The sequence below is a fragment of the Pseudomonas sp. PGPPP4 genome (assembly GCF_002256045.1).
In the GTDB taxonomy this organism is placed as follows: Bacteria; Pseudomonadota; Gammaproteobacteria; order Pseudomonadales; family Pseudomonadaceae; genus Chryseomonas; species Chryseomonas oryzihabitans.
This window is the reverse complement of the sequence record NZ_NKID01000015.1, coordinates 1-57,671: the sequence shown is the minus strand read 5'-3', so window position 1 is coordinate 57,671 and position 57,671 is coordinate 1. Positions and strand designations below refer to the sequence as shown.

Annotated in this window: 48 protein-coding genes, 1 tRNA gene and 1 pseudogene (1 of these 50 running past the window's edge); 30 read left to right on the top strand and 20 right to left on the bottom strand. The window is 64.7% G+C overall.

What is annotated here, in order from left to right; translation table 11 throughout:
* From CFE50_RS20660 to acs, 8 genes are all read left to right on the top strand, one after another.
* Positions 1-1,860, top strand: the 3' portion of a protein-coding gene (locus tag CFE50_RS20660; RefSeq protein ID WP_278443245.1) for a sensor histidine kinase. The gene continues 1,089 nt to the left of window position 1, outside the view; 1,860 of the gene's 2,949 nt are visible here — the last part of the coding sequence; its start codon lies off the left edge, out of view; the stop codon is at positions 1,858-1,860.
* 115 nt (positions 1,861-1,975) lie between these two features.
* Positions 1,976-3,394: a sigma-54-dependent transcriptional regulator gene (locus CFE50_RS20655; RefSeq protein WP_007159709.1), complete on the top strand. Its 1,419-nt coding sequence runs from the start codon at positions 1,976-1,978 to the stop codon at positions 3,392-3,394.
* A gap of 698 nt (positions 3,395-4,092) precedes the next feature.
* Positions 4,093-5,484 carry a polynucleotide adenylyltransferase PcnB gene (locus tag CFE50_RS20650; RefSeq protein ID WP_007159710.1) on the top strand — a complete coding sequence of 464 codons (1,392 nt, stop codon included), beginning with the start codon at positions 4,093-4,095 and terminating at the stop codon, positions 5,482-5,484.
* Positions 5,481-5,984, top strand: coding sequence for a 2-amino-4-hydroxy-6-hydroxymethyldihydropteridine diphosphokinase (gene folK / locus CFE50_RS20645; protein ID WP_286737104.1), 504 nt, complete (start codon positions 5,481-5,483; stop codon positions 5,982-5,984). Before CFE50_RS20650 ends, folK (CFE50_RS20645) begins: the two co-directional genes overlap by 4 nt.
* Before the next feature lie 129 nt (positions 5,985-6,113).
* The gene (panB, locus tag CFE50_RS20640; RefSeq protein WP_007159712.1) at positions 6,114-6,914 is read left to right on the top strand and encodes a 3-methyl-2-oxobutanoate hydroxymethyltransferase; all 801 of its coding nucleotides are present in this window, start codon (positions 6,114-6,116) and stop codon (positions 6,912-6,914) included.
* The gene (gene panC / locus CFE50_RS20635) at positions 6,911-7,768 is read left to right on the top strand and encodes a pantoate--beta-alanine ligase (protein WP_007159713.1); all 858 of its coding nucleotides are present in this window, start codon (positions 6,911-6,913) and stop codon (positions 7,766-7,768) included. The genes panB and panC overlap by 4 nt, the downstream gene beginning before the upstream one ends.
* Before the next feature lie 181 nt (positions 7,769-7,949).
* On the top strand, positions 7,950-9,614 hold the full coding sequence (gene pgi, locus CFE50_RS20630) for a glucose-6-phosphate isomerase (RefSeq protein WP_286737103.1): 1,665 nt from the start codon (positions 7,950-7,952) through the stop codon (positions 9,612-9,614).
* Positions 9,615-9,739: 125 nt separating this feature from the next.
* On the top strand, positions 9,740-11,683 hold the full coding sequence (gene acs / locus CFE50_RS20625; RefSeq protein ID WP_286737102.1) for an acetate--CoA ligase: 1,944 nt from the start codon (positions 9,740-9,742) through the stop codon (positions 11,681-11,683).
* Positions 11,684-11,737: 54 nt separating this feature from the next.
* Here the strand turns inward: acs and CFE50_RS20620 are convergent, their stop codons facing one another.
* Positions 11,738-12,190: a PA2169 family four-helix-bundle protein gene (locus CFE50_RS20620; RefSeq protein WP_007159716.1), complete on the bottom strand. Its 453-nt coding sequence runs from the start codon at positions 12,188-12,190 to the stop codon at positions 11,738-11,740.
* A gap of 78 nt (positions 12,191-12,268) precedes the next feature.
* Positions 12,269-12,628 carry a BON domain-containing protein gene (locus CFE50_RS20615; protein WP_007159717.1) on the bottom strand — a complete coding sequence of 120 codons (360 nt, stop codon included), beginning with the start codon at positions 12,626-12,628 and terminating at the stop codon, positions 12,269-12,271.
* Between the two features lie 368 nt (positions 12,629-12,996).
* Here CFE50_RS20615 and CFE50_RS20610 point away from each other — a divergent pair, with 368 nt between their 5' ends.
* The 3 genes from CFE50_RS20610 (at position 12,997) to CFE50_RS20600 (ending at position 18,245) form a co-directional block, all read left to right on the top strand.
* On the top strand, positions 12,997-16,503 hold the full coding sequence (locus tag CFE50_RS20610) for a bifunctional diguanylate cyclase/phosphodiesterase (RefSeq protein WP_286737101.1): 3,507 nt from the start codon (positions 12,997-12,999) through the stop codon (positions 16,501-16,503).
* An 88-nt stretch (positions 16,504-16,591) separates the two neighbouring features.
* Positions 16,592-16,783, top strand: coding sequence for a hypothetical protein (locus CFE50_RS20605; protein WP_286737100.1), 192 nt, complete (start codon positions 16,592-16,594; stop codon positions 16,781-16,783).
* Positions 16,784-16,985: 202 nt separating this feature from the next.
* Positions 16,986-18,245 (top strand): cation:proton antiporter, encoded by a 1,260-nt coding sequence (locus CFE50_RS20600; protein ID WP_027600739.1) that lies wholly within the window; start codon positions 16,986-16,988, stop codon positions 18,243-18,245.
* Between the two features lie 55 nt (positions 18,246-18,300).
* Here CFE50_RS20600 and speD read toward each other — a convergent pair whose 3' ends face one another.
* Together speD and CFE50_RS20590 are read right to left on the bottom strand one after the other, a co-directional pair.
* Positions 18,301-19,095 carry an adenosylmethionine decarboxylase gene (gene speD, locus CFE50_RS20595; RefSeq protein WP_007159721.1) on the bottom strand — a complete coding sequence of 265 codons (795 nt, stop codon included), beginning with the start codon at positions 19,093-19,095 and terminating at the stop codon, positions 18,301-18,303.
* A 264-nt stretch (positions 19,096-19,359) separates the two neighbouring features.
* Positions 19,360-19,782 (bottom strand): OsmC family protein, encoded by a 423-nt coding sequence (locus CFE50_RS20590; protein WP_007159722.1) that lies wholly within the window; start codon positions 19,780-19,782, stop codon positions 19,360-19,362.
* Between the two features lie 209 nt (positions 19,783-19,991).
* Between CFE50_RS20590 and crp the strand changes: the two genes are divergently transcribed.
* A complete protein-coding gene (gene crp / locus CFE50_RS20585) occupies positions 19,992-20,636 on the top strand; it encodes a cAMP-activated global transcriptional regulator CRP (RefSeq protein WP_027597530.1) in 645 nt (214 codons plus the stop codon).
* Between the two features lie 58 nt (positions 20,637-20,694).
* Here the strand turns inward: crp and CFE50_RS20580 are convergent, their stop codons facing one another.
* From CFE50_RS20580 to rpe, 7 genes and pseudogenes are all read right to left on the bottom strand, one after another.
* Positions 20,695-22,476 carry a BCCT family transporter gene (locus tag CFE50_RS20580; protein WP_042138315.1) on the bottom strand — a complete coding sequence of 594 codons (1,782 nt, stop codon included), beginning with the start codon at positions 22,474-22,476 and terminating at the stop codon, positions 20,695-20,697.
* A gap of 270 nt (positions 22,477-22,746) precedes the next feature.
* Entirely contained in the window at positions 22,747-23,574 is an 828-nt protein-coding gene (gene trpC / locus CFE50_RS20575; protein WP_241807808.1) for an indole-3-glycerol phosphate synthase TrpC, read from the bottom strand.
* On the bottom strand, positions 23,571-24,620 hold the full coding sequence (gene trpD, locus CFE50_RS20570; RefSeq protein WP_027600737.1) for an anthranilate phosphoribosyltransferase: 1,050 nt from the start codon (positions 24,618-24,620) through the stop codon (positions 23,571-23,573). Before trpD ends, trpC begins: the two co-directional genes overlap by 4 nt.
* On the bottom strand, positions 24,621-25,214 hold the full coding sequence (locus CFE50_RS20565; RefSeq protein WP_027597527.1) for an anthranilate synthase component II: 594 nt from the start codon (positions 25,212-25,214) through the stop codon (positions 24,621-24,623).
* A 10-nt stretch (positions 25,215-25,224) separates the two neighbouring features.
* A complete protein-coding gene (trpE, locus tag CFE50_RS20560) occupies positions 25,225-26,703 on the bottom strand; it encodes an anthranilate synthase component I (RefSeq protein ID WP_027600736.1) in 1,479 nt (492 codons plus the stop codon).
* Positions 26,704-26,775: 72 nt separating this feature from the next.
* Positions 26,776-27,625 (bottom strand): annotated as a pseudogene (locus CFE50_RS20555) (phosphoglycolate phosphatase).
* Positions 27,622-28,299 (bottom strand): ribulose-phosphate 3-epimerase, encoded by a 678-nt coding sequence (gene rpe / locus CFE50_RS20550; RefSeq protein ID WP_007159730.1) that lies wholly within the window; start codon positions 28,297-28,299, stop codon positions 27,622-27,624. The pseudogene CFE50_RS20555 and the gene rpe overlap by 4 nt, the downstream one beginning before the upstream one ends.
* Positions 28,300-28,437: 138 nt before the next feature.
* On the opposite strand from rpe, the gene CFE50_RS20545 reads away from it, so the two are divergent.
* The gene (locus CFE50_RS20545) at positions 28,438-29,448 is read left to right on the top strand and encodes a DUF3530 family protein (RefSeq protein WP_286737099.1); all 1,011 of its coding nucleotides are present in this window, start codon (positions 28,438-28,440) and stop codon (positions 29,446-29,448) included.
* On the opposite strand, the gene CFE50_RS20540 is transcribed toward CFE50_RS20545, so the two are convergent.
* From CFE50_RS20540 to CFE50_RS20530, 3 genes are read right to left on the bottom strand one after another with little or no spacing between them, the layout of a single operon-like run.
* Positions 29,423-30,187 carry a DnaJ domain-containing protein gene (locus CFE50_RS20540; RefSeq protein ID WP_027600733.1) on the bottom strand — a complete coding sequence of 255 codons (765 nt, stop codon included), beginning with the start codon at positions 30,185-30,187 and terminating at the stop codon, positions 29,423-29,425. The genes CFE50_RS20545 and CFE50_RS20540 overlap by 26 nt on opposite strands.
* Complete coding sequence (gene murU, locus CFE50_RS20535) at positions 30,184-30,849, bottom strand: N-acetylmuramate alpha-1-phosphate uridylyltransferase MurU (RefSeq protein ID WP_108581588.1); 666 nt, start codon at positions 30,847-30,849, stop codon at positions 30,184-30,186. The genes CFE50_RS20540 and murU overlap by 4 nt, the downstream gene beginning before the upstream one ends.
* Positions 30,846-31,868, bottom strand: coding sequence for an aminoglycoside phosphotransferase family protein (locus tag CFE50_RS20530; protein ID WP_286737098.1), 1,023 nt, complete (start codon positions 31,866-31,868; stop codon positions 30,846-30,848). Before CFE50_RS20530 ends, murU begins: the two co-directional genes overlap by 4 nt.
* A 119-nt stretch (positions 31,869-31,987) precedes the next feature.
* On the opposite strand from CFE50_RS20530, the gene CFE50_RS20525 reads away from it, so the two are divergent.
* From CFE50_RS20525 to CFE50_RS20475, 11 genes are all read left to right on the top strand, one after another.
* Entirely contained in the window at positions 31,988-34,819 is a 2,832-nt protein-coding gene (locus tag CFE50_RS20525) for an LPS-assembly protein LptD (protein ID WP_286737097.1), read from the top strand.
* The gene (locus CFE50_RS20520; RefSeq protein WP_027597518.1) at positions 34,800-36,095 is read left to right on the top strand and encodes a peptidylprolyl isomerase; all 1,296 of its coding nucleotides are present in this window, start codon (positions 34,800-34,802) and stop codon (positions 36,093-36,095) included. The genes CFE50_RS20525 and CFE50_RS20520 overlap by 20 nt, the downstream gene beginning before the upstream one ends.
* A gap of 50 nt (positions 36,096-36,145) precedes the next feature.
* A complete protein-coding gene (gene pdxA, locus CFE50_RS20515; protein WP_286737096.1) occupies positions 36,146-37,141 on the top strand; it encodes a 4-hydroxythreonine-4-phosphate dehydrogenase PdxA in 996 nt (331 codons plus the stop codon).
* Positions 37,142-37,372: 231 nt separating this feature from the next.
* Entirely contained in the window at positions 37,373-38,164 is a 792-nt protein-coding gene (gene rsmA, locus CFE50_RS20510; RefSeq protein WP_017640354.1) for a 16S rRNA (adenine(1518)-N(6)/adenine(1519)-N(6))-dimethyltransferase RsmA, read from the top strand.
* Positions 38,165-38,198: 34 nt separating this feature from the next.
* Positions 38,199-38,585: a Co2+/Mg2+ efflux facilitator ApaG/CorD gene (apaG, locus tag CFE50_RS20505; RefSeq protein WP_007159739.1), complete on the top strand. Its 387-nt coding sequence runs from the start codon at positions 38,199-38,201 to the stop codon at positions 38,583-38,585.
* A gap of 8 nt (positions 38,586-38,593) precedes the next feature.
* The gene (locus CFE50_RS20500; protein ID WP_286737095.1) at positions 38,594-39,415 is read left to right on the top strand and encodes a symmetrical bis(5'-nucleosyl)-tetraphosphatase; all 822 of its coding nucleotides are present in this window, start codon (positions 38,594-38,596) and stop codon (positions 39,413-39,415) included.
* Entirely contained in the window at positions 39,412-39,738 is a 327-nt protein-coding gene (gene glpE, locus CFE50_RS20495; protein ID WP_027597514.1) for a thiosulfate sulfurtransferase GlpE, read from the top strand. The genes CFE50_RS20500 and glpE overlap by 4 nt, the downstream gene beginning before the upstream one ends.
* Positions 39,739-40,114: 376 nt before the next feature.
* Positions 40,115-42,037, top strand: a complete 1,923-nt coding sequence (locus CFE50_RS20490; protein ID WP_241807799.1) for a PrkA family serine protein kinase — start codon at positions 40,115-40,117, stop codon at positions 42,035-42,037.
* Between the two features lie 76 nt (positions 42,038-42,113).
* Positions 42,114-43,385: a YeaH/YhbH family protein gene (locus CFE50_RS20485; protein ID WP_007159743.1), complete on the top strand. Its 1,272-nt coding sequence runs from the start codon at positions 42,114-42,116 to the stop codon at positions 43,383-43,385.
* Positions 43,382-44,923: a SpoVR family protein gene (locus CFE50_RS20480; RefSeq protein WP_241807798.1), complete on the top strand. Its 1,542-nt coding sequence runs from the start codon at positions 43,382-43,384 to the stop codon at positions 44,921-44,923. The genes CFE50_RS20485 and CFE50_RS20480 overlap by 4 nt, the downstream gene beginning before the upstream one ends.
* A 52-nt stretch (positions 44,924-44,975) precedes the next feature.
* The gene (locus CFE50_RS20475; RefSeq protein ID WP_286737094.1) at positions 44,976-46,103 is read left to right on the top strand and encodes a multifunctional CCA addition/repair protein; all 1,128 of its coding nucleotides are present in this window, start codon (positions 44,976-44,978) and stop codon (positions 46,101-46,103) included.
* Positions 46,104-46,337: 234 nt separating this feature from the next.
* Here the strand turns inward: CFE50_RS20475 and folK (CFE50_RS20470) are convergent, their stop codons facing one another.
* On the bottom strand, positions 46,338-46,871 hold the full coding sequence (gene folK / locus CFE50_RS20470) for a 2-amino-4-hydroxy-6-hydroxymethyldihydropteridine diphosphokinase (RefSeq protein WP_286737093.1): 534 nt from the start codon (positions 46,869-46,871) through the stop codon (positions 46,338-46,340).
* The gene (folB, locus tag CFE50_RS20465) at positions 46,868-47,221 is read right to left on the bottom strand and encodes a dihydroneopterin aldolase (protein ID WP_286737092.1); all 354 of its coding nucleotides are present in this window, start codon (positions 47,219-47,221) and stop codon (positions 46,868-46,870) included. Before folB ends, folK (CFE50_RS20470) begins: the two co-directional genes overlap by 4 nt.
* 110 nt (positions 47,222-47,331) lie before the next feature.
* Here folB and plsY point away from each other — a divergent pair, with 110 nt between their 5' ends.
* Positions 47,332-47,901 (top strand): glycerol-3-phosphate 1-O-acyltransferase PlsY, encoded by a 570-nt coding sequence (gene plsY, locus CFE50_RS20460; RefSeq protein WP_286737091.1) that lies wholly within the window; start codon positions 47,332-47,334, stop codon positions 47,899-47,901.
* Between the two features lie 45 nt (positions 47,902-47,946).
* Here the strand turns inward: plsY and tsaD are convergent, their stop codons facing one another.
* Positions 47,947-48,972 carry a tRNA (adenosine(37)-N6)-threonylcarbamoyltransferase complex transferase subunit TsaD gene (gene tsaD / locus CFE50_RS20455; RefSeq protein ID WP_286737090.1) on the bottom strand — a complete coding sequence of 342 codons (1,026 nt, stop codon included), beginning with the start codon at positions 48,970-48,972 and terminating at the stop codon, positions 47,947-47,949.
* 205 nt (positions 48,973-49,177) lie between these two features.
* Between tsaD and rpsU the strand changes: the two genes are divergently transcribed.
* From rpsU to CFE50_RS20430, 5 genes are all read left to right on the top strand, one after another.
* Positions 49,178-49,393, top strand: a complete 216-nt coding sequence (gene rpsU / locus CFE50_RS20450) for a 30S ribosomal protein S21 (protein WP_007159750.1) — start codon at positions 49,178-49,180, stop codon at positions 49,391-49,393.
* Positions 49,394-49,544: 151 nt separating this feature from the next.
* Entirely contained in the window at positions 49,545-51,452 is a 1,908-nt protein-coding gene (dnaG, locus tag CFE50_RS20445; protein WP_286737089.1) for a DNA primase, read from the top strand.
* A 76-nt stretch (positions 51,453-51,528) separates the two neighbouring features.
* A complete protein-coding gene (rpoD, locus tag CFE50_RS20440; protein WP_027597508.1) occupies positions 51,529-53,382 on the top strand; it encodes an RNA polymerase sigma factor RpoD in 1,854 nt (617 codons plus the stop codon).
* Between the two features lie 104 nt (positions 53,383-53,486).
* Positions 53,487-53,563 (top strand) — tRNA-Ile (locus CFE50_RS20435).
* Between the two features lie 153 nt (positions 53,564-53,716).
* Positions 53,717-54,523 carry a nuclease-related domain-containing protein gene (locus CFE50_RS20430; protein ID WP_286737088.1) on the top strand — a complete coding sequence of 269 codons (807 nt, stop codon included), beginning with the start codon at positions 53,717-53,719 and terminating at the stop codon, positions 54,521-54,523.
* 41 nt (positions 54,524-54,564) lie between these two features.
* Here CFE50_RS20430 and CFE50_RS20425 read toward each other — a convergent pair whose 3' ends face one another.
* The 3 genes from CFE50_RS20425 to CFE50_RS20415 form a co-directional block, all read right to left on the bottom strand.
* Entirely contained in the window at positions 54,565-55,176 is a 612-nt protein-coding gene (locus tag CFE50_RS20425; protein ID WP_286737087.1) for an SLATT domain-containing protein, read from the bottom strand.
* Positions 55,173-56,480, bottom strand: coding sequence for a nucleotide-binding domain-containing protein (locus tag CFE50_RS20420; RefSeq protein WP_286737086.1), 1,308 nt, complete (start codon positions 56,478-56,480; stop codon positions 55,173-55,175). Before CFE50_RS20420 ends, CFE50_RS20425 begins: the two co-directional genes overlap by 4 nt.
* Positions 56,481-56,710: 230 nt before the next feature.
* A complete protein-coding gene (locus CFE50_RS20415; RefSeq protein WP_286737085.1) occupies positions 56,711-57,346 on the bottom strand; it encodes a 3'-5' exonuclease in 636 nt (211 codons plus the stop codon).
* Positions 57,347-57,671: the final 325 nt, after the last annotated feature.

The following is a 57,671-nucleotide window of genomic DNA, read 5'->3' as shown; positions in this document are numbered from 1 at the left end:
GGCAACATCTATCGCTGGCTGCGCATGACCCGACGCATGCTGATCGCCGCCATCATCCTGGGCAGCTACGGCTTCTATCGCCTGCTGCAGGGCCATGGCGATCTCTCCAGCCTGGGCATCGTCTCCTTTGTCGCCACCGTGCAATTCCTGCCCGGCGCGCTGTCGGTGCTCTACTGGCAGACGGCCAATCGCAAGGGCTTCATCGCCGGCCTGCTGTGCGGCCTGGGCCTGTGGTTCCTGAGCATGCTCATGCCGCTGGTGGCCGACATCAATCCGCTGCACATCGGCGTCTTCAGCTATCGCATCAGCGCCAGCAACTGGCACCTCGCGGCCGTGGCCTCGCTCACCGTCAACGTGCTGGTGTTCGCCCTGGTCTCGCTCTTCACCGAGGCCAGCGAAGAAGAGAAGAGCGCCGCCGAGGCCTGCGCGGTGGACAACGTCCGCCGTCCGCAACGCCGCGAACTGGCGGCCAGCTCGCCCCAGGACTTCGCCGCCCAGCTGGCCAAGCCGCTGGGCGCCAAGACCGCGCAGAAGGAAGTCGAGCGCGCCCTGGCCGATCTGCTGCTGCCCTATGACGAACGGCGCCCCTATGCCCTGCGCCGGTTGCGCGATCGCATCGAGGCCAACCTCTCGGGCCTGATGGGTCCGCGGGTCGCCCAGGACATCGTCGAGACCTTTCTGCCGTTCAAGGCGGAAAGCGAGGCCTATGCCACCGAAGACATCCACTTCATCGAGAATCGCCTGGAAGACTACCAGTCACGCCTGACGGGCTTGGCCGCCGAACTGGACGCCCTGCGCCGCTATCACCGCCAGACCCTGCAGGAGTTGCCCATGGGCGTCTGCTCCCTGGCGCGTGACCGCGAGATCCTCATGTGGAACCGCGCCATGGAAGAACTCACCGGCATCGACGGCGCCCGGGTGGTGGGTTCGCGCCTGAGCGCCCTGCCCGATCCCTGGCAGGACCTGTTCGAGCGCTTTCTCGCCGAACCGGCGCAGCAGCACCTCTACAAACAGCGGCTGCCCCAGGAACACGAGCAGCGCTGGCTCAACCTGCACAAGGCGACCATCGACGAACCCCTGGCGGTGGGCAGCAACGGCACGGTGCTGGTGGTGGAAGACATCAGCGAGACCCAGCTGCTGGAAGACCGCCTGATCCACTCCGAGCGCCTGGCCTCCATCGGCCGGCTGGCCGCGGGCGTCGCCCACGAGATCGGCAACCCGGTCACCGGCATCGCCTGCCTGGCGCAGAATCTGCGCGAGGAGCGCGAGGCGGACGAGGAGATCGACGAGATCAGCAGCCAGATCATCGAGCAGACCCGGCGCATCACCCGCATCGTCCAGTCGCTGATGAGTTTCGCCCATGCCGGCGGTCGCCAGCAGGCCCACGAGCCGGTGTGCGTGGCCGAGGCGGCCCAGGAGGCCATCGCCCTGCTCTCGCTCAATCGTCAGAGCGTGGACGTCGACTTCTTCAATCTCTGCGATCCCGACCACCTGGTGCAGGGCGATCCCCAGCGGCTGGTGCAGGTGATGATCAACCTGCTGTCCAACGCCCGGGACGCCTCGCCGCCCGGCGCGCCGATCCGGGTGCGCAGCGAGGCCCAGGGCCAGACCGTGACCCTGAGCGTCGAGGACGAGGGCAGCGGCATTCCCAAGGCCATCGTCAGCCGGCTGTTCGAACCCTTCTTCACCACCAAGGATCCGGGCAAGGGGACGGGGCTTGGCTTGGCGCTGGTCTATTCCATCGTAGAAGAGCATTATGGTCAGATAATGATCGATAGTCCTACCGACCCCGTGACCGGCCAGGGTACCCGCATCCGGGTACTGCTGCCGCGCTATCTCGGGTTGCCGGAGGCGCCGTGACGGAGCCATCCGCCTGCTGGATGGATCTGCTAAAGCATTCGGAAGTCCAGACGACCGCGACAAGACACGCTGCCTGGCGTGGGTCGTCCTGCCTTCCCGTAAGAGAGCGCACTTGATGGCCCATATCCTGATTGTCGAAGACGAGAAGATCATCCGTTCGGCGCTGCGCCGCCTGCTGGAGCGCAACCAGTTCCGCGTCAGCGAAGCCGGCTCCGTGCAGGAAGCCCAGGATCTCTACGATGTCTCGAGCTTCGATCTCGTCATCAGCGATCTGCGTCTGCCCGGCGCCCCCGGTACCGAGATGATCGATCTCGCCAAGGGCAAGCCGGTGCTGATCATGACCAGCTACGCCAGCCTGAGATCGGCGGTCGACTCCATGAAGCAGGGCGCGGTGGACTACATCGCCAAGCCCTTCGATCACGACGAGATGCTGCAGGCCGTGGCGCGCATCCTGGTGGAGCGCGAGCAGCGCCAGCCGGCGGCCGCCGTCGAGGAAAGCGTCGCGCCGCCGCCGGCCACCGGCGAGATCGGCATCATCGGCAACTGCGCGCCGATGCAGGACCTGTTCGGCAAGATCCGCAAGGTCGCCCCCACCGATTCCACCGTGCTCATCCAGGGCGAGTCGGGCACCGGCAAGGAACTGGTGGCGCGGGCGCTGCACAACCTGTCGCGCCGGGCCAAGGCGCCGCTGATCTCGGTCAACTGCGCGGCCATTCCCGAAACCCTGATCGAATCCGAACTCTTCGGCCACGAGAAGGGCGCCTTCACCGGCGCCAGCGCCAGCCGTACCGGCCTGGTGGAAGCGGCCGACGGCGGCACCCTGTTTCTCGACGAGATCGGCGAATTGCCGCTGGAAGCCCAGGCGCGCCTCTTGCGCGTGCTGCAGGAAGGCGAGATCCGCCGGGTCGGCTCGGTGCAGTCGCAAAAGGTCGATGTGCGCCTGATCGCCGCGACCCACCGGGATCTCAAGGGCCTGGCCAAGATCGGCCAGTTCCGCGAAGACCTCTTCTATCGCCTCAACGTCATCTCCCTGCGCCTGCCGGCCCTGCGCGAGCGCGGTGGCGACGTCATGGAGATCGCCCGGGTGTTCCTCGCCCGTCAGTCCGCGCGCATGAGTCGCCCGGGACTCAAGTTCGGCGCCGAAGCCGAGGCCGCCATCCGCCACTACAGCTGGCCGGGCAACGTGCGCGAGCTGGAGAACGCCATCGAGCGCTCGGTGATCCTCAGCGAAGGCCAGGAGATCAACGCCGACCAGCTGGGCATCGACGTCGAGCTCGGCGAGCTGGAGCTGGCCGACAGCTACCTGGATCCGCTGCCCAGTGCGGGCCTGGGGAACGGCAATGGCGCCCACGAGCCCACCGAGGACCTCTCGCTGGAGGACTACTTCCAGCACTTCGTGCTCGAGCACCAGGATCACATGACCGAGACCGAACTGGCCCGCAAGCTCGGCGTCAGCCGCAAGTGTCTGTGGGAACGTCGGCAGCGCCTGGGCATTCCGCGGCGCAAGGCCAGCGCCAGCAGCGACGCCAGCTGATCCACGGCGGGACGCGACAGCCCTGCACGTCCCGCGGTAACACCCTCCCGCCTCGCCTCCCCATCCTTTGCAATGTGTTACCGCCGTAACAGGAGGCGGGTTCAGCGGTAACGAAAATCTCCCTGTAGCCACCAGGCAAAAAGGCTACATTTTTCGTAAGCCACTGAAATAAAAGGATTTTCCAAAACTGGCACGGCATCTGCTTTATGTTCTGGCACAAGAACAATAAAAACGTACCCCCTCCATAACAAAAACAAGACGTAGCGACTCCAGCACAATAAGAACAAGCAGGCGGAGGCGTAGCTAACTGATCATTTTGGAGAAGAGTCGTCTTGCGGGATGGTCCCGCGATGTCAGGCCAGAGAACAACAAAACTGCCTCGAGGCAGCACCCGTACCAGGCAGAGCAGGAATGATCCTGACGGCATCAGCTTCCAAAGTAATCCGTTTGCTCTTGGCTCTAGACTTCAGAGCCCTTCCGGCGGCCGGTAACCGCACGGGACAGACCACACAAGAAAAACAAGAGGTCTGGATAGACAATAAAAACAAAGCACGTACCACTTTGGGGGGGAGCTTCGGCTCCCCCAGTGCCTTTGACAGCCTCCCCTCCCTCGTTCAAGATCCCCTCCTTATCTATTGCGCAACGGCTCCCGCTGTGGTCCAGATTGCGTATAGCCGTCTCTCCGAACAGAAACTCGCATGCTGAAGAAGCTGATCCAGACCCTGCGCTCGCCCCTGCGGCGTACTCCGCCCGCGCCTGCCTTGCCCATCGAACTGCCCCGCAGTCAGCATGCGCTGGAACGAGAGCGCATCAGTCGCTACGCCCTGAGCGTCGTCGACCGGCTGGAAAAGGCGGGTTATCAGGCCTACCTGGTGGGCGGTTGCGTCCGGGACCTGCTGCTGGGCTTCGAGCCCAAGGACTTCGACGTCGCCACCAGCGCCACGCCCGAGCAGGTGCGGGCCGAATTCCGCAATGCGCGGGTCATCGGGCGGCGCTTCAAGCTGGTCCACGTGCATTTCGGCCGCGAGATCATCGAGGTCGCGACCTTCCGCGCCAATCACCCCACCGGGGATGCCGAGGACGAGACCCAGGGCTCGCGCCATGAAAGCGGCCGGATCCTGCGCGACAACATCTATGGCAACCAGGAACAGGATGCCCAGCGGCGCGACTTCACCATCAACGCGCTCTACTACGACGCCAGTGGCGAACGCATCCTCGACTACGCCAACGGCACCCAGGACATCCGCCTGCGGCAGATCCGGTTGATCGGCGATCCGGAGCAGCGCTACCTGGAAGACCCGGTGCGGATGCTGCGCGCCGTGCGCTTCGCCGCCAAGCTGGATTTCGAGATCGAAGCCGCCACCGCCGAACCCATCAGCCGCCTGGCGCCGCTGCTGCGGGACATCCCGGCACCGCGGCTGTTCGACGAGGTCATCAAGCTGCTGCTGGGTGGCAAGGCCGAGCGCACCTTCGAGCTGCTCTGCCAGTACGGCCTGTTCGCCCCGCTGTTTCCGGCCAGTGGCGAAGCCCTGGAACGCGATCCCGAGTACGCCGGCAGTCTGATCCGCCAGGCCCTGGCCAATACCGATGCGCGCATCCGCGAAGGCAAGCCGGTCACCCCGGCCTTCCTGTTCGCCGCCCTGCTCTGGCCGGCCTTGCCCGAACGCGTCCGTCATCATCAGGATCTCGGCCTGCCGCCGATTCCGGCCATGCAGGAAGCCGCCCACGACCTTACCCAGCAGCAGTGCCAGCGCACCGCCGTCCCCAAGCGTTTCACCATGCCCATGCGCGAGATCTGGGACATGCAGGAACGCCTGCCGCGCCGGCAGGGCAAGCGCGCCGATCAGTTGCTGGAGAATCCGCGCTTTCGCGCCGGCTACGACTTCCTGCTGCTGCGCGAGAGCGCCGGCGAGGAAACTGGTGGCCTGGGCGACTGGTGGACCCGCTACCAGGAGGTCGGCGACAGCCAGCGGCGCGAGATGATCAAGAACCTCAGCCGCGACGAAGGCGCACCAGCCAAGCGGCGCCGCCGTGGCGGCAGCAATCGCAAGCGGCGCACCTCGGATGCGCCCACCGCCGGCGACGAATGATGGAAAGGGTCTATCTCGGTCTGGGCAGCAACCTGGCCGAGCCGCGGCGCCAGCTGGACGCGGCCCTCGAGGCCCTGGCCCGGCTGCCCCTCAGTGAGCTGGTGGCGGTCTCCGCCTTCTATGCCAGCGATCCCCTGGGACCGCCCGACCAGCCGCGCTACGTCAACGCCGTCGCCGCCCTGGACACCGGGCTCGAGCCCCTGGCGCTGCTCGACGCCACCCAGGCCATCGAGCAGCAGCAGGGCCGCGTGCGCAAGGACGAACGCTGGGGTCCGCGCACCCTGGACATCGACATCCTGCTGTTTGGCGAGCGCCTGATCGACGAGCCGCGCCTGCAGGTGCCGCACTACCACCTCCAGGCCCGTGCCTTCGTCCTCTATCCGCTGGCCGATCTCGCCCCCGCGCTGCACCTGCCCGATGGCCGCCGCTTGCCGGACCTGCTGTCCGCCTGCCCTTTCGAAGGCCTGGAGCGGCTGCTACCGTCGTCATCCACGCGGTAACACAGCCGTAACACCGAGCATTGACTTGTGCCGGATGCGCCGGGACTATAGCAGCCGTTTGCGCGCGGTCACCCCGCGCCCGCGGCGCCCAGACAATAACCATAGCGCCGTCCCACGAGGACCTCTTGCATGCCTGATATCAGCCTCACGACCCTTCAGGGGCTCAAGCAGCGCGGCGAAAAGATCGCCATGCTGACCGCCTACGATGCCACTTTCGCCCAGGCCGCCAGTCAGGCCGGCGTCGAGATGCTGCTCATCGGCGATTCCCTCGGCATGGTGCTGCAGGGTCATGACAGCACCCTGCCGGTGACCCTCGACGACATGGTCTACCACACCGCCTGCGTCAAGCGCGGCCACGCGGGTGCCTTCATCGTCGCCGACCTGTCGTTCATGACCTATGCCACCCTGGAGCAGACCCTGACCAGCGCCGGTCGCCTGATGCAGGCGGGTGCGCAGATGGTCAAGCTCGAGGGCGATGCCTGGCTGGCCGAACCCATTCGCCGCCTGGCCGCCAATGGCGTGCCGGTCTGCGCCCACCTGGGCCTGACGCCCCAGTCGGTCAACGTCTTCGGCGGCTTCAAGGTACAAGGCCGCGATCCGGCCCGAGCGCAGCAGTTGCGCGAGGCGGCGCGCGAGCTGGAGGAAGCCGGCGCGGCCATGCTGCTGCTGGAATGCGTGCCTTCGGCGCTGGCCGAGGAAATCACCCGGGCCGCCCGGGTGCCGGTGATCGGCATCGGCGCCGGGGCCGCCACCGATGGCCAGGTACTGGTGCTGCACGACATGCTCGGCCTGGCCCTGCGCGGGCGCACGCCGAAATTCGTGCGCAACTTCATGGCCGGTCAGGACAGCATCCAGGCTGCCCTGGCGGCCTATGTCGCTGCCGTCAAGGACGGCAGCTTTCCCGCTCCCGAACACGGATTCTCCGCATGAAAACGGTCCATAGCGTCCGCGAACTGCGCGCCGCCGTCGCCGCCGCGCGCCGCCAGGGCCTGCGCATCGGCCTGGTGCCCACCATGGGCAATCTGCACGCCGGGCATATCGCCCTGGTCGACACCGCGCGGCGTCACGCCGACTTCGTGGTGGCGAGCATCTTCGTCAATCCGCTGCAATTCGGCCCCAGCGAGGATCTCGACACCTATCCGCGCACCCTGGCGGAAGACAGCCGCCAGCTGAACGAGGCCCACTGCGACCTGCTGTTCGCACCGGCGGTGGCCGAGATGTATCCCAATGGCATGGACGGCCTGACCCGGGTAAATGTCCCCGTGGTGTCCGAAGGCCTGTGCGGTGCGCGCCGGCCCGGGCATTTCGAAGGCGTGGCCACGGTGGTCACCAAGTTGTTCCAGATGGCGCAACCGGACGTGGCGGTGTTTGGCGAAAAGGACTATCAGCAGCTGGCGGTGATCCGCAAGCTGGTGCAGGACCTGGACATGCCCATCGAGATCGTCGCCCAGCCCACGGTGCGGGCCACCGACGGCCTGGCGCTGTCGTCGCGTAATGGCTATCTCGATGACCATCAGCGGGCCAGTGCGCCCTGCCTGTACAGCCTGCTCAGGCGGCTTGCCGATCAGCTCGCCGCCGGCGCCGCGGTCGAGCCGACCCTCGCCGCCGGTGTCGCCGAATTGCAAGCTCAGGGGCTCAAGGTCGACTATCTGGAATTGCGCGAGCAGCTGAGTCTGCAACCGGCCGGCCCGGACACCGCCGCCCTGGTCCTGCTGGTAGCGGCCTACCTCGGCCAGACCCGCCTGATCGACAATCTGAGCTTTCGCCGCAGGGCCCGAGTGTGACGCAACCGAAGGTTAGCTCACCCGACCCTGCCTGAACCCTGGAAGCCCGGAACATCCCGGGCTTTTTCATGCTCGAAGCGCGGCGCCAAGACCGGCGTCTCGCGGTCACCGACTTTCTCTTGCAAGCCAGCGGCTTGTGGGGCACAACAGCAAACAAGAGCCACCAAGGAAAAGCCTAGCCATGGAGTACTATCAACACCCCCTCGACGTGACCCAGCTCGCCTCCTGGAAAGCCCTGCAGGAACACCGCAAGGCCATGCAGAACTTCCGCATGCGCGATGCCTTCGCTGCCGATCCGCAGCGCTTCTCGCAGTTCTCCCTGAACACCAGCGGTCTGTTCCTCGACTACTCCAAGAACCTCATCACCGAGCAGACCCGTGACCTGCTGGTGAATTTGGCCCGGGAAGCGGGCCTGGAAGGGGCCATCCATACCCTGTTCGACGGCGCCTACGTCAACTCCTCCGAACACCGCCCCGCCCTGCACACCGCGCTGCGCCGCCCGGTCGGCGACAGTGTCCGGATCGACGGCCAGGACATCATGCCCGAGGTGCATCGGGTCCTGAACCAGATGACCCAGCTGGTCACCCGCATCCACAACGGCCTCTGGCGCGGCTACACCGAGAAGCCGATCACCGACGTGGTCAACATCGGCATCGGTGGCTCCTTCCTGGGTCCGCAACTGGTCTCCGAGGCGCTGGTGCCCTTCACCCAGCGCGGCGTGCGTTGCCACTACCTGGCCAACATCGACGGCAGCGAATTCCGCGAGGTGACCTCCAAGCTCGCCGCCGACACCACCCTGTTCATCGTCTCCTCCAAGTCCTTCGGCACCCTGGAGACCCTGAAGAACGCCCAGGCCGCCCGCGCCTGGTGCCTGGCCCAGGGCTGCCCGGAGCCGGAGCTGCACAAGCATTTCATCGCCGTCTCCAGCAACGTCAAGGTGGCGGTGGAATTCGGCATCGCCGAAGAAAACATCTTCCCGATGTGGGACTGGGTCGGCGGTCGCTATTCGCTGTGGTCGGCCATCGGCCTGCCCATCGCCCTGGCCATCGGCATGTCCAACTTCAAGGACCTGCTGGCCGGCGCCTACGCCATGGACCAGCACTTCACCAGCGCCCCCTTCGAAGAGAACATGCCGGTGCTGCTGGGCCTGCTCGGGGTCTGGTACGGCAACTTCTGGGGCGCGACCAGTCACGCCATCCTGCCCTACGACCACCACCTGCGTAACTTCGTGAAGCACCTGCAGCAGCTGGACATGGAATCCAACGGCAAGAGCGTGCGTCAGGACGGCTCGCCAGTGAGCGTCGAGACCGGCCCGGTGATCTGGGGCGGCGTCGGCTGCAACGGTCAGCACGCCTACCACCAGCTGCTGCACCAGGGCACCCAGCTGATCCCCGGCGACTTCATCGTGCCGGTGGTGAGCCACAACCCGGTGGCCGATCACCAGCAGTGGCTGTATGCCAACTGCCTGTCGCAGAGCCAGGCGCTGATGCTGGGCAAGACCCGCGAGGAAGCCGAGGCCGAGCTGCGCGAGAAGGGCCTGGGCGAAGCCGAGATCGCCAAGCTGGCGCCGCACAAGGTGATTCCGGGCAACCGCCCGAGCAACACCCTGGTGCTGGAGCGCATCTCGCCGCGGCGCCTGGGTGCGCTGGTGGCCCTGTACGAGCACAAGGTGTTCGTGCAGAGCGTCATCTGGGGCATCAACTGCTTCGACCAGTGGGGCGTCGAGCTGGGCAAGGAGCTGGGCAAGGACGTCTACCAGCACATCATCGGCCGCAGCGAAGGCAAGGCCGACGACGGTTCCACCCAGGGCCTGATCGACTACTTCCGCGGTCGTCATCGCGGCTGATCGTCTCCGGTCCGTTCCGAAAGGCGCCGCTCTGCGGCGCTTTTTCGTTTTGTCGCCTCGCTGAACCCCGGCAGGGCATCCGCGGCCTAAACTAGGAGCACAACAACACCAAGAAGGAGCCGGCCATGAGCCAACGCTACCCCGTGCCCGAGAGCCTGAGTGCCCGTACCCACCTCGACGAAGCCCGCTATCGCGAGCTCTACCAGCGCTCGGTGGAGCAGCCGGAACGCTTCTGGAGCGAACAGGCCAGCGCCCTGCTCGACTGGTCGCGCACCTGGGACGAAGTCCACAGCGGCGATATGCGCAAGGGCCAGACCCGCTGGTTCAGCGGCGGCCAGCTCAACGTCGCCTACAACTGCATCGATCGTCACCTGGCGGCCCGGGCCGAGCAGACCGCCATCCTCTGGGAGGGCGACGATCCCGCCGACAGCCAGGCCATCAGCTATCGCCAGTTGTACGAGCAGGTCAGCCGCCTGGCCAACGTGCTCAAGGAGCGCGGGGTCAAGAAGGGCGACCGCGTCTGCCTCTACATGCCGATGATCCCCGAGGCGGCCTACGCCATGCTCGCCTGCGCTCGCATCGGCGCGGTGCATTCGGTGGTGTTCGGCGGCTTCTCGCCCGAGGCGCTGCGCGACCGCATCCTCGATTCCGACTGCCGGGTGGTGATCACCGCTGACGAAGGCGTGCGCGGGGGCAAGCGCGTCCCGCTCAAGGCCAATGTCGACAAGGCCCTGGCCAAGTGCCCGGAGGTCCATACCGTGGTCATGGTCGAGCGCACCGGCACCGCCGTGGCCCGCCAGGAGGGGCGCGACCTGCCCTATGCCCAGGCGGTGGCCGCGGCTTCACCCGACTGCCCGCCGGAGCCCATGGATGCCGAGGATCCGCTGTTCATCCTCTACACCTCCGGCTCCACCGGCAAACCCAAGGGCGTGCTGCACACCACCGGCGGCTACCTGCTGGGCGCCACCCTGAGCTTCAAGTACCTGTTCGACTATCACGAGGGCCAGGTCTTCTGGTGCACCGCCGATGTCGGCTGGGTCACCGGCCACAGCTATATCGTCTACGGCCCCCTGGCCAATGGCGCCACCACCCTGATGTTCGAAGGGGTACCGAGCTATCCCGATGCCAGTCGCTTCTGGCAGGTGGTGGACAAGCACCAGGTCAACATCTTCTACACCGCCCCCACCGCCCTGCGCGCACTGATGCGCGAAGGCGACGGCCCGGTACAGCGCACCTCGCGCAAGAGCCTGCAGCTGCTGGGCAGCGTCGGCGAGCCGATCAATCCCGAGGCCTGGGAGTGGTATCACCGGGTGGTGGGCGAAGGGCGCTGCCCCATCGTCGACACCTGGTGGCAGACCGAGACCGGCAGCATCCTCATCGCCCCGCCACCCGGCGCCCTGGCGCTGAAGCCGGGTTCGGCCACCCTGCCCTTCTTTGGCGTCCAGCCGGTGCTGCTGGACGAGCAGGGCCAGGAAATCGACGGGCCCGGCAGCGGCGTGCTGGCGATCAAGTCCAGTTGGCCCAGCCAGATCCGCACCGTCTATGGCGACCACCAGCGCCTGATCGACACCTATTTCAGCGCCTACCCGGGTTACTACTTCACCGGTGACGGGGCGCGCCGGGACGAAGACGGCTACTTCTGGATCACCGGGCGGGTCGACGACGTGCTCAACGTCTCCGGCCACCGCATCGGTACCGCCGAGGTGGAAAGCGTACTCACCGAGCATGCGGACGTGGCCGAGGCGGCGGTGGTGGGCTGCCCTCACGAGGTCAAGGGCCAGGCGGTCTATGCCTTCGTCACCACCAAGGGCGGGGTGACGCCGAGCGACGAACTCAAGGCGCGGCTGCGTCAGCAGGTGGCCGACGAGATCGGCAGCTTCGCCAAGCCGGAATTCCTGCAATGGGCGCCGGCGCTGCCCAAGACCCGCTCCGGCAAGATCATGAGACGCATCCTGCGCAAGATCGCCTGCGACGAGCTGGACAGCCTGGGCGATACCTCGACCCTGGCCGATCCGTCGGTGGTCGACAGCCTGATCGACGCCCGCCTCAATCGCGCCCCGCAAGGCTAGCCGGGGACCCAAAGAAAAGCCCCGCCTAGGCGGGGCTTTTTACTGCTGCCAGCCTTAGTGGGCGGCTTGCATGCGGTGCTTCAGGTCACGCATGCGATCATGGGTCGCACGGGCCTTTTCCAGCTGGCTGCGCAGGTTGGCCTGGGCATCCGGGGTGGCGTGTTCGTTGACGGCACGCTCCAGCGCGTGCAGCAGGCGGTCTTCCTGCTCTTCCAGTTCGCTGACGTAGGTGACCTCTTCCTTCTCCTTGCTGGCAAAGGAGGTTTTGACGTCGGTGTAGTACTTGCGGAAGCTGCCGGCAAAGGTGCCTTGCTCGGCGGGCTTTTCACCGGCGGCCGATACCTGGCTGCTCAGGGCGCTGATGATCTCGGCCTTGCTCTGGGCGATCTCGGTGAACAGGGCCTTCAATTCGGGGTTCTTCACTTCGGTGAGGGCGTGCTCGTAGAAATTCTTGCCGTCACGGGCGATCTCGATCAGATCGTTGAGGGTTTCGGTCGTGCTGGTCATGGCAGTTCTCCGGGGCGAAGGGCAAGGGGTGATGACGGCGCCAGGCGCCGCCATCGTGCCGGGTATAGGCAGGCGTCGTTACTGAGCCGCTTTCAGAGCGTCAGCCGATACGGCCTTCACGCCCTTGATGGCCTTGGCTTCTTTGATCGCCAGGTCGCGCTGGGCTTCGGTCGCCACGGTGCCGGACAGGGACACGACGCCCTTGTTGGTCTCGACCTTGATGGCAGTGCCCTTGATGTGTTCGTCGGCCAGGAACGATGCCTTCACCTTGCTGGTGATCCAGGTGTCGGACGCGGCTTCTTCGGTCTTGTCCACGGTGTTGTTGGCGGCCAGGGTCATGTTCTGGCTGGTGGCAGCAAAGGCACCGCCGGCCAGCGGCAGGCTCAGTACGGAAGCGGTGACGGCAGCGAGGGCAAAGGTACCGAAAGTCTTTTTCATGAGATGACTCCTGTTTTCCTTGGTTGTACTGCGCCCAGGTCCTGGCAGCAGCGACCTAGATGTAGAGCGCAACGGCTGCGCCGAATTCCGAGACTTGTTAAAGACATTAAAAATCAATGACTTATATCAATCAGACAGGAGTGACGGGCGGGCAAAATGCAATTGCCAGGCGAATGGGTCTGGTAATTTGCACGAGGTCAGACGACTCTTGAGCCCGAGCTTGGACACGTTGTCGTCCAGGATGCCGAAGCCGATAAAGATGGACGAAAGAAGTAGGTTTCCAGGTGACCCGACCCGAACTGCCGCACCTTTATCCGGTCAATGCTCAATTGAACCCGACACCTGCGATCGGGCCTTGAGGATCCGGGATGCGGCCTCTCTCTCCTGCGCGCATTGCCCTGGTTTATCTGTTGCTGAGCGCCCTCTGGGTGATCGGCAGCGATGGGCTGCTGTATCTGCTGCTCAGCGATCAGGACAGTGTCCACCTGTGGCACACCCTGAAGGGCCTGGCCTTCATGAGTCTGCTGTCGCTGGTGCTCTATGGCCTGCTGCGACGCCAGGCCAGCTATCGTGAAGGCTTCATCGAAGAGCTGCAGAACCAGCGCGCCACCCAGGACTTCGTCCAACGGCTGACCAATACCGGTGACTGGCAACTGCTCGACGATGGCCGCCTGCTCTGCTCCGAACGCACCCTGGTGATGCTGCACCAGCCCAAGGGCAGCGATCCGCTGGATTTCGCCACCATCGCCGCCTGCGCCCGCGCCGATGACCGCGACCATGTGCACAGCATGCTCGAGCGTCTGCAGCACATGCAGGGCCCGCTGAATTTCTCCGCCCACTTCGACGACGGCCAGGGCAGCTGGCGCTGGCTCAATTGGCAGAGCGACTTCGACGAAGCCGGCATCACCCGCGGCGCCCTGGTCGACATCACCAGCCACAAGCTGGCCGAACAGGCGCTGCAGGACAGCCAGCGACGCTATCGCGAGCTGGTCCAGCACCTGCCACTGGTGGTGTTCGCCAGCGACCAACGCGGCCGCTGGCAATTTCTCAATCCGGCCTGGGAAGCCCTGACCGGCCAACCCGCCACCCAACCCCTCAACCATCCCCTGGATCAGGCCTTCCATCCCCAGGACGGCGCCCGACTACGCCAACTGGTGGCGGAATTCGCCGCAGGTCAACGCCTGCACTGGAACGGCGTGGTGCGGTTGCGGCTGTCGGTGGAGAGTCATCGCTGGATGCAGATGGAGCTGCGCGCCGGCCTCGATGGCGAGATCCAGGGCACCCTGACCGACATCCATCACGACTACCAGGCGCAGCAACTGCAGCAGGCCCGCAGCGACGTCCTCGACGACCTGCTCACCGGCCTGCCGCTGGCGGAGATCCAGCAGGGCATCGCCTTGCGGCTGGAGCGCATCTACCCGGAGATGCGCGTCGCCCTGCTGCTGGCCGACCAGGGCGAACATCTGCGGGTCGCTGCGGCGCCCAGTCTGCCACCCGCTTTCCAGGCAGCGCTGGAGAGCGTGCCGCGCAGTCGCCATGACCAGGGCTGCTGCAGCGCCGTCGCCGCCAATGCCCCGGTGTTCACCGTCGATGTCGAACTGGATCCGGCCTGGCAGCCGCTGTTGCCGGCCGCCCAGGCAGCCGGCATTCGCGGCGCCTGGGCCCTACCGCTACAAGATGAGCAGCAACGCGCCGTGGGCGCCCTGGGCATCTACTACGGCGAGGCGCGACTGCCCGAGACGGAAACCCAGGCGCTGATCACCGAATTCACCCGCCTGGCAGTGCTGGCCATCCGGCAGCAGCGCGTGGTCCAGGCGCAACGCGCCAGCGAGGCGCGCTACCGTGGCATCTTCGAGCAGGCCTATACCGGCATCATGCTCAGCGACCTGGAGGGTCGCTGGCTGAGCGTCAACCACCACTTCTGCCAGATGCTTGGCTACTCGCAACCGGAGTTGCTGCAAAAGGACACCGCCTCGGTGACCCATCCGGACGAACGCGCCCTGGGCGTCACCCTGCGCAAACAACTGGTCGACTCCGGCCAGGACCGCTACACCCTGGAAAAACGCTATCTGCATCGCAGTGGCCAGCCGGTCTGGGCGAACGTCACCACCCGCCTGATCCGCGATGACCAGGGCGTGCCCCAGTACTTCATCAGCACCGCCCAGGACATCACCCTGCGCAAGCAGCAGGAAGAAAGCCTGCGCCAGGCCGCGGCCATGTTCCAGAACAGTCGCGATGGCCTGCTGCTGCTCGACGAGCGCCGCTGGATCCTGGCGGTGAATCCGGCCTTCGCCCGCCTGCTGGGCACCCAGGAAGGCACCCTGCTCGGCCAGCGCCTGGGCCTGCCCGGTGGCGGTCGCCAGGACCAGCGCTTTTATCGCGACCTCTGGCGCACCGTGCGCCGCGAGGGCCGCTGGGAAGGCGAATTGCTCTGGCCGCGCCTGGACGGCAGCACCTTTCCGGCCTGGACCACCATCGACACCCTCTACCCCCGGGAAACCCGGCAGTACACGGTCACCGTCAGCGACACCACCCGCCTGCGCGAGAGCGAGGCGCGCCTGAGTCATCTGGCGCATCATGATCCGCTGACCGACCTGCCCAATCGCCTGCTGGCGCGCACCCACCTGGAACACGCCCTGGCCCTGGCCGAGCCCCAGGAATACCTGGTCGCCGTGCTGATCCTCGACTTCGATTACTTCCGCACGGTCAACGAAAGCCATGGCCATGCCCTGGGCGATGAACTGCTGGTGGAATTCGCCGCCCGGCTACGCGCCCTGCTCAGCGAGGACATCACCCTGGCGCGCATCGGTGGCGACGAGTACCTGGTCATCATCGAGCGGCTGGATCGACCCGAATTCGCCGCCCAGATCGCCCAGGCCATGCTCGGCAAGCTGGAACAGCCCTTCCACCTCGGCGAACACGACATCTATCTCAACGCCAGCATCGGCATCAGCCTCTTTCCCGACGATGGCGCCACCGCCGATGACCTCATCCGCAATGCCGACACGGCCATGCACCAGGCCAAGGATCAGGGCCGCGACACCTTCCGCTTCTATACCCAGGCCCTTACCGAGCAGTCGCGCCGGCGGCTGAACCTGGAGTCGCGGCTGCGTACGGCGCTCAAGCGCGGCGACTTCGTCCTCTACTACCAGCCGCTGATGAGCGTCAGCACCGCCCAGACCATTGGCGTGGAAGCCCTGGTGCGCTGGCGGGATCCGGAGCTGGGTCTCATCCCGCCCACCGAATTCATTCCGCTGGCCGAGGAAACCGGGCTCATCGTGCCCCTGGGCGACTGGATCATCGAGAGCGCCTGCCAGCAGATGCACAGCTGGCTGGCCCAGGGCCTGGAACTGGAAACCCTGGCGATCAACATCTCGCCCCGGCAATTCGCCAAGCGCGACCTGGCCAGCACCATTTCCCGCGCCCTGGCGCGCAGTCGCCTGCCGGCCGAGCACCTGGAACTGGAGATCACCGAAGGTACCCTGATGGGCAATGTCGAGGAGGCGCTGCTGTCCCTGGCGACCCTCAAGACCCTGGGGGTGCGCATCGCCGTGGACGACTTCGGCACCGGCTATTCCTCGCTGGCCTATCTGCGCCGCTTTCCGCTGGACAAGCTCAAGATCGACCAGAGCTTCATGCACGAATTGCGCAGTGACAGCGGTACCCACAGCAGCCAGGCCATCGCCGCGGCCATCGTCGCCCTAGGCCAGGGTCTGGACCTGGACGTCCTGGCCGAAGGGGTGGAAACCACCGAACAGTGGGACATCCTGCGTAAGCTGGGCTGTCAGCAATGCCAAGGCTTCCTGTTCAGCCCACCGCTGCCACCGGAGGAGTTCGAGGTCTGGTACGCCGAACGGCAGAAGGCGCGCGCCTAGCGCCCTGACCGACGAATGTCACTGTACTGTAATCAAAACCGCTCTAGACTCGGGCTTCCACTTTTCGTCTGTCCCCGAGGGTATCAGCATGAAGATCGTGGTTCGTCCCCTGCGCAAGTCCACCACCAGTGCCTGGCAGGTCTGCATCGACAAGCAGGCCATCACCTTTCTCAGCGAAGCCGATGCCCGCAGCTATGTCGCGACGCTGGAGGCGCGCATCGCCGCACCCCATCCATTGCCCCTACGCGAAGCTGCGACAGTCCTGGCCGCGCCGCTCTAGGCTTCACGCCGCCCTGACCGCTGGTCTTGCGGATCAACCTGGCATCGCCCGTTCAGCGGCGGGCCAGGGCGATTCAAGGCGCCGCTTGCGCGAACAATTGGCTAGGCAGCTATCGAACATGTAACTTTTGCGGCGTCCGCCCCATCCTACCTCTAGGCCCTGCGTTCGCAGGGGCTCGCTGTCTGATGGATCTGGAACGCCCATGCTTGAACTCGCTGCTGCCTTCATCTGCTTCACCTCCCTGCTCACCTACCTCAATTACCGCTTCGTCGGCCTGCCGCCGACCATCGGCGTCATGGTCATCGCCCTGATCTTTTCGGTCGGTCTGCAGAGTCTGTCCTGGCTGGGCTTTCCCGGTCTGGAACACCGCATCGGCGAACTCCTCGGGCAGATCGACTTCAACGATCTGCTGATGAACTGGATGCTCGGCTTCCTGCTATTCGCTGGCGCCCTGCACGTCAATCTCAAGGACCTGCGCGACTACAAATGGGCCATCGGCGGTCTGGCCACCCTCGGGGTGATCATCTCGACGGTGCTGATCGGCTATCTCAGCCACTGGATCTTCGGCTGGCTGGGCTGGCACGTCGACCTTCTCTACTGCCTGATCTTCGGCGCCCTGATCTCCCCGACCGATCCCATCGCCGTGCTCGGCATCCTGCGCTCGGCCGGGGCGCCCAAGTCGCTGGAGACCACCATCGTCGGCGAGGCGCTGTTCAATGACGGCGTGGCCGTGGTGGTCTATTCGGTGCTACTGGGGGTGATCCAGCTGGGCGAGACGCCTACGGTCAACGCAGCGCTCTGGCTGTTTGTCGAGGAAGCCGGCGGCGGCATCCTGTTCGGCCTGCTGATCGGCTTCGTCTGCTACTGGCTGATGCTGAGCATCGAGCAGCACCAGATCGAGGTGATGCTATCCCTGGCCCTGGTGATCGGCGGCTCGACCCTGGCCAGCCACCTGCACGTCTCGGGTCCCATCGCCATGGTGGTGGCCGGTCTGATCATCGGCAACCTGGGTCGTACCAAGGCCATGAACGACTTCACCCGACGCTACCTGGACGGCTTCTGGGAGTTGATCGACGAAATCCTCAACGCCCTGCTGTTCGCCCTGATCGGCATGGAGCTGCTGGTATTGCCCTTCAGCTGGACCCACCTGGGCGCGGCGCTGCTGGTGACCCTGGCGATCCTCTTCGCCCGCTGGATCAGCGTGGCGCCGGTGGTGCTGCTCAGCCCGCACTGGCGCAACATGACCCGGGGCACGGCGCGCATCCTCACCTGGGGCGCGCTGCGCGGCGGTGTCTCGGTGGCCCTGGCGCTGAGTCTGCCGGCCGGTCCGGAGCGGGATCTGATCCTGGCTCTCACCTACATCGTGGTGCTGGTCTCCATCCTCGGCCAGGGCCTGACCATCGGCCGGGTGGTCAAGAGCGTCACCGGCGGCGCCCCGGTCGCGCGCGACGAACACCACTGACCCCAAAACGAGAGAACCCCGCCGTGGCGGGGTTCTCTGCGCAACAGCCGAGCGATCAGCGCGGCAGGTTGCGGCCGGAGAAGATCTCGCGCATCTCGTGCTTGAGACGCTGGGTGATCTGCTGACGCTGCTCGGACGAGAGGCTGCGGGAGGCGTCGCCGAACAGATAGTTGTCCAGTTCGAATTCCTTGAGCAGCATCTTGGTGTGGAACAGGTTGTCCTGGTACACGTTCACGTCGGTCATCTGGTAGGCCGCGCGGGTGTCTTCGGACAGGTAGTTCTGGATCGAATTGATCTCGTGGTCGATGAAGTGCTTGCGCCCTTCGATGTCGCGGGTGAAGCCGCGCACCCGGTAGTCCACGGTGACGATGTCCGAGTCGAACTGGTGGATCAGGTAATTCAGGGCCTTGAGCGGAGAGATCACGCCACAGGTGGAGACGTCGATATCGACGCGGAAGGTGGCGATGCCGTCGTCCGGATGGATCTCCGGATAGGTGTGCACCGTGATGTGGCTCTTGTCCAGGTGGCCGAGAATGGTCTCGCGCAGCGGACCGGGCGACTCCTCGATCTGGCTCTCGGTCGGCTCGACCGGTTGCTCGGAGATCAGGATGGTCACGCTGGCACCCTGGGGATCGTAATCCTGGCGGGCGATGTTGAGGATGTTGGCCCCGATGATGTCGACCACGTCGGTCAGGATCTGGGTCAGACGCTCGGCGTCGTATTCCTCGTCGATGTACTGGACATAGGCCTGTTGATCTTCCGACGTCTCGGCGTAGCAGATGTCGTAGATGTTGAAGCTCAAGGTCTTGGTCAGGTTATTGAAACCATGGAGCCTGAGTTTGCTTTTCACGGTGGTAAAGCTCCCGTCGTGCGGTCTCTGACCGCGGTCCTGAATGCCCGTCAGTTGCGGATTGCGCAAGCTGCGTAGGGCGGCGAACACCTCTTCGCGATGGCGATTGGCTGTGCTTTCGGGGCCCTTGCCCCTTAAGAGCGGCGCATTATGCAGATCGGCAGCGGTTGGGGCCAGAGTCTGCCGGGCCCAGGTGATGAATTGATGTCGGCGGGAGGGAGACGAGGCGGACAGCGACGCCCGGGCGGGCGTCGCGGGCGGGGGTCAGGCGAGGTCGACGAGTTCGTAGCTGTGGCTGATCTCGACGCCGGCGCGGCCGAGCATGATGGAGGCCGAGCAGTACTTTTCCGCCGACAGCTCGATGGCGCGCTTGACCTGGGCTTCCTTGAGGCCGCGGCCCTTGACCACAAACTTCAGGTGGATGCGGGTGAACACCTTGGGCTCGGTGTCGGCGCGGTCGGCTTCGAGAAAGGCCTCGCAGCTCTCCACCGGTTGCCGCGCCTTGCGCAGGATGCTGACCACGTCGTAGCTGGCGCAACCGCCCAGGCCGATCAGCACGGTTTCCATCGGCCGTACGCCGAGGTTGCGCCCGCCGCTTTCCGGCGGGCCATCCATGACCACCACATGGCCGCTGCCGGATTCACCGAGGAACATGGCCTCGCCTGCCCACTGGATGCGCGCTTTCATCGCTTTCGTCCTACTTATATATACAAATGGTGATCAGCTTAACATGCTGGATGGCGTAAACTGGTAAGCAGTGAAGGGTTATTCAGCTCGCATTTAAGCTGCGCATGTTCTTATCCGGTCTTTGAATTGGAACCGGCGCAGCCTGTGCATGCACCGGTTCGGACATCGGTGCCCCCGACTCAGGTTAGCTTTCAACCTCAGGAATCAGCATGGCCGCTATCATCCCACCCGCGAAGTTACAGCACATCGACAAGCTGCTAGCGCATTGCTCGCGTCGCCGTTACACGGCAAAAACCACCATCATCTACGCTGGCGACAACAGCGAAAGCCTGTTCTTCATCCTCAAGGGTTCGGTGACCATCCTCATCGAAGACGATGAAGGCCGCGAAATGATCATCGCCTATCTCAACGCCGGAGACTTCTTCGGCGAGATGGGGCTGTTCTCCAAGGAAGGCAGCGAGCCCGAGCGCAGCGCCTGGGTCCGCGCCCGCACCGAGTGCGAAGTCGCCGAGATCAGCTACAGCCAGTTCCGCGAACTGAGTCAGCAGGATCCGGACATGCTGTTCTCCCTGGGTCGCCAGATGGCCGAGCGCCTGCGCCAGACCACCCGCAAGGTCGGCGACCTGGCCTTCCTCGACGTCACCGGTCGCGTGGCCCGCACCCTGCTCGACCTGTGCAAGCAGCCCGATGCCATGACCCACCCGGACGGCATGCAGATCAAGATCACCCGCCAGGAGATCGGCCGCATCGTCGGTTGCTCCCGCGAGATGGTCGGTCGGGTCCTTAAGTCCCTCGAAGAACAGGGTCTGGTCCACGTCAAGGGCAAGACCATGGTGGTGTTCGGCACCCGCTGAGCCCGTCCGCTAGCCCCTGCCTGCAGGCGGGGGCCACGGCCCCCGCCCGTCCAGAGCGTCAGCTCTCGACCTTGCGCGACACCTTTTCCACCCGCACCGTGGCCTTCCCGTCGACGGTCTTCTCTTCGCTCCCCTTGGCCTTGGGCTCACCCACGACGAAATGGAATTCTTCGCCGTGCTTGACCGCGCCATAGAGCACCGCCTTCTCGATCAGCTCGGTACCGCGCAGATGCCGCAGCATCAGCGGATCGCTGCGCAGATCGCGATAGAGCGCCAGGCACAGCAGCGCCATCACCACCACGAAGGGCAGCGAGACCACAATAGTCAGATTCTGCAGGCCGTTGAGCGCCGCGCCCGGATTGCCCGGGTCGCCGATGGCCAGCATGATCGCCGCCACCGCGCCGGTGAGGGCGCCCCAGAAGATCACCGTGCGCCGCGAGGGCTCGGTGGTACCGCGCTCGGACAGGGTCCCCATCACCAGGGAGGCGGCGTCGGCGCCGGAGACAAAGAAGATCGCCACCAGCACCATGACCAGCACCGAGGTCACCGAGACCCAGGGATAGCTGGCCAGCAGGTCGTAGAGGGCGAAGTTGCTGTTCACCGCGCCGTCGACCAGGGTGAAGGCGCCCTGGCGCATGGCATCGATGGCCGCGCCGCCAAAGATGACGAACCAGACCACGCTGACCAGACTCGGCACCAGCAGGACCCCGGTGACGAACTGGCGGATGGTGCGGCCGCGACTGATGCGGGCGATGAACATGCCGACGAAGGGTGTCCAGGAGATCCACCAGGCCCAGTAGAACACCGTCCAGCTGGACAGCCAGTTGCCCATGGCCTCGCCCCCGCTGGCACTGGTGCGCGCCATCATCTCCGGCAGCAGGTCGATGTAGTCGCCGATGGCGGTGGGCAGCAGGTTGAGCATGAGCAGGGTCGGACCGACGACGAAGACGAACACCGCCAGGGCCACCGCCAGCACCATGTTGGTGTTGGACAGCCACTGGATGCCCTTCTCGACCCCGGACACGGCGGAGATGACGAAGGCCACCGTCAGCACCGTGATGATGCTGATGTAGAGCATCTTTCCCGGTTGCTCGATCCAGCCGTTGTGCTCCAGGCCGCCGGCGATCTGCAGGGCGCCCAGGCCCAGGGAAGCGGCCGAGCCGAACAGGGTGGCGAAGATCGCCATCATGTCGATGACGCGGCCGAGGGGGCCGTTGGCGTGCTCGCCGATCAGCGGGCGGAAGGCCACCGAGATCAGCTGGCAGCGGCCGCGGCGATAGGTGCCATAGGCGATGGCCAGGCCGACCACGGCGTAGATGGCCCAGGGGTGCAGGGTCCAGTGGAACAGCGTGGTCGCCATGGCCACCTGCAGGGCGGCGCTGCTCTGTCCCGCGGCGCCACCGGGCGGCGGATTGAGATAGTGCGACAGCGGCTCGGCGACGCCGAAGAACATCAGCCCGATCCCCATGCCGGCGCTGAACATCATCGCCACCCAGGAGAGGGTGCGGAATTCCGGTTGCTCGTCGTCGCGCCCCAGGGGGATCCGCCCATAGCGACTGGCGGCCAGCCAGATGACGAAGACCACGAAGCCGGTGGAGGTGAGCACGAACAGCCAGCCGAAATGGGTGATCACCCAGCCCTGGGCGGTCGAGGCGCTGCTGGCCAGACTGGCCTGGCTGACGAAGCCCCAGATCACGAAGGCCAGCGCGGCGATGCTGGTGACGCCGAAGACCACCCAGTCGGTGGTGCCGGCGAGTCGCCGATCCCGTCGCGCCTCCTCGGTCCGGGAAGGATCGGTGACGCTGATATCAAGTGTTTCGCTTTTTTCTTCCGTTGCCATGGTTCTCGCATGCCCTGGTTATGGATGGCCTGGTGCGGCGGAGTCCTGGCTCGTCCTGCGACGGCCAGCCGCCTCCGCGACTCGCCACGGTGCAACGAGTCGGAGGCCATTAACCGGGTTTATCCCTACAGAAACAAAGCCCTGCGTCGGCAGCGGGCACACGGAGGTCGTTCCCGCCGCCCGGGGTGGGCGCGAGTCGACCTGGATCACCCTGTGGAAAGAAAAAGGCCCCGGGGTGGTCCCCGGGGCCTCGTGCGGACGACCGAAACCTCAGGAGTCTCTGAGCGGGAAGCGGCGATCCGGGAAGAACAGACGCTGCAGCTCCTGGCCCGGTTCGTCGGCGCGCATGAAGGCTTCGCCGACCAGGAAGGCGCGCACCTCGTTGGTTTCCATCAGCTCCACGTCGGCGCGATTGAGAATGCCGCTCTCGGTGATCACCAGGCGATCCTGGGGGATGCGCGGCAAGAGATCGAGGGTGGCTTCCAGGCTGACCTCGAAGGTGTGCAGGTTGCGGTTGTTGACCCCCACCAGCGGGGTGTCCAGCACCGTCAGGGCGCGTTCCAGCTCGGCGCCGTCATGCACCTCGACCAGCACGTCCAGACCGACGTCCTTGGCCGTGGCGGCCAGTTCGCCCATCAGGCCGTCGTCCAGCGCCGCGACGATCAGCAGGATGCAATCGGCGCCAATGGCCCGGGCTTCCACCACCTGGATGGGATCGACGAGGAAGTCCTTGCGGATCACCGGCAGCTGGCAGGCGGCGCGCGCCTGCTGCAGATAGGCGTTGCCACCCTGGAAGAAGTCCACGTCGGTGAGCACGCTCAGGCAGGTGGCCCCGCCCAGGGCATAGCTGTGGGCGATCTCGGCCGGCACGAAATGTTCACGGATCACGCCCTTGCTCGGCGAGGCCTTCTTCACCTCGGCGATGATCGCCGCCTCCTTGCGCGCCACCTGGGCCTGCAGGGCGCGGGCGAAGCCGCGCGGGGCGTCGGCGGCACGGGCCTGGGCCTCGAGTTCGGCCAGGCTGGTCCGGGCCTTGAGCTGGGCGATTTCCTCGGCCTTGCGGGCCAGGATCTTCTGCAACACGGTTGGCACACTCACGGGCGACCCTCTTCGCGATAGACGGATGTGAAATGGGCGAGCTCGTCCAGCTTTTCCCGGGCCAGGCCGCTGTAGAGCGCGTCGTGGGCCAAGAGTACCCCTTCATGCAGGCTGTGGGCGAGATCCGCGGCGTAGAGCGCCGCGCCGGCGTTGAGCACGATCATGTCGGCGGCCTTTTGCCCGGCTTCGGTCTTGCGTCGGCCGAGGGCGTCGCGGATCAGCGCCAGGGAGGCCTCGGGGCCGTCCACCGTCAGGCCGACCAGGGTCTGGCTCTTGATGCCCAGATCCTCCGGCAGCACCTGGTATTCGCTGATGCTGCCGTCCTTGAGTTCGGCCACCTGGGTCGCCGCGGCCAGGCTGAATTCGTCCAGGCCGTCACGGGAGTGCACCACCAGCACGTGGTGGCTGCCCAGGCGCTGCAGCACCTCGGCCAGCGGCCGGCACAGCGCGGCACTGAACACCCCGACCACCTGGTGGCGCACGCCGGCCGGGTTGGTCAGAGGGCCGAGCATGTTGAACAGGGTGCGCAGCCCCAGGGAGCGACGCGGCCCGGCGGCATGGCGCATGGCGCTGTGGTGCGATTGGGCGAACATGAAGCCGACGCCCACCTGCTCGACGCAGCGAGCGATCTGCTCGGGCGTCAGCTCCAGGTAGATGCCCGCGGCCTCCAGCAGATCGGCACTGCCGCTCTTGCCGGATACCGCGCGATTGCCGTGCTTGGCCACCTTGCCGCCCGCCGCCGCGACCACGAACACCGAGGCCGAGGAGACGTTGAAGATGTTGGCGCCATCGCCGCCGGTGCCCACCACGTCGACCACGTGATCGAGGCTCGGCAGCACCACCGGGGTGGCCAGTTCGCGCATCACGCTGACCGCGCCGCAGATCTCGTCGATGGTCTCGCTCTTGATGCGCATGCCCATGAGGAAGGCACCGATCTGCGCCTCGTCGGCGCCACCGGTCATGATCTGGCGCATCACCGCCTGCATCTCGGCCACATTGAGGTCGAGTTGTCCGCTGATGCGATTCAGGGCCTGCTTGATGTCCATCTAGCGCCGTCCTCCCTGCTGCTGGAGAAAGTTGGCCAGCAGGTCGTGCCCATGCTCGGTGAGGATGGACTCGGGGTGGAACTGCACCCCCTCGATCATGAACTCGCGGTGCCGCAGGCCCATGATCTCGTCCATGCTGCCGTCCGGATGCTGGGTCCAGGCGGTGATCTCCAGGCACTCGGGCAGGGTCTCGCGCTTGACCACCAGCGAGTGGTAGCGGGTCACGGTGAAGGGATTGGGCAGGCCGGCGAAGACGCCTTCGCCGTTGTGGTAGACCGGGCTGGTCTTGCCGTGCATCGGCTCGCGCGCCCGCACCACCTCGCCGCCAAAGGCCTGGCCCAGGCTCTGGTGGCCCAGACAGACGCCCAGCACCGGCAGCTTGCCGGCGAAGCGCTCCAGGGTGGCCAGGGAGATGCCCGCCTCGTTGGGCGTGCAGGGACCGGGGGAGACGACGATGCGCTCCGGCGCCAGGTCGTCCAGCGCCTCGACCGGCACCTCGTCGTTGCGCACCACCTTGACCTCGGCGCCCAGCTCGCCCAGGTACTGCACCAGGTTGTAGGTAAAGGAATCGTAGTTATCGAGCATCAGCAGCATGGTGGATTCCTCAGACGGACTGTTCGGCAAGGGTGACGGCGCGGAACATCGCGCGACGCTTGTTGAGGGTCTCTTCCCACTCCGCCGCCGGCTGGGAGTCGGCGACGATGCCGCCGCCCGCCTGCACGTGCAGTTCGCCGTCCTTGATCACCGCGGTGCGGATGGCGATGGCGGTGTCCATGTTGCCGTTCCAGGCCAGGTAACCCACGGCGCCGCCGTAGATGCCGCGCTTGACCGGTTCCAGTTCGTCGATGATCTCCATGGCGCGGATCTTCGGCGCCCCGGACAGGGTGCCGGCCGGCAGGATGGCGCGCAGGGCGTCCATGGCGGAGAGCTCGGGCTTGAGCCGGCCGGTGACGTTGCTGACGATGTGCATCACGTTGGAATAACGCTCGATGACCATCTTCTCGGTCAGGGTCACGCTGCCGGTGGTGGAGACCCGGCCCACGTCGTTGCGGCCCAGGTCGATCAGCATCAGGTGCTCGGCCAGCTCCTTGGCATCGGCCAGCAGGTCGCGCTCGAGCGCCAGATCGGCTTCTTCGGTGGCACCACGTGGACGGGTCCCGGCGATGGGGCGCACGGTGATCTCGCCGTCTTCCACCCGCACCAGCACCTCGGGCGAACTGCCCACCACATGGAAGTCGCCGAAGTTGAAGAAATACATGTAGGGCGTGGGGTTGAAGCAGCGCAGCGCCCGATAGAGGTCGATGGGCGCAGCCTGGAAATCGATGGTCATGCGCTGCGAGGGCACCACCTGCATGCAGTCGCCGGCCAGGATGTAGTCCTTGATCCGCTCCACGGCGTTTTCATAGTCGGCACGGCTGTAGCTGGAGCGGAAGGCCGGTTCGCTGCCGCTGCCTACCGCGGCGAAGTCCAGGCCCAGGCGCGGGGCGATGGGCTGGCGAATGCGCTCGCGCAGCGCCGCGAGTCGGGCCTGGCCCTGCTCATAGGCGTTCGGCTGGCTCGGATCGACGAGCACGATGCAGTGCAGCTTGCCGGCCAGGTTGTCGAAGACCACAACTTCGTCCGAGACCATCAGCAGGATGTCCGGGGTGCCCAGCGGATCGGGATTGGGACTGGCGCCCAGGCGCTTCTCGACATAGCGCACGCAGTCATAGCCGAAGTAGCCCACCAAGCCGCCATCGAACTTGGGCAGATTGGGCACCACCGGCACGCGATAGCGGGCCTTGAAGGCCTCGACGAAGGCCAGCGGATCCTCGACGGTGGCCGCCTCGAGCTCTCGCTCGCCCTCGTGCACCGTGACCTCGTACCCGCGGGCACGCAGCAGGGTCCGGCAGGGCAAGCCGATGATCGAATAGCGGCCCCATTTCTCACCGCCCTGCACCGACTCCAGCAGATAGGAGTTGGGCGCATCGGCCAGCTTGAGATAGAGGGACAGCGGGGTGTCGAAGTCGGCCAGGGTTTCGAAGGCCAGGGGAATGCGGTTATAGCCTTGAGCGGCCAGGCGCAGGAAGTCGTCGCGGGTCATGATCAGCCTCGTGGCGAGGAAAACGAAAGGTCGGGTGCACAGCGTGCCGGTCTGATACCGGCAGGGACGAAATCAGGCGCGCCAGCGCCAACGGGCCAGGGCCTTGATGACTTTCATCCATGCTCGCGAGGAGCCTGTGCGGGTGACCACCACGATGCGATCTCTTGCTCTTGGGGCGGGGGTTGAAGGGCCACGTTAGCCTAGCCGGCGCGGCATGGCAACCGGCCGGCCACTTCGGCGGCTAGATGAACAGCTCGCGCAGATCGTCGACGACCAGATCCGGCTGCTCGCTGGCGATGGGCTCGCCATGGTTGTAGCCGTAGCTCAGGGCCACGCAGCGCACCCCGGCGGCCCGGGCGGCGCGGATGTCGTTGCGCGAATCGCCGATGAACAGGGCCTGGCCGGCCGCTACCCCCGCCTGCTGCATGACCCACAGCAAGCCCGCCGGATCGGGCTTCTGCTGCGGCAGGGTATCGCCGCCGACGATCCAGTCGAAGTCGCCCAGCCCCATGTCGGCCAAGAGCGGCGCGACGAAGCGTTCCGGCTTGTTGGTGATCACCGCCAGGCGCACGCCCAGGGTGCGCAGCAGCGCCAGGCTGTCCAGCACGCCGGGATAGACGCGGGTCAGGGCGTGACTGCCGCCATAGAGCGCCATGAACAGCGCCAGGGCCTCGTCGGCGGCGGCATCGTCCACCGCGTCATGCCGCATGTCATCCGCCAGTGCCCGGCGTACCAGTACCCGGGCGCCATTGCCGATCCACAGCCGCACCTTGTCCAGCCCCGCCGGCGCGCGGCCCAGGCGTTCGAGCATGGCGTCCACCGCTGCGGCCAGGTCCGGCGCCGAATCCAGCAGGGTGCCGTCGAGGTCGAACATCACCAGGGCGGGCGGATGCCCGCCGCCGAGGCGTACCAGGGCGCTCATACCGACTGGGCCTTGGCCAGTTCGGCGCGCATCGCCTGGATCACCGCGGCATAGTCCGGCTGGCCGAAGATGGCCGAACCGGCGACAAAGGTATCGGCCCCGGCACGGGCGATCTCGCCGATATTCTTGACGTTGACCCCGCCATCGATCTCCAGGCGGATCGGCCGGCCCGAGGCGTCGATCAGGGCGCGTGCCTCGCGCAGCTTGTCGAGGGTGCCGGGAATGAATTTCTGGCCGCCGAAGCCGGGGTTTACGCTCATCAGCAGCACCATGTCGATCTTGTCCATGACGTACTTGAGGGCATCCAGCGAGGTGGCCGGATTGAACACCAGACCGGCGCGGCAACCGCCGTCCTTGATCAGCTGCAGCGAGCGATCGATGTGCTCGGAGGCCTCGGGGTGAAAGGTGATGTCGGTGGCGCCGGCCTCGATGAAGTCACCGATGATGCGATCCACCGGTTTGACCATCAGATGGACATCGATGGGCGCGGTCACGCCATAGTTGCGCAGCGCCTTGCAGACCATGGGGCCGATGGTGAGATTGGGCACATAGTGGTTGTCCATCACGTCGAAATGGACCATGTCGGCACCGGCGGCAAGGACCTTGTCGACCTCCTCGCCCAGGCGGGCGAAATCGGCGGACAGGATCGAGGGGGCGATGGCGAAGGGTTGCATGGGATAGCCTCGGCGAAGGTTAAGTGGCGGCATTGTAACGGAGATCCGTCTGCGACTCGGGCGTTCCCGCTGCCCCAACGGGGCGAACGGCGGTAGGCTCGCCAGGGTCAACCGTCCCCCTGTCGAGGATTCCCGTCGATGTCGTCGCCCGCCCTGCTGCCGCTCTGCCTCCTCCTGCTCGGCCTTGCCGCCCCGGTGCTTGCCGAAGAGGCGCCCACCCCGGCACCGGAAACGCCGGCGGCGCCGGCCGCCGTGGCCCCGGCGTTGGAGCGCAGCCAGGAGCAGCAGCAGGCGCTGATGCGGCAACTGCCCGCCGAGCAGCAGAAGACCCTGCAGGCTGGCGACGAATCCTTTCTCGCCCTGCTAGTGCCCGCCGCCCGGGCCAAGGCCGCCGGAACGGTGGTGCTGGTGCCGGGCGATGGCGAATCGGCCGACTGGCCCAATGTGGTGGCGCCCGTGCGCCAGCAGTTGCCCACCTTCGGCTGGCAGACCATCAGCCTGAGCCTGCCCGATCCCTATGACCCCGTGGTGGCGATCGAGCGGGACACCGCGCCGGCGGACACCGACGCCCAGGCCAACAGCGAGCAGGCAGCACCGCCGGTGACCGGCGGCAGCGGTACGGCGCCCGCCGCCCCGACCCAGGCCGAAGCCGGCAGCGGCGAACCGGCCCAGGCGGCGGTCGCACCGGTGGATCCCGAAGCCGCGGCCAATGCCCAGGCCACCCGGGTACTGGCGCGCATCGCCGCCGGCATCGACCTGGCGCTGCAACAGGGCGCCAGCCCCATCGTGCTGGTCGGTCACGGCACCGGCGCCTACTGGGCGGCGCGCTATCTGGCGGAAAAGGAACCGGCCGAGGTCAAGCAACTGGTGCTCATCGACGCCCGCGAACCCCAGGGCATGCCGCCGCGGCTGGACGCCACCATGGGCAAGACCGACCTGCAGATCGCCGACCTGGTGCACGCCCCCGGAGCGGCCGCCCAGCGGCGCAAGGAACGCGCGGCGCAAAAGGCCAACAAGGGCTATCGGCAGATCGATCTGCCGGTGATTCCCGGCGACCGGGCCGCCGAGCAGGAACAGATCGTCCGTCGCCTGCGCGCCTGGCTGGATCGGCTGCCACCGGCCGCTAGCGGAAGCCCCGCCGCGTCTTGATCACCTGGTAGGCGGCATGCAGCTCGGCGGTGCGCTGGGCAGCGGCATAGACCGCCGACTGGCCGGCCCCGGCGCCGGCTTTCTTGTCGGGGTGATGGCGCGAGAGCAGCCGCCGATAGGCCTGCTTGACCGTGGCGGCGTCGGCGTCATCGGTGACGCCGAGCAACTGCAGCGCCTTGCGATACTTTTCTTCGTTGCTGGGCTGGCGTGGCGCCGTCTGTACCGGCGGCTGCAAGGCAAGCACCTGGGCTTCGGCCAGGCCCATCGCCTGGCCCCAGCCGAGGATCTCGTCGCGATCGCCGGGGCGCACGCTGCCGCTGATCCAGACCATGCGCCAGCAGGCGCGCAGGATGCCTTCGCTGCGCTCGCTGAGGCGCTGCAGATCGGCCGTCGACGGCAGGGTGCCACCCTTGCCCTGCTCGAAGGCGGCGATGGCCTTCTTGCGGTCGTCGGCGCCCAGCCCCAGACGCTCGATCTCGCCTTCGGCCTGGCGGATGTGGGCGGTCAGCACCCGCCCGCCGCGCTTGGCCAGCCGGCCGAGCATCTGGAATTGCGCCTGGTGCTCGAAGCGACCGGGGCGCCCCTGCCAGCGCGCCTTCCAGCCCGCCAGGGAGGTCAGCCCCAGTTGCCGCTCGCCGGCATGGGCGAGCAGCGCCACCAGCAGCGCACCGGGAATGCTGGCCACCGCCCAGCCGGCCAGGAAACCCAGCAGCGTCAGCGGCCAGAACCAGATCTTCAAGAAGCCGCCTCGAACAGCCGCTCCGCTTCCGCCAGCCGCTCCAGGGTACCGACGTCCACCCAGCGACCGTCCAGTCGCTGGCCCGAGACCTGCCCGGCGGCAATGGCCGGCCGCAGCACGTCCACCAGCTTGAAGGCTCCGGCCGTGCAACTGGCGAACAGGTGCGGATGAAGCACGGCGATGCCGCTGTAGGTGAGCTTCTCCGGGGCGTCCAGGGTGATCCGCCCGTCCACCAGGCCGAAGTCGCCGCTCGGGTGATGCAGCGGATTGTCGACCAGCACCAGGTGCGCCAGGCAACCGGCCGGCAGGGCCAGGCTGCCAAAGGCGAAGTCGGTACGGATGTCGCCGTTGACCAGCACGAAAGGCGCGCTGCCCAGCAGCGGCAGCGCGCGAAAGATGCCGCCCCCGGTTTCCAGCGGCTCACCCTCGGGGGAGAAGCGGATGGCGACCCCCAGCGGACTGCCATCGCCCAGGGCGGCTTCCAGCTGGGCGCCCAGCCAGGCGTGATTGATCACCAGCTCGGTGATGCCCGCCGCCGCCAGGGCCCGGATGTGGTGCTCGATCAGCGGCCGGCCGTTCACCTCGATCAGCGGCTTGGGCAGGCTCAGCGTCAGGGGTCGCATCCGCTCGCCCTTGCCCGCCGCCAGGATCATGGCCTTCATGCCTCGGCCCGCTCGGCATGCAGCTCGTCGAGCAAGGCGCCGAGGCCGGCCAGCTCGGGGCGGCGCGCCACCACGGTACGGATATAGTCGAGAAAGCGCGGGGTGTCGGCGACATAGCGCGGCTTGCCGTCGCGGTGCCAGATGCGGGCGAAGATGCCCATTACCTTGAGATGGCGCTGCACGCCCATCAGGTCCGAGGCCCGCTGGAAATCGGCGAACTCGGCCTGCACCGGAATGCCGGCGGCGCGGGCCTGCTCCCAGTAGCCCAGCAGCCAGCGCTGCACCAGCGGCTCCGGCCAGCTGAGGAAGGCGTCCTTGAACAGGCTGGTGATGTCATAGGTCACCGGGCCGATGACCGCATCCTGGAAGTCCAGTACCCCCGGATTGGGCGTGCTGAGCATCAGGTTGCGCGGCATGAAGTCCCGATGGACCAGCACCTGGGGTTGCGCCAGGGCGCTGTCGATCAGCACCTCGCAGATGGCCTGCCAGCGCTCGAGCTGGCTGGCGCTCAAGGTCGTGTCAAGCTCGCGGCCCACGTACCACTCCGGAAACAGACTCAACTCGCGGGCGAGCAGAGCCCTGTCGTAGAGCGGCAGGCTGCCGTTCGTCGGCTGCTTGCCCTGAAAAGCCAGCAAGGCGTCGATGGCCGCCTGGAAATAATCGTCGGCATTGGCCGCATTGATCACCTCCAGGTAGGTCAGGGTGCCGAGGTCGCTCAGCAGCAGGAATCCCCGCTCCAGATCCTGGGCCAGGATGCGCGGCACATGGACCCCGGCGGCGGCCAGCAGCGCGGCCACCTGGACGAACGGACGGCAGTCCTCCTGCGGCGGCGGCGCATCCATCACGATCAGGCTGCGGCCCTCGCCCGCCCAGCGGAAATAACGGCGAAAGCTGGCATCGCTGCTGGCCGCGGTCAGGCTGCCCGCGGGCACCTCACCCCAGGCCTGCTCCCGGAAAATTTCCGGTAGAACGGTGGTCAGCCAGTCTTCTATCTGGTTTAAGCGAACATCTTCAGTCATTTACAGCGGATCCCCCGGCCCTAGCCGATGCGCAGGTCATGTTTTATTATCCGCTATCTTTTTGAGCCCATCGAGAGGCCGCGGCCCCTTAATGGCCGGCGTGCAGGACGACTTTAAGGATGGCCGTGAAAACCCCCGCGTTTCGCAGAAAATTCCCCCTCTTGGTAACCGGCAGCCTGCTCGCCATGCAGCCCGTCACCGCCCTTATCGCCGCACCCGCCGAGCAGTTCAGCTGCAGTGCCGGCGCCGGTGGTGGCTGGTCTTGCAACACCCAGGCACCGACCGCGGCCATCCCGCCCCGTCCCAGCAAGGGCGAGACCCAGGGCGTCGCCGCCGAGCCGGCCGCCCGCAAGGGCGACGATGCCGTGCTGGTGACCGAGAGCAAGGGTCGTGCCCTCAAGTCCCGCAGCGCCGACTACAGCCACCTGGACTGGGTCCCGCGCGATCAGCTGACCCCGGCCCAGCTGGCCGAGACCGGCCCCTACTGCAGTGGCGCCTATGTCGAGCCGCAGCGCCCGGGCATGTACGACGACACCCCGACGTCCAAGGCTCCGACCTACGTCTCGGCCAAGGCCTCGCGCTACGAGCAGGAGCAGCAGGTCGCCACCCTGGCCGGCGACGTGGTACTGCGGCAGGGCGGCATGCAGGTGGAATCCCAGGAAGCCAACCTGCACCAGCTGGAGAATCGCGGCGAGCTTAAGGGCAACGTCAAATTCCGCGACAATGGCCTGCTGATGGTCGGCGACAAGGCCGATCTGCAGCTGGACAACGGCCAGGTCCAGGTCGACAACGCCGAATTCGTCATGCACCAGAGCCGCGCCCGCGGCAGCGCGCTCTATGCCAAGCGTGGCGACGACGCCATCATCCGCCTCAAGGATGGCACCTACACCACCTGCGAACCGGGCAGCAACGCCTGGCAGGTCAAGGGCAACACCGTGACCCTGAACCCGGCCACTGGCCTGGGTTATGCGACCAACGCCACGCTGCGGGTCAAGGACATTCCGGTCCTCTATACGCCCTTCATCTACTTCCCGATCGACGACCGTCGGCAGTCCGGCTTCCTGGCGCCCTCGATCAGCACCTCCAGCGACACCGGCTTCGCGATCACCACGCCCTACTACTTCAACCTGGCGCCCAACTATGACGCCACCCTCTATCCGCGCTACATGGCCAAGCATGGCCTGCAGACCGAGGGTGACTTCCGCTACCTGACCCGCAGCAGCGAAGGCGAGGTCTACGGTTCCTACCTCAAGGACACCGATCCGGAGCACGAGGGCGAACCGGAAGCCACCGACAACCGCTGGCTGTACGGCTGGAAGAACCGCAGCGGCCTGGATTCGCGCCTGATGGCCGAGGTCGACTACACCCGCATCAGCGATCCCTACTACTTCCAGGACCTGGACACCGACCTCGGCATCAACAAGCCGACCTACGTCAACCAGCAGGGCCGCCTGACCTACCGTGGCGACACCTTCGTCGCCGGCCTCAACGCCCAGGCCTACCAGCTGGCCACGGTTTCCGACGTGACGCCCTACAACCGCCTGCCGCAGCTGACCCTGACCGGCGCCCTGCCCTACAACCCGGGCGGCCTGGACTTCACCTACGACACCGAGGCGGTGCGCTTCACCCGCAGCTTCGACGACAACACCTACTTCGACCTGGACGACAACGGCAATCGCATCAATGAGCGCAAGCGCCCGGACGTCAATCTCTTCGGCCTGACCCGCGCCGAAGGCAATCGCTACCACGTCGAGCCGGGCATCGCCCGCCCGATGACCGCGTCCTGGGGTTTCCTGACGCCGTCGCTGCGCTATGCCTACACCCGCTACGACCTGGACCTGGACAGCACCGGGCAAGCTGACCTTGATACTTCATTGTCGAACGCGAACGATGCAGCAACCGTTGCCGCGACTGGCCGTCGCCGGTCGGCCGGCTCCAGCGTGACCAGCTTCAACGACAGCCCGACCCGTTCGGTGCCGATCTTCAGTCTCGACAGCGGCCTCTACTTCGACCGCACCTCGAATCTGTTCGGCGAAGGCGGCAAGCAGACCCTGGAACCCCGCGCCAAGTACCTCTATGTACCCTATCGCGACCAGGACGATCTGCCAGTGTTCGATACCGGCGAATACACCTTCAGCTACAGCTCGCTGTGGCGCGACAACCGCTTCACCGGTCGCGACCGCATCGGCGACGCCAACCAGCTGGCCCTGGGTGCCACCAGCCGCTTCATCGAGCCCAACGGCTTCGAGCGCGCCAACGTCAGCTTCGGCCAGCTGTTCTACTTCCGCGACCGCGATGTCCAGCTGCCCGGCCTGACCAAGGACGACCTGGCCTATGCCCGCAGCCTGGGTCAGAACATCGACAATCCCCAGGCCACCACCTCGCGTTCGCCCTATGCCCTGGCTGGCATGTATCGCTTCAACCGCGACTGGCGCGTGAACGGCGAATTCAACTGGGATCCGACCCTGCACCAGACCGACTCCGGCAGCGTCATGTTCCACTACCAGCCGGAAGCCGAGCCGGGCAAGATCCTCAACGTCGGCTATCGCTATCGTGACAACGTCCGGGTGTTCGATCCGAACTTCGGCCGCTTCACCTACAACAGCGACGACTACAAGGTCGACCAGCACGACATCTCCTTCATCTGGCCGATCGTGCCCCAGTGGTCCGCCATCGCCCGCTGGCAGTTCGACTACAACAAGAGCCGTACCCTGGAAGCCTTCGGTGGCTTCGAGTACGACAACTGCTGCTGGAAGCTGCGCCTGATCAGCCGCTACTGGCTCAAGAGCGAAGACGACGTCTTCTACACCGCCCAGAGCTCCGAAGCCGATCGCGGGATCTTCCTGCAGATCGTGCTCAAGGGACTCGGCAACGTCTTCGGCGGCAAGACCGAAGGCTTCCTGGACAGAGGCATTCAAGGCTATCGTGAACGTGAAGACCAAGCTATGTAACGCCCTGCGCCCGCTCGCCCTGGGCGCGGCGCTCGCCCTCACCCCCCTGGCTCAGGCTGCCGTGGTACCGCTGGACAAGGTCGTGGCCATCGTCGACAACGACGTGGTCATGCAGAGCCAGCTCGATCAGCGACTCAACGAGGTCAAGCAGAACATCACCCGCCGCGGCGCCGCGGCGCCGCCGGAAAGCGAATTGCGCCAGCAGGTGCTCGAGCGGCTGATCCTAGAAGACATCCAGATGCAGCTGGCCGGCCGCATGGGCGTGAAGATCTCCGACGAGGAACTCAATCAGGCCGTCGCCACCATCGCCCAGCGCAATGGCCTGAGCGTGGCCGAATTCCGCCAGGCCCTGGCCCGCGACGGTCTCTCCTACGATGCGGCGCGCGAGCAGGTCCGGCGCGAGATGATGATCAGCCGGGTGCGCCAGCGTCAGGTCGGTCAGCGCGTGCAGGTCACCCAGCAGGAGGTGCAGAACTTCCTCGCCTCGGACCTGGGCAAGTTGCAGCTGTCCGAAGAATACCGGCTGGCCAACATCCTGATCCCGGTAGCCGACAATGCCGGCAATGCCGGTCTCGACGCCGCCGCGCGCCAGGCCCAGGACACCTACAACCAGCTGCGTCAGGGCGCCGACTTCAACCAGCTGGCCATCGCCCGCTCGGCCGGGGACAACGCCCTCGACGGTGGCGAGATCGGCTGGCGCAAGGCTGCCCAGCTGCCCCCGCCCTTCGACCGCCTGATCGGCAGTGTCGGCGTCGGCGGCATCACCCAGCCCGTGCGCGTACCCGGCGGCTTCGTGATCCTCAAGGTGGAAGAGAAGCGCGGTGGCGAGGCCAGCATCGTCGACGAGGTGCACGTCCGGCACATCTTGCTCAAGCCCAATGCCGTGCGCAGCGATGCCGAGACCCAGCGCCTGGCCGCGCGCCTGCGCGAGCGCATCCAGAACGGCGAGAGCTTCGCCACCCTGGCCAAGAGCTTCTCGGAAGATCCGGGATCCGCGCTCAATGGCGGCGACCTGGGCTGGATCAATCCGGAATCCCTGGTGCCGGAATTCCGCGAGGTCATGAACAATTCGCCGGTCAACCAGCTGTCGCAGCCATTCCGCACCGCCTTCGGCTGGCACATCCTGGAAGTCCTGGGCCGTCGGGCCACCGACAACACCCAGCAGGCCCGCGAGCAGCAGGCGTTGAATCTCCTGCGTAGCCGCAAGTACGACCAGGAGCTGCAGACCTGGTTGCGGCAGATCCGCGACGAAGCCTACGTCGAGATCAAGCAGTAACCCCGAGGCCGCAGGCACCCCCTGCGGCCTTCTCGTTTCCGGAGCCCGCCATGGCCCTGCGCTTCGCCCTGACCCCCGGTGAGCCCGCCGGTATCGGTCCCGACCTCTGCCTGCTGCTGGCCCGCGTGGCCCAGCCCCACGCCCTGATCGCCATCGCCAGCCGCGACCTCCTGGCCGCCCGCGCGCTCGAACTGGGACTCGCCATCGAGCTCATCACGGTCGCCCCTGCGGCCTGGCCCGACCGTCCGGCCCCCGCCGGCGCCCTCTATGTCTGGGACACCCCGCTGGGTGCGCCGGTGGTGACCGGCCTGCTCGACACCGCCAATGCCGCCTATGTCCTGGACACCCTGACGCGCGCCGGCCAGGGCTGCCTCGACGGCACCTTCGCCGGCATGATCACCGCGCCGGTGCACAAGGGCGTGATCAACGACGGGGGCGTGGCCTTTTCCGGCCATACCGAATTTCTCGCCGAACTGACCCACACCCCGCAGGTGGTGATGCTGCTGGCGACCGCCGGCCTGAGAGTGGCCCTGGTCACCACCCATCTGCCGCTGCGCGAGGTGGCCGATGCCATCGACCGCCAGACGCTGCTGGACGTGACCCGCATCCTGCATGGCGATCTGCAGCGCTATTTCGGCGTGGCCCGCCCACGCATCCTGGTCTGCGGTCTCAATCCCCATGCCGGCGAAGGCGGTCATCTGGGCCGGGAAGAGATCGAGATCATCGAGCCGGCGCTGGACAGCCTGCGCGCCGAAGGCCTCGACCTCGTCGGACCGCTGCCCGCCGACACCCTCTTCACCCCCAAGCACCTCGAGCACTGCGATGCCGTCCTGGCCATGTACCACGACCAGGGCCTGCCGGTGCTCAAGCACAAGGGTTTCGGCGCCGCGGTCAACGTGACCCTGGGCCTGCCGATCATCCGCACCTCGGTCGACCATGGCACCGCCCTCGATCTGGCCGGCAGCGGACGCATCGACACCGGCAGTCTGAAGGTGGCCCTGGAGACCGCCTACAGCATGGCGGCCCATCGCCGCTCGGTGACCTAAGAGGCTATTCATAACCTCGCGAGCTAGAGCCAAACAAGGCGAAAAGCCCTGAGGAAGCGGAGTTTACGAATGGTAAATGAGCATTCCGAAGGTCTTTTCAACGCAGTTTGGCCGACGCGCAGCAGGTTATGAAGAGACTCTGAGCGCTCCGGTGACGGCCAAGGGTCTGCTAAACTGGTAGGTCTTTGCCGTCTTGAAATCGCAGGCCCGCTGCCTGCGCCGGAGCACCTGATGACCGAGCTCTACCAACACCGCGCCCGCAAGAGGTTCGGCCAGAATTTCCTGCACGACGCCGGGGTGATCCATCGCATCCTGCGCGCCATCCACGGGCGACCCGGCGAGCGTCTGCTGGAAATCGGCCCGGGGCAGGGCGCCCTGACCGAGGGCCTGCTCGGCAGCGGTGCCCGGCTCGACGTCATCGAGCTGGACCAGGACCTGATTCCCCTGCTCCGACTCAAGTTCGGCCTCAATCCGCTGTTCACCCTGCACCAGGGTGACGCCATGAAATACGACCTCTCCAGCATCGCCGCCGGCGATAGACTGCGGGTGGTGGGCAATCTGCCCTACAACATCTCCACGCCGCTGATCTTCCACCTGCTCAGCTTCGCCGACATCATCGCCGACATGCACTTCATGCTGCAGAAGGAAGTGGTGGAACGCCTGGCCGCGGTGCCGGGCAATGGCGACTGGGGCCGGTTGTCGATCATGGTGCAATACCACTGCCGCGTGGAGCACCTGTTCAATGTCGGCCCGGGCGCCTTCAATCCGCCGCCCAAGGTGGATTCGGCCATCGTGCGCCTGGTGCCCCATACCGAGCGGCCCCACGTGGCCCGCGATCCGGTCCTGCTGGAGCGCGTCGTCCGCGAGGCCTTCGGCCAGCGCCGCAAGACCCTCAGGAACACCCTCAAGGGTACTCTGGACAGCGCCGCCATCGAGGCCGCCGACGTCGATCCGGGGCTGCGCCCCGAGCAGCTGGACCTGGCCGCCTATGTGCGCCTGGCCAACCAGCTGGCGTCCAGCTGAAGCCTTTCCACCCGCCTCCGCAGAGAATTCTCCCGTGACCGAGCCCGATCCGCGCTATCTCATCACCGTGCAGGTCACCACCCGCTACCTGCCCGAGCAATCCAGTGCCAGCCAGGAGCGCTACGCCTTCGCCTACGACGTGAGCATCCGCAACGACGGCCAGCTGCCGGCGCAGCTGCTCAGCCGCCACTGGATCATCACCGATGGCAATGGCGAGGCGCAGGAAGTGCGCGGACCGGGCGTGGTGGGCGAGCAGCCGCTGATCGCCCCGGGCGAAACCCACAGCTACTCCAGCGGCACCCTGATGCCGACCCAGGTCGGCAGCATGAGGGGCAGCTACCAGATGGTCGCCAGCGATGGCCATCTCTTCGAAGCCGCCATCCCCACCTTCCGCCTGGCCGTACCCGGCTCGCTGCACTAGGAGTCCCGATGACGCTGTACGCCGTTGGCGATCTGCAAGGTTGCCTCGACCCGCTCAAATGCCTCCTCGACGAGGTCCGCTTCGATCCTGCGCAGGACCGCCTCTGGCTGGTAGGGGATCTGGTCAATCGCGGCCCGCAATCTCTGGAAACCCTGAGATACCTGTATGCGATGCGCGATTCGCTGGTCAGCGTCCTGGGCAACCATGACCTGCACCTGCTGGCGGTGGCCTTGGGCGGCGCCAAGCTGAAGAAACAGGACACCCTGAGCGACATCCTCGCCGCCCCCGATCGCGACGAATTGCTGCACTGGCTGCGCCACCTGCCGCTGATCCAGCACGATGCCGCGCGCAATTGCGTGCTGGTCCATGCCGGCCTGCCGCCGCAGTGGACCCTGGACCTGGCCATCAGCCTGGCCGGCGAAGTGGAAGCCGTGTTGCGCGATGACCAGGCCCATGTGCCCTTTCTCGAGCAGATGTATGGCAACGAGCCGGCGCTCTGGCAAGATGATCTCCAGGGCCAGGAACGCCTGCGCCTGATCACCAACTACCTGACGCGCATGAGATTCTGCAGCCCCGAAGGTCGTCTGGAATTCAAGAGCAAGGAAGGCCTGGACAGCGCACCGGCCGGCTTCGCCCCCTGGTTCAGCCATGAGCACCGGCTGACCCGCGACGTGCGCATCCTGTTCGGCCACTGGGCCGCGCTCAAGGGTCGCTGCGCGGCGCCCAATGTCGAGGCCCTCGACAGCGGCTGCGTCTGGGGCGGCGACATGACCCTGCTCGACGTCGACGGCAACCGCCGTCATCTCTGCAGTTGCAAGGAGAAGAAATGAGCGAATTCACCTGTATCTCCCCCGAGCGGGCCCTGGAGCTGCGCAGCCAGGGCGCCCAGATCGTCGACATCCGCGATCCGCACAGCTACGCCTCCCTGCACGTCGCCGGGGCGCAACGGCTCGACAACCAGAACATCCACGACTTCATCGCCGCCGCCGATCTGGACGCGCCGCTGCTGGTGTTCTGCTACCACGGCCACTCCAGCCAGAGCGCAGCCGCCTTCCTCGCCGGCCAGGGCTTCAGCCAGGTCTACAGCGTCGACGGTGGCTTCGAAAACTGGCGCACCCGCTATCCCGACGAGACCGCCAGCGGTCAGGCCTGAGCGGGCTGCTAGCACAGCCGATTGACGCTGTCGTTACAAGAATAAACCGAATTGGCTCTTCCACATCTCGCAGATAGGACTATTCTGGAATCAGGCCCCCGGAAACGGCGGGCTCGATAACCGGCTTTGGACCATCGGTGTAACCACTGGAGATTCGGGGGAATTCCAGGGGGACCGTTTCCATCGGTCTCCTTCGTGCGTCTCTCGAAACCCAACCCTATTCTGCAGGCGTGTAAGGATCGATTAGGCAAGACGACCGCGAAGGTATTAGAGACGTTATCTTTCGTCGCCCGGCATGACCGCTCCCCACCGGCAGCAAGGCAAGGCTCCAGGCATCGATTCCAAGCTGGTCCAGGGTATCCAGCGAGGAGACGTCATGAGCATTTTCAGTCACTTCCAGGGGCGTTTTGAAGCGACTCGCCAGGAAGAGTATTCCCTTCAGGAATACCTTGAGATCTGCAAGAAGGATCGTACCGCCTTTGCCAGTGCCGCCGAGCGCATGCTCATGGCCATCGGCGAACCCGAACTGGTGGACACCACCAGTGATTCACGCCTGTCGCGCATCTTTTCCAACAAGGTCATCCGCCGCTATCCGGCCTTTGCCGACTTCCATGGCATGGAAGACTGCATCGAGCAGATCGTGTCCTACTTCCGCCATGCGGCGCAGGGGCTGGAAGAGAAGAAGCAGATCCTCTATCTGCTCGGCCCGGTGGGCGGCGGCAAGTCGTCCCTCGCGGAGAAACTCAAGCACCTGATCGAGAAGATCCCCTTCTACGCCATCAAGGGCTCGCCGGTATTCGAATCGCCCCTCGGGCTGTTCAATCCCGACGAAGACGGCCAGATCCTCGAAGAGGACTACGGCATTCCCCGCCACTACCTGCGCAGCATCATGTCGCCCTGGGCGGCCAAGCGCCTGCAGGAATTCGGCGGCGACATCAGCAAGTTCCGGGTGGTCAAGCTCTACCCCTCCATCCTCAACCAGATCGCCATCGCCAAGACCGAGCCGGGCGACGAGAACAACCAGGACATCTCCGCCCTGGTGGGCAAGGTGGACATCCGCAAGCTGGAGGAATACCCGCAGAACGATGCGGATGCCTACAGCTATTCCGGCGCCCTGTGCCGTGCCAACCAGGGCCTGATGGAATTCGTGGAGATGTTCAAGGCCCCGATCAAGGTCCTGCACCCCCTGCTGACCGCGACCCAGGAAGGCAACTACAACAGCACCGAAGGCCTCGGCGCCCTGCCCTACAGCGGCATCATCCTGGCCCACTCCAACGAATCCGAGTGGCACACCTTCCGCAACAACAAGAACAACGAGGCCTTCATCGACCGGATCTACATCGTCAAGGTGCCCTATTGCCTGCGCGTCTCCGACGAGATCCACATCTACGACAAGCTCCTGGTCAACAGCTCCCTGGCCAACGCCCATTGCGCGCCGGATACCCTGAAGATGCTGGCCCAGTTCTCGGTGCTCTCACGGCTCAAGGAACCGGAAAACTCCAACATCTATTCGAAGATGCGCGTCTACGACGGCGAGAATCTCAAGGACACCGATCCCAAGGCCAAGTCGATCCAGGAATACCGCGACAGCGCCGGCGTCGACGAGGGCATGAACGGCCTCTCGACCCGCTTCGCCTTCAAGATCCTCTCGCGGGTGTTCAACTTCGACGCCAACGAGATCGCGGCCAACCCGGTGCACCTGCTCTATGTGCTGGAGCAGCAGATCGAAGCCGAGCAGTTCCCGGCCGAGACCCGCGAGCGCTACATGAGATTCATCAAGGAATACCTGGCGCCGCGCTACGTGGAATTCATCGGCAAGGAGATCCAGACCGCCTACCTCGAGTCCTACAGCGAATACGGCCAGAACATCTTCGACCGCTATGTGCTCTATGCCGACTTCTGGATCCAGGATCAGGAATACCGCGACCCGGAAACCGGCGAGATCCTCAATCGCGCCTCCCTCAACGAGGAACTGGAAAAGATCGAGAAACCGGCCGGCATCAGCAATCCGAAGGATTTCCGCAACGAGATCGTCAACTTCGTGTTGCGCGCCCGTGCCAACAATAACGGCAAGAATCCGAGTTGGCTGTCCTACGAGAAGCTGCGCGCGGTGATCGAGAAGAAGATGTTCTCCAACACCGAGGAGCTCTTGCCGGTCATCAGCTTCAATGCCAAGGCCAGCAAGGAAGACCAGCAGAAGCACAGCGACTTCGTCACCCGCATGGTCCAGCGCGGGTACACCGAGAAGCAGGTGCGACTGCTGTCCGAGTGGTATTCACGGGTACGCAAGTCGCAGTAAGGCAGCCTGAGGCTGAACCCGCGACGACGCGCCTGCCGCGTCGTCGTGGCGTCCTGCAATAGCCCGGAGGGCCTGTATGAGTTATGTCATCGACCGGCGTCTAAACGGCAAGAACAAGAGCACGGTGAATCGCACGCGTTTTCTGCGGCGTTATCGTGAGCACATCAAGAAGGCGGTCGAGGAAGCCGTGAGTCGGCGCTCCATCACCGACATGGAGCACGGCGAGCAGATCAGCATTCCTGCCCGCGACATCGACGAACCCGCGCTGTACCAGGGCAAGGGCGGACGCCAGACCATCGTCCATCCGGGCAACAAGGAATTCGTCAGCGGCGAACGCATCCCGCGCCCTCAGGGCGGCGGCGGTGGTCAGGGCCAGGGCAAGGCCAGCAACAGCGGCGAAGGCATGGACGAATTCGCCTTCCAGATCACCCAGGACGAATTCCTCGACTTCATGTTCGAGGATCTGGAGCTGCCCAACCTGGTCAAGAAGCAGCTGACCGGCACCGACACCTTCAAGACGGTCCGCGCCGGCATCAGCAACGAGGGCAACCCCGCCCGCATCAACATCATCCGCACCCTGCGTGCCTCCCATGCCCGGCGCATCGCCCTCTCCGGCGGCAGCCGCAACAAGCTGCGCGAAGCCAAGGCCGAACTGGCGCGCCTGCGGGTGGAAGAACCCGACAACCTCGGTGACATCCAGGCGCTGGAGGCCGAGATCGAGCGGTTGCGCGCCCGTATCGACAAGGTGCCCTTCCTCGACACCTTCGACCTCAAGTACAACCTGCTGTCCAAGCAACCCAGCCCCAGCTCTAAGGCGGTGATGTTCTGCCTGATGGACGTCTCCGGCTCCATGACCCAGGCGACCAAGGACATCGCCAAGCGCTTCTACATCCTGCTCTACCTCTTTCTCAAGCGGAACTACGAGCGCATCGAGGTGGTGTTCATCCGCCACCACACCAGCGCCAAGGAAGTGGACGAGGAAGAGTTCTTCTACTCCCGGGAAACCGGCGGCACCATCGTCTCCAGCGCCCTCAAGCTGATGCAGGAAGTCATGGCCGCGCGCTATCCGGTCAACGAATGGAATCTCTATGCCGCCCAGGCCTCCGACGGCGACAACTGGAACGACGACTCGCCCATCTGCCGGGAGATCCTGACCAAGCAGATCCTGCCGTTCATGCAGTACTACACCTATGTGGAAATCACCCCGCGCGAGCACCAGGCGCTGTGGTACGAATACGAGAACGTCCGGGGCAGCTTTCCGGATTCCTTCTCGCAGCAGCAGATCGTCTCGGCGGGGGATATCTATCCCGTGTTCCGCGAACTGTTCCAGCGGAGACTCGTGTCATGAAACGTGAGCCCATCTCCACCGGCTCGGAATGGACCTTCGAGCTGATCCAGACCTATGACCGGGAGATCGCCCGGATCGCCAAGCGCTATGCGCTGGACACCTATCCCAACCAGATCGAGGTGATCACCGCCGAGCAGATGATGGACGCCTACGCCTCCGTCGGGATGCCCATCGGCTACAACCACTGGTCCTATGGCAAGCACTTCCTGCACACCGAGAAGCACTACAGCCGGGGCCAGATGGGGCTGGCCTACGAGATCGTGATCAACTCCGATCCCTGCATCGCCTACCTCATGGAAGAGAACACCATGACCATGCAGGCGCTGGTGATCGCCCATGCCTGCTATGGCCACAACAGCTTCTTCAAGGGCAACTACCTGTTCCGCACCTGGACCGATGCCAGCTCCATCATCGACTACCTGGTGTTCGCCAAGCAGTACATCACCCAGTGCGAGGAACGCCATGGCATCGATGCCGTGGAAGAACTGCTGGATTCCTGCCATGCGCTGATGAACTACGGGGTGGACCGCTACAAGCGGCCCTATCCCATCTCCGCCGCCGAGGAGCGCCAGCGACAGAAGGAGCGCGAGGAGCAGCTGCAGCGTCAGGTCAACGACCTCTGGCGGACCATTCCCAAGATGGCCGGCAAGGAAGCCCACGACGAGGGTGCGCGCTTCCCCAGCGAACCCCAGGAAAACATCCTCTATTTCGTGGAAAAGCACGCGCCGCTGCTGGAGCCCTGGCAGCGCGAGGTGATCCGTATCGTGCGCAAGATCGCCCAGTACTTCTATCCCCAGCGCCAGACCCAGGTGATGAACGAGGGCTGGGCCACCTTCTGGCACTACACCCTGCTCAACGATCTCTACGACGAGGGTCTGGTCACCGAAGGCTTCATGTTCGAATTCCTGCAATCCCACGCCGGGGTGATCTACCAGCCGGGCTTCGACAGCCCCTACTACAGCGGCATCAATCCCTACACCCTGGGCTTCGCCATGTTCCGCGACATCCGCCGCATCTGCGAGGACCCTACGGACGAAGACCGCCGCTGGTTCCCCGAGATCGCCGGCAGCGACTGGCTGGCCACCGTCACCTTCGCCATGAAGAGCTTCAAGGACGAGAGCTTCATCCTGCAGTACCTCTCGCCCAAGGTGATCCGCGACCTCAAGCTGTTCAGCATCCTCGATGACGATCAGCGCGACGAACTGGAGGTGGCGGCCATCCACGACGACGGCGGTTATCGGCTGATCCGCGAGCAACTCGCCGCCCAGTACAACCTGGGCAATCGCGAGCCCAATGTGCAGATCTGGAATGTCGATCGGCGTGGCGATCGTTCGCTCACCCTTCGCCACTTCCAGCATGACCGCAAGCCGCTGGGCAACTCCACGGACGAGGTGCTCAAGCACCTGCACCGACTCTGGGGTTTCGATATCCGTTTGGAAAGCATGAGGGGCGAAGACGTCACCCAGAGCTTCCAGGTTCCACCCCGCCACGAGAGCCGCGATCACGACCGGCGTCTGGATCTGGCTTCGCCGATCTGAGCCGAGCCAGTCTTTCGGGCTATCCTAGACCTCCGCAAGGAGGTCTTTTTCTATGCAAATCTACAAGGTGGGCGGTGCCGTACGGGATCGCCTGCTCGGTCGCCCGGTAACGGAGGTCGACTGGGTCGTGGTGGGCGCTACCGCCGAAGCCCTCGCCGCCCAGGGCTATCGCCCGGTGGGCGCCGACTTCCCGGTTTTTCTGCATCCCCAGACCGGCGAGGAATACGCCCTGGCCCGCACCGAACGCAAGAGCGGGCGTGGCTATGGCGGTTTCACCTTTCACGCCGCGCCCGATGTCACCCTGGAGCAGGATCTGATCCGCCGTGACCTGACCGTTAACGCCATGGCCGAAGACGACCACGGCCAGGTCATAGATCCCTATGGCGGGCGCGCGGATCTCCAGGCGCGCCTGTTGCGCCACGTCTCTCCCGCCTTCGCCGAGGATCCGCTGCGCGTGCTACGGGTCGCCCGCTTCGCCGCCCGCTATTGCAGCCTGGGTTTTCAGGTGGCGCCCGAGACGCTGCTGCTGATGCAGGACATGGTCGCCAGTGGCGAGCTGGATGCCCTGACCGCCGAGCGACTGTGGAAGGAAATCTCACGCGCCCTGCTCGAAGAGCGACCCGATGTCTTCATTCGGGTGCTTCACGACTGCGGCGCCCTGGCCGCGCTGCTGCCGGAGGTGGCTGCCGGCTTCGCCGGCGAGCAGCCCGAGCCGGGTGCCCGGGTCTATGCCATCCTGCGCCAGAGCGCCGAGGTCCAGGCCTCGCTGAACGTGCGCTGGGCCTGCCTGCTGCTGGACGTACCGGCAGAGCAGCACGCCGCCCTCAACGCCCGCCTCAAGGTGCCACGTGATCCCGCCGAGCTGGCCTTGCTGCTGGCGCGCCACTGGCCCACGGCGCTGCAGGCCCGACAGCTGACCCCGGAGGCCTGGTTCGAGCTGCTGCAGGGCTTCGACGTGCTGCGCCGCCCGGCGCGCTTCGAGGAGTTCCTCCAGGCCTGCGCCTGTGCCGCAGCGGTCAGGCCCGCCGAGGGCGAGCCACCGCTGGCGCTGCTGCGTCAGGCGGCCGAGGTAGTGCGCGGGGTCGCGGTCCAGCCGCTGGTCGCCCAGGGCTTCAAGGGTGCCGCCCTGGGCGAGGCCCTCAAGCAAGCCCGCATCGAGGCCCTGGCGCAGCTTTCGTAGGTTGGGTTGAGCGCGGCGCAGCCTAACACCTCAACCACGGAGCACCGTTGGGCTTCGACGATGGAGCTGTCTCAACCCAACCTACGGCAGAGCCGTAGCGTGGAAAACGGCGCAGCCTTTTCCATTGGGGGGTCTTCGCGAGGCGTGCCCTCACCCCAGCCCTCTCCCAAAGGGAGAGGAGGGAAGAGCTGCCGTAGATTGGGTTGAGCGCAGCGAAGCCCAACGACTGCCGCGCTATACCCGATCGGCGTCGAGCAGCGTCGCCGGTGTCAGCTCGACATCCTGCCAGCGGAACGCCACCGGTCGCAGCACCTGGGTGGTCTGGCCACGCATCTCCTGCCACAGCTCGTCAAAGCGCCGACCGTTGTCCGGATGCCGTCGTTCTCCGGCCAGCAGGGCCAGTGGCCAGAGCACGAAGGCGTTGCGCAGGATCTCGGCGCGCGGCAGGGTCAGGCCGGCGAACTCGCCGGTCAGGTCGCCGTGCAGCAGGATGTCGATATCCAGCGGTAGACCCTGGCGATCCGCCGCATAGCGCCCGCTGCGGGTTTCGATGGCCTTGAGTCTCTGACTCAAGGTGGCGGGATCGAGGTCGGTGTCGCCGGCTACGACGAGATTGAAGAAGGGCGCACTGCGGATGCCCACTGCCTCGCTTTCGAACACCGGCGAGCAGTGCAGATCGGTCAGCAGCTCGGCGAGTTCGTCCAGGGCCATGCCCAGGTGCTGCTCGCGCTGGATGTTGCTGCCCAGCCCCAGATAGACCCCGGTCACGCCTGCCCCCGCTCGATCTCCACGCCCACGCCACGGGCGGTCGGCACCGCGCCGGGCTTGGTGATGCGCAGGCGCAGCCAGGGCAGCTTGAATTCCGCCTGCAGCAGGGCGGCCAGGCGCTCGGCAAAGGTCTCGACCAATTCGAAGGCGGTCTCGTGGGCGAAGGCGGTGATGCGCTCGGCCACTGCCGCGTAGTTCAGGGTGTGCTCGAGTTCGTCGTTCGCCGCCGCCGCGCGGATGTCCCAGCCCATGGTGACATCGATGCGCAGGCACTGGCGGATGTCACGCTCCCAGTCGTACACCCCTATCACGGTGTCGACCTCGAGTCCCTCGATGAAAACCTTGTCCACTGCCTTTGCCTCGCACCTTTGTCGTGCTCTGTGTGATCGTCACCGCCGGCCTATCGTCGGGCGGCGGGCTGTCGGTAGAATCGAGCCTTCTCCTGGCGCGGAACCCTACCATGTTCTGGCTGCTGCTCCTGCTGGCCTATCTGCTGGGCTCGCTGTCCTTCGCCGTGCTGCTCAGTCGCCTGTTCGGCACCCGCGACCCGCGTCACGACGGCTCCGGCAATCCCGGCGCCAGCAACATGCTGCGCCTAGCCGGACGCAAGCTGGCCCTGCTGACCCTCGCCGGCGACCTGAGCAAGAGCCTGATCCCCGTACTGATCGCCCAGCAAGTGGGGCTTGCACCCCTGCAGCAGGCCTGGATCGGGCTGGCCGCCGTGGTCGGCCATCTCTATCCGCTGTACTTCCATTTCCGCGGTGGCAAGGGCGTCGCCACGGCGGCCGGGCTGCTGCTCGGCCTTTATCCGCCAGCGGCGCTGCTAGGGCTGGTGCTCTGGGCCGCGGTATTCGCCAGCCTGAGGATCGCTTCCCTGGCGTCCCTGGTCGCGGTGCTCGGCATCCTGCCGCTGTTCGCCTGGCAACGTCCGGACCTGCTGGCGCCGATGCTGCTGCTCGCCCTGCTCATCCTGATTCGCCACCGCCACAACCTGCGCGCCCTGCGCCAGGGGACCGAGCGTCATTTTTGACCCTGGCGCCGTCCGGGGATTGCCCGCTGGCGCCCTCCGCCCGTCTCAGAGCGCCGCCAGCTGCTCCATGGGCCAGCGCGCCTTGACGGCGATGGCCGGGCCTTCCTGCTGGCCGGCCAGCAGCCGCTGGCAACCGGCATAGGCGATCATGGCACCGTTGTCGGTGCAGAAGCGCGGCCGCGCATAGAAGACGTGACCACCCAGTTCGCCGAGCATCTGCTCCAGGTTCTCGCGCAGCGCGCGGTTGGCGCTGACGCCACCGGCGATCACCAGCGACTTGAGCCCGGTCTGCTTCAGCGCGCGCTTGCACTTGATCGCCAGGGTCTCGACCACCGCCGTCTGGAAGGCCAGGGCGATGTCGCAGCGGGTCTGCTCGCTGTCGTCACCGGCCGCCCGGCAGCGCTGCCAGGTGGTGAGGGTAAAGGTCTTGAGGCCGCTGAAGCTGAATTCCAGGCCGGGCCGATCGGTCATGGGGCGCGGAAAGACGAAGCGCCCCGCCACGCCGCGCTCGGCCAGGCGGGCGATCTCCGGTCCACCGGGATAGCTCAGGCCTAGTAGCTTGGCGGTCTTGTCGAAGGCTTCGCCGGCGGCATCGTCCAGGGACTCGCCCAGCACGCTGTAGCGGCCGATGCCATCGACCTGCACCAGCTGGGTATGGCCACCGGAGACCAGCAGGGCGACGAAGGGAAATTGCGGCGGCTGCTCTTCGAGCATGGGCGCCAGCAGATGACCTTCCATGTGGTGGACGCCCAGGGCCGGCACGCCCCAGGCCAGCGCCAGCGCCTGGGCACAGGCCGCGCCCACCAGCAGGGCGCCGACCAGGCCGGGGCCGGCGGTGTAGGCGATGGCGCCTACGTCCGCGGGACGGCTGCCCGCCGCGTCCAGCACTTCGCGGATCAGCGGCAGCATGCGCTTGACGTGATCGCGCGAGGCCAGCTCCGGTACCACGCCACCGTAGACGCGGTGCAGATCGATCTGGCTGAACAGCGCATCGGCCAGCAGGCCGCGCTCGCTGTCGTAGAGGGCGACGCCGGTTTCATCGCAGGACGTTTCCAGTCCCAGAACACGCATGGAGATAAGCCTTCGAGGGTATAGAATGTCAGGCTGCGCATGATAAGCGCCGCTTCCAGCACCGGCCAGCGCTTTTCGTCCGCCGGGGCTTGGCAGCGGGGCAGTTGAAGCGTTACTATCCGCAACCCTTAAAAACCGACGCTTCCCGTGCCCTTTTGCCGCTAGCGTTGGATTAAACCTCGGTAAATTTGAAGGTACGACCTGGATGCCCAACGTCAAAGTCAAAGAAAACGAACCCTTCGACGTAGCGCTGCGTCGTTTCAAGCGTTCCTGCGAGAAGGCCGGTGTACTGGCCGAAGTGCGTAGCCGCGAGTTCTACGAAAAGCCCACCGCCGAGCGCAAGCGTAAAGCTGCTGCCGCGGTCAAGCGCCACGCCAAGAAAGTACAGCGCGAGCAGCGCCGTCGCGAGCGTCTGTACTGAGTTACAGCGCTCCTCTGGCGTCATCAAACAACCCGACCTCTGGTCGGGTTGTCTGTTTCTGGCCTTCCCGCTTCGCCCTGGCGCACTCTGGCGCTAGACTGCCCTCCTCGCTCCATCCTCCGCTCTTCGCTCCTCTATCCAGACGCTGATCATGGCCGGACTTATCCCGCAAGGCTTCATCGACGACCTGCTCAATCGCACCGACATCGTCGAGGTGGTGGGCGCGCGGGTGAAGCTCAAGAAGGCCGGCAAGAACTGGATGGCCTGCTGCCCCTTCCATAACGAGAAGACGCCCTCCTTCAGCGTCAGCCCCGACAAGCAGTTCTACTACTGCTTCGGCTGCGGTGCCGGCGGCAACGCCCTGGGCTTCATCATGGACCACGACAACCTCGAATTCCCCGAGGCGGTCGAGGAGCTGGCCAAGAAGGCCGGCGTGGACGTGCCGCGCGAAGAGAGCGGTGGTCGACGCAAGCCGCGGCAACCCACGGACTCCCCGCTCTACCCGCTATTGGCCGCTGCCGCCGAATACTATCGCCTGGCGCTGCGCAACCACCCCAAGCGCCAGGCGGCGGTCGACTACCTGAAGAAGCGCGGCCTCACCGGCGAGATCGCCCGCGATTTCGGCCTGGGCTTCGCCCCGCCGGGCTGGGACAACCTGGGCAAGCACCTGGGCGGCGACGACCTGCAGCAGAAGGCCATGCTCGACGCCGGCCTGCTGGTGGAGAACGCCGAAAGCGGCAAGCGTTACGATCGTTTTCGCGACCGGGTGATCTTTCCGATCCGCGACAGCCGGGGCCGGGTCATCGCCTTTGGCGGCCGGGTGCTGGGCGACGACAAGCCCAAGTACCTCAACTCGCCGGAGACCCCGGTGTTCCACAAGGGCCAGGAACTCTATGGCCTGTTCGAGGCGCGCAAGCACAATCGCGACCTGGACGAGATCCTCGTCGTGGAAGGCTACATGGACGTCATCGCCCTGGCCCAGCAAGGCATCCGCAATGCCGTGGCCACCCTGGGCACCGCCACCAGCGAAGAGCACATCAAGCGGCTGTTCCGCATCGTGCCGAGCATCCTGTTCTGCTTCGACGGCGACCAGGCCGGCCGCAGCGCCGCCTGGCGCGCCCTGGAATCAGCCCTGCCGGTGCTCAAGGACGGCTTCCGGGTGCGCTTCCTGTTCCTGCCCGAGGGCGAGGACCCGGATACCCTGGTGCGCGCCGAGGGCGCCGACGCCTTCCAGGCGCGCTTCGTCCAGCAGGCCCAGCCGTTGGCCGAGTATTTCTTCCAGCAACTGATGATCGAAGCCGATCCGGCGACCCTGGAAGGCAAGGCGCACCTGGCCACCCTGGCGGCGCCGCTGATCGAGAAGATTCCTGGCAACAACCTGCGCCTGCTGATGCGCCAGCGCCTGAGCGAACTCACCGGCCTCGGCAACGATGCGCTGAGCCAGCTGGCGCCGTCCGCCCCGCCGCAGGATGCCCCGCCCCCGGACTATGGCGACTACGCCTATGCCCATGCCGAGGAAGCCCCGGCGCAGCAGCAGTGGACGCCCCGCCGCGAAGGCAAGGGCGGGCGCGACGGCAAGGGCTGGAAAAAGGATTTCAACGGCAAGGGTGGCGGCGAGCGCCCTCCCCGTCAGCCACCGGTCAAGGTGGAGACCCCGGTGCTGGCCGCGCTGCGCAGCCTGCTGCACCACCCGACCCTGGCCCAGGCGGTGCAGGACGCCCGCAACCTGGCCGAGGAAAGTGATCAATACGCCCAGTTGCTGGTCGCCCTGGTCGAGGCGCTGCAGAAGAAGCCCGGGCAGAGCACCCTGGCGCTCATCGCCCGCTGGCACGGCACCGAACAGGGTCGACTGCTGCGCGCTCTGGCAGAAAAAGAATGGCTGATTACCGGGGACAACCTTGAACAACAGTTTTTCGACACCATAACGAGGTTAGCCGCCAGCCAGCGTGATCGCCTGCTGGAGCAACTCCTACGCAAGGCGCGACAGAGCGAACTGAGCTCCGAAGACAAGGACCGCCTACGCGAACTCCTCAGCCGTCCGGCGGGGTCCGTGACCTAACTGGCACGACAACCGTCTAACCGGCTATAATGTTCAGCTATTTTTGCCCGCCTAAGCCTTCAGTGGAAGGGTACCTATGTCCGGAAAAGCGCAACAGCAATCCCGTCTGAAAGAATTGATCGCCCGCGGTCGTGAGCAGGGTTACCTGACTTACGCGGAGGTCAATGACCACCTACCGGAGGATATTTCAGATCCGGAACAGGTGGAAGACATCATCCGCATGATCAATGACATGGGGATCAACGTATTCGAGACCGCGCCGGACGCCGATGCCCTGCTGCTGGCCGAGACGGATACCGACGAAGCCGCCGCCGAAGAAGCCGCTGCCGCCCTGGCCGCAGTGGAGAGCGATGTCGGCCGCACCACCGACCCGGTGCGCATGTACATGCGTGAAATGGGTACCGTGGAACTGCTGACCCGCGAAGGCGAGATCGAGATCGCCAAGCGCATCGAGGAAGGCATCCGCGAAGTCATGGGCGCCATCGCCCAGTTCCCGGGCACCGTCGACTACATCCTCAGCGAATACACCCGCGTCACCACCGAAGGCGGTCGCTTGTCCGACGTCCTCGCCGGCTACATCGATCCCGACGACGGCAGCCTGCCGAACGAGAGCGATGAGCTGCCCGTCCCGAACAAGGCCGCCGATGCCAAGGCCGTGGACGACGAGAAGGACGACGAAGAAGAGAGCGACGACGACGCCGAGGAAGAAGGCGACGGCGGTCCGGATCCGGAAGAGGCTCGCCTGCGTTTCGGCGCGGTCGCCGAGCAGCTGGAAAAGACCCAGAAGGTGCTGAAGAAGCACGGCCGCGACGACGATCGCGCCGTGGAAGAGTTCGTCGCCCTGGCACTGCTGTTCTCGCCGATCAAGCTGGTGCCCAAGCAGTACGAAGCCCTGGTGACCCGCGTGCGCGAGTCCCTGGAGCGTGTGCGTGGCCTCGAGCGCGCCATCATGCAGCTGGCCGTGCGCGATGCGCGCATGCCGCGTGCCGACTTCCTGCGCCACTTCCCCGGCAACGAGACCAACACCGAGTGGACCGCCGGCCTGCTCAAGGGCAAGCCCAAGTACGCCGAGGGTCTCGAGCGCTTCCAGGCCGACATCCAGGCCAAGCAGGCCCAACTGGCCGAGCTGGAGCGTGACTACGAGCTGAAGGTCTCGCAGATCAAGGACATCAACCGCGCCATGTCCATCGGCGAGGCCAAGGCCCGCCGCGCCAAGAAGGAAATGGTCGAGGCGAACCTGCGTCTGGTGATCTCCATCGCCAAGAAGTACACCAACCGCGGTCTGCAATTCCTCGATCTGATCCAGGAAGGCAACATCGGTCTGATGAAGGCGGTGGACAAGTTCGAATACCGTCGTGGCTACAAGTTCTCCACCTATGCCACCTGGTGGATTCGCCAGGCCATCACCCGCTCCATCGCCGACCAGGCGCGCACCATCCGGATTCCGGTGCACATGATCGAGACGATCAACAAGCTGAACCGGATCTCCCGCCAGATGCTGCAGGAGATGGGCCGCGAGCCGACCCCGGAAGAGCTGGGCGAGCGCATGGAGATGCCCGAGGACAAGATCCGCAAGGTGCTCAAGATCGCCAAGGAACCGATCTCCATGGAGACGCCCATCGGCGACGACGAGGATTCGCACCTGGGCGATTTCATCGAGGACAGCACCATGCAGTCCCCGATCGAAGTGGCCACCAGCGAAAGCCTCAAGGAAGCCACCCGCGACGTGCTCTCTGGCCTCACCGCCCGTGAAGCCAAGGTCCTGCGCATGCGCTTCGGCATCGACATGAACACCGACCACACCCTCGAGGAAGTGGGCAAGCAGTTCGACGTCACCCGCGAGCGTATCCGCCAGATCGAAGCCAAGGCCCTGCGCAAGCTGCGCCACCCGTCCCGCAGCGAACACCTGCGCTCCTTCCTCGACGAGTAAGGCGCCAGCGCAGTACAGGAAACCGGAGCCCAGGCTCCGGTTTTTTTATGCCCGACAAGGGTTTGGCGATCCCCGCCACCCCCGGTATACTCCACCGCGCTATAGGGCCTATAGCTCAGTCGGTTAGAGCAGAGGACTCATAATCCTTTGGTCCACGGTTCGAGTCCGTGTGGGCCCACCAGCTTTCAGGAGCCGCGCGTTGCGCGGCTTTTTTTATGCCTGAAATTTGGGCTTTATCCGAAAGCCAGTCGCTAATCCATTCCGAACGATCCCACTCCGCTCCCTTGCCTGCACTAGTCTTACCCTTCGCGGTGTCACTTGCAGGACTTGGGAAATGGACTTCTCCCTCCTGGCGCCCCTTGCGCCGACGCTGTTCTGGCTGCTGCCACTCGCCTTCGTCATCGGCCTGCTCAAGTCGCCCTGGATGAAGGGCTACCTGGGTGAGCTGCTAGTTCGTCTTGTCGCCCGCTGGCGACTCGACAGGCAGACCTATCGCCGCCTGCACAATGTCACCCTGCCTACGCCTGACGGCACCACCCAGATCGATCACGTCTTCCTGTCGCGCTACGGCATCTTCGTGGTGGAAACGAAGAACCTGAGTGGCTGGATCTTTGGCAGCGAGCGCCAGGCGCAGTGGACGCAGAAGCTCTACAAGCGCACCTTCAAATTCCAGAATCCGCTGCGGCAGAACTACAGGCACCTCAAAGCGCTGGAAGCAACCCTAGGCGTCAGCACAGAGCATCTGCATTCGGTCATTACCCTTGTTGGCGGTAGCACCTTCAAGACCGAAATACCGGTCAATGTGACCCATGGCATCGGCTTTATTCGTTATATCCGACCATTCCAGCAGCCGGTACTCAGCGATGCTCAGGTCGAATCCATGCTGCACGCTCTGCAAACCGGCCGCCGGGCACCTACCCTCGCCGCTCACAGCGAACATGTGCAAAACCTCAAGCGCCGCAGCGATCCAACGGCGGAGCGGCAATGCCCGAAATGCGATAGCACCCTGATGATTCGCACTGTGAAATCGGGGGCGAAAATGGGACAACAGTTTTGTGGATGCTCGGCCTTTTCTAAGTACCGAGTCATGCAGAGCATTGAAGTGGCAGGGCGGCAAACTCCACAGCAGGAGAAAAAATAAATCTGCCCTCTTTCAACTATTACTCCAAACGCGAGAATGGATCAAGCGATACCAAAACAGCTCTTGACTGAGTCTATGTGAAAAGCGAAGCATGTGCCAATCAACACAAAAATTACGGCCATAGCCAGCCAAGCCGTAAGCGGCACTTTATCTCTCCAAAAGCTAAAGCTCTTCTGCGCTGCTACCCAGTCAATTTGATACTGCCAGAAGAATTTGTAGTGCGCATACCAGTCGCTGAATAGAATTTGCTTGCTGATGGAAGCATTGTAATATTGAGATTCAAATGTAGCCAGGCGCTCCCAATAGATGGAAAAGTCTGTATTTACCGCCAAAGTTTCAACCTCGCGGTACAGGTCACGCAGCCCATTGAAGATCCTGGTTATCTCCACAGCAGACTTCTCGTAGTCCGATTTCTTGGAATCGTAAATTGAGATATAAATACCAATAACGCCAAAGACAGCCATAAACGCAGAAACATTTTTGGCGGACAATGACTCGTATACCAAAGAAAAAATACCTACTGCTGTACCAATAAACCCTATCAACCCTGGGATTTTGTCCACGATGTCATACGTAGCCCAGTGCTTGCGCCCCCCAAAGCCAACGTTATAGCCTGTATCTGCAATACTTTTGAGTAGGGACGCCTGGCTCATATATTTTCACTGATAGGTACAGTTATTTCGCTGCGAGCCACAACAACACCATCCTTTAGGATATAGCACTCAACCGAGTGGTCGCCTTTAAAGCTCGTGGACTCCTGAATTGTCTCATAGCCTAGATCGTCGGTTATGTAGCCGCGGACACAGTCTCGCCTCTCAGCTTCTTGCCCGGTATTAAGAACCTTCCATTTTACGGTGTACGGCTTTGGAACGTTATTTAAAGTAATCTTGAATTTTAGAGTTTTGCGCGCCTGGAGGGGCAATCCTAGTGAAATCAACTCACTCAGCAAATACTCTCTAAAACCTTTTTGCTCTACATCACAGTCGAGAACCAAGGGATAGCGGATATCGATAGGGGCGAGATCCTCAATGAATTCCTCCGTGTCCCTGAAGGTATAATGGGACTTGGCCATTGACTCCATAGCGGCACGTGCGGCTGTACGTGTGGTCGGAAAGTCGCGACCAAATACTTTCTTCCACCGCTCTCCCTCATTTTCCTTACCCGCAGCTTCAATGGCCTTCAGGCAAAGTTCGTAGGCACGTCTGGCCGGCTTTTGAAACTTCTGTTTCACTTTGACATGCTGGCGACTGCCCAGCGCCGCGTAACGTTCCTGCTGTGGAAGGCTTGATGCGTAGTAGAAGAAATCTCTGACCATACAGTCGTATGAGGCGAAACTTTTGTCAGCATAATCGTCCGTCTGCGTGAGGAAATTATGTGCCAGCGTGTCGATTAGGAGCCCCCCAATCCCGATACCATGCTTGTTCTTCCACGCCCGAAGCATTTTGCAAAGGCGCCGCAGGTTTCCATTTTGGTCAACATCGACGTTACTGGTAGCCTTGATTTCATCTTTGGGCTTAGTGACCTTCCACGATCCGCCGTTGTACGTATCAGGATATTTGAAGCTACCGTCGTCTTGTTTGAATACGGGCTGAACTTCGACGTTGAAATTCTGGAACTTGACGCACACCACCAGGCGGTCGACCGTAATCGTGGTCATGGAGTACCGTTCCTGGATTGCAGCCTTGGTATCTGCAAGCAGCTTCGATTGCCCCCCCTCCTTGTTGTACCTATGCCAATCACTGTCAGGCATGATGTACAACATATCGAGGTCGGAAACGCCTTTGATGGCTGTCCACCGACCATACGAGCCTACCTGGAGGTTATTGGCGGCAGAATCCAACCTTCGAAAGTATTTATTCAGCGAACGAGTGATACCAGCGTAACGATCTTCAATCGTTACGTGGTTGGTAATGCGCAGATTGGATAAAAAATCCTTGAAAATAACAGCTACTGACATCGGCATCCCTACTGGTCAAGTCCTCACTCACGCTCTGTTGGCGTCCGAGCATAGTAACCGACAGCTGTCGTAAAGGTCCATCGCCTAACATTTTAGTGGGCCACGCGGGTAAAAGCCGGCGAAACCTATTGCCCATAGTCCCCGGCCAAAATGAGTGAGCGCTCATAGTTGCCCATCGACAGGAGGGTACCAGCTAGGGTTGGAGCACACTAGGCACCGGGGACAAGCAGTTACGTGATGCATCGAGCCTTTTTCAAGAGTAACGTAACCATATTGGCGAGGTTCCTAGCATCATCGATACCTCGGTGGTACCGGCCGCTCCAACCCAGGCCAAGCGCTTCGACTGCGGGCCTTAACCCTAATGATGAACATGCGAATATTTCGCAATAGCGCCGCTCTAGGTCCAAGTAAGCAACTCCAGGCAGTATTGGCCTACAATTAGCTCTCAGGACATCAGCCGCAAGCTGGTCAGCATCGTAATGCCCCCACGATCCCCACAATGCACTAGGATATTTTTGTAGGAGAGCAGTGACCTCCGTGGCGACCTCTGGGAATGCTTGGGCGGCATCCACATCAGCTTGCTTAATTGAGGTCAGACGGGTACAGAATTTTGTCAGAGTAGGATGAATGATCGGGCGGACATAGCGCTGAAAGAGCTCAACTGTTTCTAGTGTTCGCACATCCACTACAGCTAGCCCTATCTCGATAGTTTCCATCTCATCTGACCTTACGATCAATGCTCGAGGGGTCTCGGACTCCATGAGCTCGTCGCATGTCGCTTCAAGGTCGACACATAGCATAAAATCGAAAGCACTTATAAATGTCTCGAACGCCTGCAATTTTTTGGTATTGGGATGATTTTTCATCTACTTTCCTGAAATCGGGATATTCAACACTCCATTGGCGTAGAGGGTGACAAAATGGGGTTTGATACGTATGGCTTGCTTAATGGCAGAGAAACGTTACTAATTTGCTAGCCTTCTTATTGAGTAAGACCTCATCGCCAACCATACGTTTAGCTCTTCGCGAAAGAAGGGACCATTAAGTAGTTCGCCAGATATAGTTGTGATCTCTCAGTAGGTTGTTCATCCGGGGCATTCCCGGAATTCTGGAAGCGCGACCAACACAGCCTTCCAGGAGCCCCGGATGAACCTGCATAAACATGCCCGTCTTACCCCTCGAGGTCGAGCC

Coding starts and splice junctions, on each gene's coding strand:
- CFE50_RS20480 (WP_241807798.1), top strand. CDS start 43,382: ATGAAACGTGAGCCCATCTCCACCGGCTCGGAATGGACCTTCGAGCTG.
- crp (WP_027597530.1), top strand. CDS start 19,992: ATGGCCGCTATCATCCCACCCGCGAAGTTACAGCACATCGACAAGCTG.
- CFE50_RS20420 (WP_286737086.1), bottom strand. CDS start 56,480: ATGTCAGTAGCTGTTATTTTCAAGGATTTTTTATCCAATCTGCGCATT.
- rpsU (WP_007159750.1), top strand. CDS start 49,178: ATGCCCAACGTCAAAGTCAAAGAAAACGAACCCTTCGACGTAGCGCTG.
- trpD (WP_027600737.1), bottom strand. CDS start 24,620: ATGGACATCAAGCAGGCCCTGAATCGCATCAGCGGACAACTCGACCTC.
- pdxA (WP_286737096.1), top strand. CDS start 36,146: ATGGCCCTGCGCTTCGCCCTGACCCCCGGTGAGCCCGCCGGTATCGGT.
- CFE50_RS20580 (WP_042138315.1), bottom strand. CDS start 22,476: ATGGCAACGGAAGAAAAAAGCGAAACACTTGATATCAGCGTCACCGAT.
- panB (WP_007159712.1), top strand. CDS start 6,114: ATGCCTGATATCAGCCTCACGACCCTTCAGGGGCTCAAGCAGCGCGGC.
- rpoD (WP_027597508.1), top strand. CDS start 51,529: ATGTCCGGAAAAGCGCAACAGCAATCCCGTCTGAAAGAATTGATCGCC.
- CFE50_RS20615 (WP_007159717.1), bottom strand. CDS start 12,628: ATGAAAAAGACTTTCGGTACCTTTGCCCTCGCTGCCGTCACCGCTTCC.
- rpe (WP_007159730.1), bottom strand. CDS start 28,299: ATGCAACCCTTCGCCATCGCCCCCTCGATCCTGTCCGCCGATTTCGCC.
- trpE (WP_027600736.1), bottom strand. CDS start 26,703: ATGACCCGCGACGACTTCCTGCGCCTGGCCGCTCAAGGCTATAACCGC.
- panC (WP_007159713.1), top strand. CDS start 6,911: ATGAAAACGGTCCATAGCGTCCGCGAACTGCGCGCCGCCGTCGCCGCC.
- tsaD (WP_286737090.1), bottom strand. CDS start 48,972: ATGCGTGTTCTGGGACTGGAAACGTCCTGCGATGAAACCGGCGTCGCC.
- CFE50_RS20425 (WP_286737087.1), bottom strand. CDS start 55,176: ATGAGCCAGGCGTCCCTACTCAAAAGTATTGCAGATACAGGCTATAAC.
- CFE50_RS20620 (WP_007159716.1), bottom strand. CDS start 12,190: ATGACCAGCACGACCGAAACCCTCAACGATCTGATCGAGATCGCCCGT.
- CFE50_RS20650 (WP_007159710.1), top strand. CDS start 4,093: ATGCTGAAGAAGCTGATCCAGACCCTGCGCTCGCCCCTGCGGCGTACT.
- CFE50_RS20545 (WP_286737099.1), top strand. CDS start 28,438: ATGTCGTCGCCCGCCCTGCTGCCGCTCTGCCTCCTCCTGCTCGGCCTT.
- murU (WP_108581588.1), bottom strand. CDS start 30,849: ATGAAGGCCATGATCCTGGCGGCGGGCAAGGGCGAGCGGATGCGACCC.
- CFE50_RS20500 (WP_286737095.1), top strand. CDS start 38,594: ATGACGCTGTACGCCGTTGGCGATCTGCAAGGTTGCCTCGACCCGCTC.
- CFE50_RS20530 (WP_286737098.1), bottom strand. CDS start 31,868: ATGACTGAAGATGTTCGCTTAAACCAGATAGAAGACTGGCTGACCACC.
- CFE50_RS20430 (WP_286737088.1), top strand. CDS start 53,717: ATGGACTTCTCCCTCCTGGCGCCCCTTGCGCCGACGCTGTTCTGGCTG.
- CFE50_RS20655 (WP_007159709.1), top strand. CDS start 1,976: ATGGCCCATATCCTGATTGTCGAAGACGAGAAGATCATCCGTTCGGCG.
- CFE50_RS20415 (WP_286737085.1), bottom strand. CDS start 57,346: ATGAAAAATCATCCCAATACCAAAAAATTGCAGGCGTTCGAGACATTT.
- acs (WP_286737102.1), top strand. CDS start 9,740: ATGAGCCAACGCTACCCCGTGCCCGAGAGCCTGAGTGCCCGTACCCAC.
- CFE50_RS20490 (WP_241807799.1), top strand. CDS start 40,115: ATGAGCATTTTCAGTCACTTCCAGGGGCGTTTTGAAGCGACTCGCCAG.
- dnaG (WP_286737089.1), top strand. CDS start 49,545: ATGGCCGGACTTATCCCGCAAGGCTTCATCGACGACCTGCTCAATCGC.
- CFE50_RS20590 (WP_007159722.1), bottom strand. CDS start 19,782: ATGAAAGCGCGCATCCAGTGGGCAGGCGAGGCCATGTTCCTCGGTGAA.
- CFE50_RS20600 (WP_027600739.1), top strand. CDS start 16,986: ATGCTTGAACTCGCTGCTGCCTTCATCTGCTTCACCTCCCTGCTCACC.
- CFE50_RS20610 (WP_286737101.1), top strand. CDS start 12,997: ATGCGGCCTCTCTCTCCTGCGCGCATTGCCCTGGTTTATCTGTTGCTG.
- rsmA (WP_017640354.1), top strand. CDS start 37,373: ATGACCGAGCTCTACCAACACCGCGCCCGCAAGAGGTTCGGCCAGAAT.
- CFE50_RS20565 (WP_027597527.1), bottom strand. CDS start 25,214: ATGCTGCTGATGCTCGATAACTACGATTCCTTTACCTACAACCTGGTG.
- pgi (WP_286737103.1), top strand. CDS start 7,950: ATGGAGTACTATCAACACCCCCTCGACGTGACCCAGCTCGCCTCCTGG.
- plsY (WP_286737091.1), top strand. CDS start 47,332: ATGTTCTGGCTGCTGCTCCTGCTGGCCTATCTGCTGGGCTCGCTGTCC.
- CFE50_RS20525 (WP_286737097.1), top strand. CDS start 31,988: ATGGCCGTGAAAACCCCCGCGTTTCGCAGAAAATTCCCCCTCTTGGTA.
- CFE50_RS20475 (WP_286737094.1), top strand. CDS start 44,976: ATGCAAATCTACAAGGTGGGCGGTGCCGTACGGGATCGCCTGCTCGGT.
- folK (WP_286737104.1), top strand. CDS start 5,481: ATGATGGAAAGGGTCTATCTCGGTCTGGGCAGCAACCTGGCCGAGCCG.
- CFE50_RS20605 (WP_286737100.1), top strand. CDS start 16,592: ATGAAGATCGTGGTTCGTCCCCTGCGCAAGTCCACCACCAGTGCCTGG.
- CFE50_RS20485 (WP_007159743.1), top strand. CDS start 42,114: ATGAGTTATGTCATCGACCGGCGTCTAAACGGCAAGAACAAGAGCACG.
- glpE (WP_027597514.1), top strand. CDS start 39,412: ATGAGCGAATTCACCTGTATCTCCCCCGAGCGGGCCCTGGAGCTGCGC.